This window comes from Streptomyces fagopyri, assembly GCF_009498275.1.
GTDB classification, from domain to species: domain Bacteria; phylum Actinomycetota; class Actinomycetes; order Streptomycetales; family Streptomycetaceae; genus Streptomyces; species Streptomyces fagopyri.
In genome coordinates this window covers 859917-917587 of sequence record NZ_CP045643.1, presented here as the reverse complement: position 1 = coordinate 917587, position 57671 = coordinate 859917, and the positions used below count along the sequence as shown (strand labels likewise).

The following is a 57671-nucleotide window of genomic DNA, read 5'->3' as shown; positions in this document are numbered from 1 at the left end:
GCGACCGCCGTCTCCGCGTCGCCCTGGGCGGCCAGCGCCGACGCCAGCAGGTCGAGGCCGAGCGCGAGACCGAAGCTGTCACCGATGTGCCGTTTCCCGTCCAGCATCGACAGGGCGTGGGCGGTGGCGTCCCCCGGGCGGTCCTCGAACAGGGAGATCAGCGCCAGCTGGTAGTCCGTGTACGAACGGGTCCACCACTCGCCGCGCTCGACACAGTCACCGCGCAGGTTCTCGGCCTCCGCGCGCGCCTGCTCCAGCAACCCTTCCGCGGTCAGGGCGAACACGCGCACCAGCCGGCACAGCACCCGGCCCGCGGAGGAGAACGCCGTCCCGCCCACGGCCGCCAGAGCCCGGTCCACCTCGCTCCGGGCCGTCATCGGGAGGCCCTGGAGCAGCTGGGTGAGCCCCAGCAGATACGCCGCCAGCAGCATCCCCTCGTCGTCGTCCTGGGCCCGCGCGCGACGGTGACAGGAACCCGCGAGTGTCCGGGAGGGGTCACGCTCGCCGCGCAGGACGCGGGTGACGCCCAGCGCCCACAGCGCCTTGGTCCTGACCGGCCCGGACTCGTCGGACATCGCCAGCGCGTCCTCCAAGTACGAGGCGGCCTCCCGCAGATGCCCGCAACAGCTCCAGAAGAAGCCGACGAGACCCGCCAGTTCGAGGGCCGCGCGCGGCCGGACGGAGAGCAGATGGTCGAGTGCCGCGCACAGATCGGCGTTCGCCCTGTCGATCCGTCCGTACCAGCGGGCCTGTTGCGGACCTGGCCAGCCCGCCTCCGCGTCGCGGGCCAGCTCCAGGAAGTGCTGGGCGTGCCGGTCCGACAGCTCGGCGGTCCGGCCGAGTTCGTCGAGCCACATGCGCCCGTACTCCCGGACGGTGTCGAGCATCCGGTGGTGGGCGCCGTTGCGCGACAGGACCGACTTCCGCACCAGACCGGCCAGCGCCCGGTCCACGTCGGACGCGAGGAGCGGTCCCCCGGCGCACACGGCGCGTACCGTGTCCGCGTCCACGACGTCGCGGAACACGGACAGACACGCCCACATCAATCGCTCCTGGGGCGTGCACAGTTCGTGACTCCAGCCGAGCGAGGTCCGTACCGCCCGGTGCCGCGCGGGACCGGCGAGCAGCGCGTTCCCGCCGTCCGCCGCGATGTCCAGCCGGGACCCGAGCTCCCGCTCGACCTCCGTGAGCGTACGGTGCGACAGCTGCCCCGCGATCAACTCCAGGGCGAGCGGCATCCCTTCGAGCCGCCGGCACAGCCGGGCGACGGCCACCAGGTCCGAGGGGGCCGACACCACCGTGCCCGCGGCGGAGGCCAGGCGGCAGAAGAGGTCCACGGCGTCGGTGGCCGGTGGCAACGGCCCCACGGGGACGACGTGTTCGCCCGGCAGACCGAGCGGCTCCCGGCTGGTCGCGAGCACACTCAGCGCGGGGCAGGCCGCGAGCAGGCCGGCGATCACCGGCCGGCAGGCCGCGAGCAGGTGTTCACAGGAGTCCAGCACCAGCAGGACGTCCTTGTCCGCGAGCCAGGTGCCCAGCGCGTCCAGCGGCATCGTCGTCGTGTGATCGGAGAAGTCCAGCGCGTCGGCCACGGTCGCGACGAGCAGCCGGTCGTCCTGCAGCGTCCAGAGGTCGGCCCAGGCCACCCCGCGGGTGCCGGTGCTCAGGACGCGTTCCGCCGCGTGCAGCGCCAGCCGGCTTTTGCCCACACCGCCGATCCCGGTCAGGGTGACCACCCGGTGCCCGCGCAGGGCCTCGGCGAGGTGGGTGAGTTCGTCGCGGCGTCCGACGAAACCGGGCGGAGCCTCGGGCAGGTTTCTCAACACGGGCGACAGTCTGACGTCCTCCGTGCCCCCGCGCAGTGGGGTTGGCCCGCCTCGTACCCGGACTTGAGGACTCCGCTCCCGTCGACACCGGGTCGCGCGCCGCCCGGGGCCGTCGGCGGTCGGTCACCCGGCGGGTGAGGGCAGCCGTCCGCGGGCCGGGGCCATCGCCCACCGCACCACCGAGGTCACGGCACCGCCGAGGGGGCGTACGAACAGCCCGTCGACCAACGGCAGCCGGGGCATCCCCAGCTCCGCTGCGGCCCAGGAGGGCAGCAGGGACACGGCGTTGGCGGCGAGGACCCCGTACGGCACGCGGGCGACGAGCGGCACGGGCGGTTCGAACAGCAGGAAGCGCGCGGTGGCCCGGGCCTCGGGGGTGGCCCGCAACTCGCCCCGGTACGCGGTCAGCCGGGCGGCCAGCTCGGCGCGGTCCGTCGGCGGGTCGGGGACACCGAGCGCGACGGCGACCCGGGCGGTGTCGGCGACGTACGCGTCACAGTCGCCGTCGGACAGGGGGCGGACGCCGTAACGCTGGTGCGCCCGCAGGAAGCTGTCCGTCTCCGCGAGGTGGACCCAGCCGAGCAGCCGCGGGTCCGAGGCGTGGTACGGCGTCCCCCCGCCGGTGACTCCGCGCACCCGCTCGTGGATCGTTCGAACCCGGTCGCAGGCCTCCTGGGCGCTGTCGGCGGTGCCGTACGTCGTCACCGCGAGGAACGTGCTCGTGCGCTGCAGCCTGCCCCAGGGGTCGCCCCGGAAGCCGGAGTGGGCGAGAACGGCGGCCATCGCGAGCGGGTGGAGCGACTGCAGCAGCAGGGCCGACAGCCCGCCGATGAACATCGACGCGTCCCCGTGCACCCTGCGGATGGGGCGGTCGGGCCCGAACCACCGGGGTCCGGGCGTGCCGTGGATCCGGGCGCGGTTCTCGGGGCCCTCGGGTCCCGCGACACGGGTGAAGAGGCTGTCTCCCAGCCGTTCGCGCAGGCGGGGGCCGTGCGATCCGGTCGGTCTCGTCATGATGGCCTTCCGTCGGGCGGTGTTCCCGGTGGTCCCGCTGCGGGCCTTCCGCCGTCGGCGGCGGAAGGCCCGGGGACCACGGTCCATTGTCCCGTCGTACGGGGACACGGCACCGTCCCGTCCTGGATTCCGCAGCCCGTACGCCTTCGGATGCGGTCCGGGACCGGTCCGCGCCAACGACCGCTCCGAAAAACTGTCTTCGCCCTCAGCCCTTCGCCCCTCGCCCTTCGCCCTTCGCCCCTCGCCCTTCGTTCCGAGTCCATCGGTCGGGTCCTCGTGCTCCGGGCTCGTGTGTGGGGGGGGGGGAGAGAGAGAGGCCGAGGCAGTCGATGCAGAGTCGATGCAAGTTGCCGCGTCGCATCGAACCTCCGCATGGTGGCGGGGACGGAACGGCCCCGAACGGCTGGGGCACCCGACACCTCCGGGACGGCACGCCCTGACGGCGGGGTGGACCGTCCCGGAGTGGGGGCGGATTCCGCCCGGCACGAGGAGCAGTCACCATGACCGCACAGCAGAGCACCGAGCGGACTCTCGACGCCGCCGTGCCGACGGCCGCCGTGCCGAGGCCCACGGCTCCGTGGCCCACGGCTCCCGGGGCCACGGCGCAGGAGTCGCTCACCGACGAGGAACTCGCCACCGGATTCGCCGACGGCGACGAGGAGTGCCTCGCCGCCGCCTACCACCGCTGGGGCCGGCTCGTGTACACCCTGGCCCGGCGCTCCCTCGGCGACGCGGCCGAGGCGGAGGACGTCACCCAGCTCGTCTTCCTCGCCGCGTGGCGGGGGCGCGCGGGGTTCTCGCCCGAGCGCGGCGCCCTCGCCGCCTGGCTCGTCGGAATCACCCGCCGCAAGATCGCCGACGCGCTGACGGCCCGCACCCGGCGCGCCGACCTCGTCGCCGCGGCCGGCGCGGTGATGTCCCTGAACGCTCACGACTCCGCGTCCCCGGCCGACACGGTGCTCGACCGGGTTCTCGTCCGGCACGAACTGGCCCGTCTGCCCGCACCGCAGCGCCGGGCCCTCAGCCTGGCCTTCTACGACGACCTCACGCACACCCAGATCGCGCAGCTCACCGGATGGCCCCTGGGAACGGTCAAGAGTCATGCCCGGCGAGGGCTGCACCGACTCGGCCGCAGGCTCCGGGAGGAAGCGGGCACCGGCGGCCGTCACGGCTGAGGCGTACGCGCCCGCCGGCGCACGGGTGACGGCCGCCTCCTGAACGCACGGTGTGCGCCGCGCCCCCCGCCGCCGCGCTACACCGCGGGACCTCGGGAGGACGCGGTCCGCCGGGACGACGCGGCCCCCGGGGACGACACGCCGTCGCCGGTCGAGACGGGGACGCCGAGCGGGCGGGCCAGGCCGACCACGCCCTCGTCCAGCCGCTGCAGATGCCGCAGGACACGCGTGGTGACGCGGTCGTGCCGCGGACCGTCCGGTCCCTCAGGCTCCAGCAGGGCGGCGAGACTGGCGCCGGTCTCGGCCACGCCCTCGGTGTCGTCGTCCTCGACGCGCGCGACGAGGACCTCGATGTTGTGCGCGATGCGCCGGCCGGCCCTCCTCAGACGCGGATCGGCCGCGACGGTCTTGCTCTGGGGAAGGAGTTCCGCCGTCGCCGCCAGCGAACGCGCGTGATACGCGCAGGTCTCCAGGAGCGCCACCAGATAGCGCGCCGTCTGGCGACGGGAGCGCAGCGGGGTGATCGGATGGGTCAGGGGCTGGACGGACGACCGCAGATCGTCCAGCGCCTTGTCGAGGTCCCGTGCCTTGTCCAGCAGGTCGAGCGCGGGGCCGCCACTGAGCTGGTCCACCGCCGCGCCCGTGACGTCTCCGAGCCGGCGCAACACCGTCGCCAGCAGTTCGTCGGTCCGGCGGTCGGTGTGCACCGGCAGGACCAGGGCGGCCGCGATGACCCCGCAGACGGCACCGAGCGCGGTCTCCTCGATGCGCAGGACCAGTACCGCGGTGCTGTAGGTGTTGAGCAGTGTGTACAGCAGGCCCAGCATCGCCGTGACGAAGAACGACATCAGGGCGTAGGACAGCGGCGCGGTGAAGAACATGGCGAAGATGAACAGCAGGACGAGCCCGAACGCGGTCCACGTGTGGGTACCGACCAGTCCCGCCAGGAGGGCACCGGCGACGACACCGAGGACGGTGCCGATCAGCCGGCGATACCCCTTGACGAGGATCTCCCCGGTGGACGCCGTGTTCAGGAACACGACCCAGCAGGTGAGCACCGCCCAGTACCAGCGCTGGCTGGACAGGAACTCGCCGCCGACGATGGCCAGCGCCGAGCCGACCGACACCTGGACCGCGGTCCGCGTCGTCGGACGCTCCCAGCCCCTGGGGGCGCTGTCCTCCCGCTCGGCCTCCTCGGATCCGGCGATGGCGACGTCCTCGGCGTCCAGTTCCTCGCGGGAACGGGTCGTCGACGGGGTGTCGTCGGACTCGTCCTGCGGGCCGTCGAGGGCCAGTCGCAGTCCGAGCACGGAGCGCGCCGTCTCACCGATGCCGCGGAAGACGTCCTGCACGGCCGTCGAGGCCCGCGGCAGGTTCTCCTCCTCGCGGTAGCCGAGGAGCCGGTTGCGCAGGTGGGCCAGCGCGGTGCCGCGGTCGTCGGTGATGGGGCGCAGGACCAGCAGGCGCAGCGTGTCGAGATCACGGCGCAGGGTGGCGGTGATGTCGTCCTGGGCCCGGAGACGGTCTCCGGGCGCGGGCACGGGTGCGTGCGGCAGATGCAGGGTGAGCGTGTCGGCCCGTTCCTTGCTGCGGGCGGTGAGCAGGAGCACGCCGAGCCGCTCGGCGGCGATCTCGGCGTCGGCGACACGGCGCTGCACGAGCGAGGCGGTGGCGCTGTCGCTGGTCCCCTCCGCCAGCTGCCCCTGGATCATCATCGCGCTCTCGTGGAGCCTGGCCGTGTACCGCCGCAGGTCCTCCAGTGCCTTCTCGGCACGGTCGGGTCCGGCGTCCAGCAGCTCGATCTGGGCGGACACGAGCTGGGCGAGGCGAGCGCGGAAGGCCTTCCGCAGCCTCAGCAGAACGCGTTCGGGCGTCTCGGGCACGACGACGAACCGCACCAGCGCGCTGCACACGAACGCGATGGCGAGCGTGGCGCACAGGCCGGGGAGCGCGGAGAAGGTGGCCCTGACGAAGAGCGAGACGAAGTAGATCTGGAACCCGATGAGCCCGAGGGCGGTCCCGCGGTCGCCGAACCGACGGCTGTACACGGCGGCGAAGATCAGCGCGATGAAGAAGAGGTCGCCCACGACGACGGTCTTGTTGAGCAGAGCCCCCAGCGACATCGCGGCGAGGGCCACCGGCAGGCCGAGCAGGAGCGTCAGTGCCTGTGCGCGGCGCTGCTTGTCCTTGATGGCGAAAGTGCCGACCATGGCCGCCATGGCTCCGGCCACCATGTGGGTCACATCCACACTCATGAGAGCCAGGACGGCGAGCGTGAGCGCGATGGCGCCCACGGTCCGCAGCCCGGCCATGAGCCGCAGCAGCCCGGGATCCGACGCCGCGAATCGGTCCCAGATCCTCGTTCGGCCCGGCCGTGTCGCTGTCCTCACGCTGCCCTTCGTCCCCGCTCTCCGCCATGATCAGCGTTTCCCAGCATGGCACGAGTCGGTGTTCGTGCCGCCGAGCGGGGGTTCGGGCGGCCGGCTCGTGGCGGTGGGCCCGGGGCGAACGTCGCCCGGTACGACATCAGCGGTCTCAGCCGGAGCGGCGGCGCCGGTGCCCATCGAGGAAGACCTCGTCGCTGTAGCACCACGCCCAGGTCTCGCCCACCTCGGCCGACCGGGCGATCGGATGCCCGGTCCGTTCGTAGTGCGCCGTGGCGTGCCCGCCGCGCGAACTGTCGCAGCACCCGATGTGACCACACGTGAGGCACTGCCGGAGGTGCACCCAGTCCTGCCCCCGGGCGGTGCACTCCGCGCAGCCGGCCGGGGCGTCGGGCCTTCCGCCGGTCGTGGGGGAGGACCCGATGTCAGGAACCACCTGACCCAGGTGCGAGCAGCTCCTGCCTCCGGGCCGTCCTCCGTCGGCGGCGACCGTCCATGTCTCCATCGCTCCTCCGTGAGTTGTCGGGTGGCCCGGGAGGGCCGGGTCTGGCTTGTCGGTTCCAGCCTTCAGCGGCTTCCAGGGAGTGGCCGCCCAGTCTTCCTGGGCATCCTGGCCGCTGATGGAGATGTGCGCGCCTTGTGCGGTCGGTGATTACGGGGATGACAGCGGGGTGTTCCTCGGGCCGACGGCCCTGAGCTGGTGATTCGTTGATCGGATCAGCTGGTGACATGCCCGGAGAACGGGTGGGTGCGAGGGAAGGAAACGTCCTCCGGGCGGCGGGCCCGGATCGACGGGACCCGTGCCACACCCCGAGCTCTGCTTCTCGCGCATGGACGGCAGCCCCGCTCCGCGTGATTCGGCGCGCCACACGCCGGTCGGCTCCTCGTACCCGATGTACCTGACGTGGCCCGACGTGGAAGAGCGCCCCGACATGGAAGAGCGCTCCGACATGGGAGTGCCGGGGCGTGGCGGTCTCGTCCGGGACGGTCTCGCGGGGCCGCTCGTCCGGTCCGGAGCGGCGGACCGTTCCGACATGTCCGAGCTGCCCCTGTCAGACCTCTGTTCCAGCGACCTACCGGCCGGTATACAAGCGATGTTGAATCTGCAAGGGCAGCGCTCTCCTGACCGTGGTGGCGCTCGGCGTGGCCGGAGCGCCGGCGACGGCTGTGATGGGGCTTGCTGTGTCAGCGACGACGGAGGAGAGTTGATGAACCATCACATGGTCCCGAGCGGCACGGCCCCACGACGGCGACACGCACCCGCGCTGGGAGCGGCCCTCGGCTGCGGTGTCCTTGTCCTCGGCGCCGTCGCGGCGTCCCCCGCCGCTGCCGACGGAGGTCACGCGCACCGGGGCGAGAAGTACGTGGCGCTCGGCGACTCGTACACCTCGGGTCCCCTGATTCCCCGTCAGGTCGACGTGAACTGCGCCCGGTCCGACCAGAACTACCCCTCGCTGGTCTCGGCCGCGCGGAAGACCGCTTCCTTCACGGACGTCAGCTGCAGCGGAGCGACGACCGAGAACATGTGGAAGGCCCAGGGGACCAACGGCCCCCAGCTGAACGCCCTGGGGCGCTCCACGGATCTGGTGACGGTGCAGATCGGCGGCAACGACGTCGGCTTCAGCTCCATCATCGGCACCTGCGTCGCGCTGAGTTCGAAGGACCTGGCGGGCGCACCCTGCCGGCAGTACTACAACGCTTCGGGTGTCGACCAGCTCACCATGAGCATCCTGCAGACGGCTCCCAAGCTGGCGCGCGTACTGCGCGCGGTCCACGACCGGGCCCCGCACGCCCGCGTACTCGTGGTCGGCTACCCCGACCTGCTGCCCGACGACGGCAGCGGCTGCTATCCGTCCGTCCCGTTCGCCGCGGGGGACTTCCCCTACCTGCGCGACGTGAGCAAGCGCCTCAACCTGGTGATGCGCGCGGTGGCGCTGTTCAACCGCGCCGACTACGTCGACACCTACAAGCCCACGATCGGGCACGACATGTGCAAGGCGCCCGCCGACCGCTGGATCGAACCGCTGAGGCCCGCCGCCCCCGCAGGCCCCGCGCACCCCAACGCCAAGGGAGAGGCGGCGATGGCCCGGACGGTCCTCGCACAGCTGTCCAGGGGTGACGGGCACCGTCACTGAACCGGGCGCCGGGACATCACCGGCCCCGGCGGAACGCCCCCCGCACCGCATCCGGTGTGGGGGGCGTCGCCGTGTCGTCCCCCTGCCGAGGGGCCCCGGCAAGGTCGGGACGCTAGAGTCCCGAGTGCTGGAGGCCACTTCGGCCGGACCCGACGACCGTCGGCCCGGCGGTCCGTTCCGTGCTCACGGAGGCCGCCGACGACGACGTCGGACCGAGCCGCGCGGCCGTACACCGGATGCCCGTCCGTTGTCCGCGCAGTACTCAGGACACCTGCTCAGCGACCTGTCGCCGGCGATGACTCTGTGGGAGATCCCTTCATGACCACGGCCAAGGACCTCTTGATCATCGCCATCGGAGTGGACCACGGCGGGCCCGTGGGACAGGGCGATCTGTCCCTGGCGCTCGCCGGCGCGGAGCTGATCGACCTCCTCGGCACGCGGGCCGTCACCCTGGCGGGCGAACGCGTCGTACCGGACGGGCACGACGCGCCGGAGGACCGCCTCCTGGCCGAGGCCGGGGCGTCGCTCGTACGACAGGTGCCGTACGAGTCGGTCGACGACTGGCTGTGGCGCAGGGGCCGCGACCTCTTCTCGGCCTACACGGCCGTCCTGGAGGAGGAAGGGCAGCTGACGCGGGAACGGCGTCGCCGGATGTCCTTCGCGGCCGCCCGGATGACGGTGCCCGATTCGGCCGCCCGCCGACGTGCCCTGCACCGCTGGGCGGCGGACGAGCCCGTGGTCCTCGCCCTCGCGGCGGCCGTCGGGATCGAGGGGGACCAGAGCGCTGACGAGCCGGTCGTCACCGACGACGCGGTGACGGCCGTACTGGCCGCCGTCCACGACGCGGTCATGGAGCTGGAGGCCGTCCGCCAGCGCCGGTCCTTCGAGAACGCGGCGTTCGCCAACGTATGGCGAGGAGCGTGAGACCCAGGGGCGTCCCGAACCGAGGAGGCCCCCACGGCCGTGCGCTCACTCGGACGTGCCGGGCTCGTCCCCGGACGCGCCCGGGCTCCTGCCGGGGACGTCGTCGCGTGCCGTACGGCGTGGGCGGATGGCCCCGGCGACCCGCTGGAACGTCCGGGTCAGCTGCTGCGGCAGCCCCCGCCCGTCCGCGCCGTCGAACGACTCGTGGGCGCGGGACGCCGCCCCGCGGAACTCCTTGATCTCGGCCAGCGCCGTATGCGCGAGCTCGGTCGCCTCGCGGTACTGGTCACGCGACTTCGTCATCGCTTCGAGGGCTTCGGCGTAGGCGGCCACCAGCCCGCGGGCGCGGTCCAGCTCCTCCTCCATCGTCAGCAGCCGCCACTGCTCCCGGAGCGCGGTCACGGCCTCCTCCGCCTCCTCGCCCAGTGGCCGGGGCAGGGCGGCGTACCGTACGACCTTCTCCAGGAGCTCGGTCGGCTCCGACCCGTCGAGGAACACGCTGCGCACGGTGAAGTCCTGCTCCGTGAACCCGGTCCGGGCCGGTGAGCCGGGCAGGATCACCGCGCCTCCGCGCGGCACCCGTACTCCCAGGTCGTAGAGGGCCCAGTTGACGGCCTGGAACTGGTCCGGCGCGGCGCGGTGCTCCACGACGCGATGGCGCAGAGCGGGCGGCAGCAGACTCACCAGGGGGACACGGCCGCGGTGGTCGGTCGACATCGCCTCGTGGACGACGACGTTGATGCTCCAGCTGTGCTGCGCCGACTCCCGGAGCATCCGGCGCAGCGCCTTGTCCTCCTGCGGCAGCGGGTTGATGTCCTGGAGAGCCAGATCGCCGACCGCGTCGCGGTCCCAGCGGATCTCGCCGCCGCTCGCGGGCCAGAACATCGTCGCGGGAGAGGGCCAGGACAGGTCCCAGGGCCGGTCCGCCTCGGCGGCCAGCGTCCAGCGCCGCTGCTCGTCCACGTGCGCGCGACCGTCGGTGGTGAGGCGCGCCCGGACGGTGACGGTGTCGTCGACGACCCAGCGCGCCTCGAAGACGTGCGCGTCGGGTTCCGCGGAGTTCCCGGTCTCCAGGAAGTCCCGGATCGTCTCGTCGGCCTTCAGCCTCTGCAGGTTCTCCCGGAGGGTCTCCTGCGGCGCGGGGCCGGCCTGGCGTCCCCTGGCCAGCCAGACGGTGTCCGGAGCGGTGGGGCGGGCGGTGGTGGACTTGGGCATGAGTCACTTCGCGGGTGGGAGGCGGCGTGCGCTCCCAGTATGGTCGCTGCGGGTCGCGGGCGGCGATTCGAGGGCCGTGTGGATCACCGACCTCCGCTCCCGTCCCCGTACGGCAGGCTTGTTCGCTTGCGTCGCCCATGGGTGTTTTGGGGTGATGTCAACGCTTTTCCTCCGTGAGGCCCGCGTTCACGGGCGCGGGGTTCGAGGTCGTGAGACATCGCCCGTACGTGTTTCGCCGCGCGGACCCGTGCGTGCGGTCGTCGTCCGCCGGTGGGGCGACGATCCCGTCGGGGCGGACCGCACGGCGGGTTCGACCGGAGGTGGGCGGCACGGCGGGTTCGACCGGAGGCGGCCCGCACGGCGGGTTCGACCGGAGGTGGGCGGCACGGCTCAGGAGGTTCGGCTCGCGCTGCCCTGGGTCAGCGCCGGCCGGACGTCCGCCTGGCGGAGCTCGGCCAGCAACTCGCTCTGGCCGACGAGAAGTTCGGTCAGGATACGGCGGGCGGCCCGCAGGAGTTCGGCGACGTCGCCGCCGGCGAGCGCGTAACTGACGGTGGAACCCTCCCGGATGGACACCACGATCCCGGAGCGGCGCAGCACGGCCAGTTGCTGGGAGAGGCTGGAGGGTTCGATCTCGATCTCGTCGAGCAGGTCGCGCACGGGGACGGGGCCGTTCTGCAGCAGTTCCAGAACGCGGATGCGCACGGGGTGCCCGAGCATGCGGAAGAACTCGGCCTTGGCCTGGTAGAGGGGGACCTGCATGGTGAATCGTTCGCTCCCTACCGCGGTTGAGGGACGGTGCTCCGGGCCGGCGCGGCGGCCGTGTACGGGCCGCCGCGGGGGCGGGCTTCGCGGACCGATGACCGATCCTCGCGTCTCCCGCCCCGCACACCCATCGGATTGGCCTGATCTGGATGTGCCCAGATGAAGAACTCTGCAACTCGTGGGCGTGCGGAAGCGCGGAGGAGGCGGCCGGCTACACCTCCAGTTCGGCCTCGATGCGCTTGAGTTGGTGACGGGCCATGGCCAGGTTGGACTTCCCCTTGTCGAGCACGAGGTAGAGGAACAGGCCGTTCCCGTCCCGGCCCTTCAACGGCCGGATGAGGTGGTACTGATGCGAGAGCGTGATCAGCATGTCCTCGATGTCGCTCTTGATGCCGAGGTGTTCCATGGTGCGGGTCTTGGCGCGGATGACGTCGGTGTTGCCCGCGGCGGCGACCGCCAGGTCCAGGTCCTTGCCTCCTCCTAAGGTCCCCAGCGCCATGCCGCTGGTGTAGTCGACGAGAGCGGCTCCCAGAGCGCCCTCGATCGACGTCATGATCTCCTTCAAAGAGATGTCCACACTTGCCATGACGGTGTCCCCTCGTTGTGTGCGGCCCGCGATACCCGGGCGGCTCCGTGAGCCGGACCCTACGTACCGTGCGCGGCGGGCAACCGAGTTGTTCCGGGACTGACAGAAGGTGCGCCAAAGCAGTGAACGGCTCGATCTCTTCTGACTGTTGATGTGCGACGGCTGACCGTCGACGCCACCCTTGCCGCGCGTGTCGGTTCCGGCCCGGCGATCCCCTCGCCCGTGCCGCAGGTGTCAGTTACGGCTCAGCAGTCTGCTCGCCCCCGCCACCACCGAGGTCGCGAGCAGCCAGCCCGCGAGGATCAGCAGGACGGCCACCGCCTTGTCCACTCCGGTCGGATCCCAGGCGGTCCGCTGACCGAGGCCGGCGACGGGGACGATCAGGTCGAGGGTGTACAGCACGGGGTCCCAGTCCCGCCGCGTCCCGCCCGTGACCGGTGACGGCCGGTGCGTGGCGAACCACGCGGAGCCCGCGCCCACCAGCACGACCAGCCAGACCAGGGCGCGTCCCGGTGCGTACCCGTAGCCGAACAGCGTGTCCTGGACGGCGCCCCAGGCGCGGGCCGGCAGCCGTTCCGACCGGTGGGTCCGGCGTTCGCGGGCGCGCCGGACGACCCGCGCGGACCGTTCGTCGCCGGCGCGCTGATAGGACAGCGCGAGCTGTTCGAAGGAACCCGCGGTGGCCTCACCGTCCCTGGCCAGCCAGGCCAGCCGTTCCTTCACGCCGACGGGGTCGACCGAGCCGAGCCGGTCGTAGGTGAGCCCCTCCACGTCGAGCGCGCCCGCGGCCGGCCAGCTGTCCGGCGCGTCCACGTACGAACCGATCCGCGCGTCGCGCAGCACGACCGCGCCCGCCGGGCTCGTACGGAAATCCACCCGCAGGCGGGCCGTGCGCAGCCGGGTGAGGATCGCGGCACCCGCCGGGGCGCCGAGCACGGCGTCGTGGAAGGTGACGATGCCGGCGACCTCGGCGCTGCGCAGACGGACGGGGCCGGAGCAGGTGAAGCCCCAGTCGGCGTAGAAACCGCCGTCGCAGCGCAGGCCCGTGGCGTCGATCGCGGTCGCCGACGCACCCTCGAAGAGCAGTGAGTGGCCGACCTGTCCGTCCCTGAGGTAGAGGCCACCCGACGACTCCAGGCCACTCGCGCGCAGGGAGTCCCCGACCGTGACGCGTGGGGCGAACAGCGCCCACGGGCCGGGGCCGCCCAGCACCGCCCGTTCGAGGACGAGCGCGCCGTCCACGTGCGCGGCCACCAGACGCAACGGTGCGGTGGTCAGTTCCTCGGACACCCGGCGAGCGGCCGGAACCCGGTCGCCGTCGGTGCGGAAGTCGGCGAACGGAGCCGTGCCGGTGGCGGCGCCGATCCGCGCCTCGCGCAGCACCAGGTCCCCCCGTACCCGCAGCCCGTCGGCGAGGAGTGCCGTCATCCGACTGCCGCTGAGGTCAAGGGAGTTGACGACGGCTCCGGACAGCTGGATCTCTCCGTCGAAGACGCAGTCCACGAACTCCAGACGGGCATCGAGGACCGCCAGCCGCAGATCCACGGTGCCCGTGCACCGTGCCCCGGTGACGACCACGCGCTGTGTCCGCCCGGCGGCGCGCAGCACGTACGCGGCGAGGCGGGCACCGTCGATCTCCCGTCCCCGCTCCAGGTCCCTCCGCAGACCGCGCGACCCACCGCGACCGGATGCCATCCGCCCTCAATGTCACTCGTCCGTAGGAAAGTTGACGTTCCTCGTCGATGATGACAGTTCGGCGCCCGAGGTGGAAGAAGGGTGATATTTCCCTCGGCCGCGTGGGCAGAACCTGTCTCAGGAACCGCAGTGGTGAACGGAAGACGGAGGGCGCCGGACCATGGCAGGACTTCACTTCGCCCCCAGACTCACTCCCAGCGGCTGGGAGAAGGTGATGCAGCCCCGGCGCGCACCGTTCGCGGCGGACGGACGGTGGACGCACCGGATTCTGGAACAGGGGCTCCATCTGAACTTCGCCCGGGTCGAGTTCGCCGACATGGCGGCGCTGGCGCGAGCCCTGCTGCTGATCGACGCGGCGGTGCGCGACAGCGTGCCGGTCCGGGTCACGCTGCCGACCGCGGACCTGCCAGGGCCGGGTGGCGGCGACCCGCTGGACACCGGCGGCACGGAGGGTGAGGCGGGTGAGGAACGGGACCGGGCGGCGGCGCAGCGGCTGCTGACCCGGCAGGCCCGGGCGCGCGGCGACGCGCGGGCCTTCATGGGCCAGGTCGGGTTCCTGGACGCCCTGCGGCCGGGACGCTGGCCGGAGGGAGCCGTCGAGGTGGACGACGCGGCGGCGGTGGACCACCTTCCGCCCGCCGACGACGCGACACCGGGCGGCGGCAAGTCCACGGCCCGCGACGAGTCCCCGTACGTGCGGCGGCGCATCCTGCCGTTCCAGTGGCTGTCACCGCTGGACGGCGACGAACTGCGCGTGTCACAGGACTTCCTGGGGATCGTGGCCCGGCTCCGTGACCTCGGGCTGTCGGAGCCGGACGCCGACGCGCTGAGCCAGACGGTGCTTCTGGAGCTGCTGGAGAACGTGGCGGAGCACGGTGCGGCCGGCGTCGTCGGCGAACCGCCCCGCTGCCTCGTGGGCGCCGTCCTGCTCGACTCCATGACGTACGGCCGGCGCCACGCCGACATGCCGCCCGCCTCCGCCGAACTGGCCGAGCTGGCCACCACGACGCGCAGTCAGGTGCTGCGTCTGCTGGTGGGTGACTCGGGCGGTGGGCTGGTGACCCGGCTGGATCCGGTGCAGGCGTGGCACGCCGTCGCGTCCGGGGCACGGCCGGGATCGGGGCACCGGCCGACCGAGGCGGAGGACACGGTCTTCTCCGCCTTCGGGCACCACACCCCCGTACCGGACGGCACGCGCGCCGACGCGAACGCGCCGAGGCCGGGCCAGAGCGGACTGTGGCGGGTGGCGCACCTGGTCAGGAGTTACGGCGGCAGCATCGTCGTCCGGACCGCGGACACGATGACCGGCTGGGTGTACACGGAGTCCGGCGGGCAGACGGTCATGGCCGAGGACTCACTCGGTCACGCACCGGGCACGCTGCACGAGGTGCAGGTCCTCACCGATCCGAGGACGCACCGCACCCCGGTGTCCTGGATCGACCGTTCGCAGGCGGCGATCGGCCATCAACTGCGCTGGATACGCTGCGAGTTCGACCCGGCGAACGGCCTCGACGAGGCCGGCCGTGCCGCACTCGTGGACGCGGCCAGAGAAACCGCGCGGGATCCGGCGCTGGGCGGAGTGGTGGTGTCGGTGCCGTTACGGGACACCGGCTACCTCAGTCCCTCCGGCCTGCAGGACGCGCTGAGCGCCGCGCTCGGCGTGGCCGACGGACTGGCCGACCTCACGGCTGTCGCGGTCCTCTTCCCCGACGCCGACCCGCGGATCGTGGACCTGAGTGTGAGCGGGCTGCACGCCGAGCGGCATCCCGGCGCGAGCGCGCCACCGAGCCCGACGCTGGTCCACGGCTGTTACGGACCGCCCATCTGGTACGGCGGCTCGACGGCCGTCCGCGCCGTCCTGACCGAACTGAGCAGGGTCGGCGGCGTGGTCTCGGCGGAGACCGCGATGCGGTGCTGGAGACAGGCCGGAGGGGAACCGGGTGACGGCCTGTGGCGTGCGCTGGATGAGTACCCAAGGCTCTTCGAGGTCTCCGGCGGCCGGGTCTCCCTCGCGCTGACCCCCCTGGGCGTGCTGCGCACCCTGGAACGGGAGGCGCACCGCGAGCTGGCCGAGGTCGTCGAGCACCGGGGAGAGGCCGCGGGCGTGGCGAACGGCCTGTTCCGGACTCCCGGGCTGCGGATCACCCGGCGCTGGGTCGACTCCGCGCTGCTGCTGGACGCGACGGTCGGAACGGCGACGGCGGCGTACGTCCTGGCCCGCAAGGTGGAGGCCGTGCTGAACGAACGCGGGCACGGCGAGGTTCCCACGATGGTCGCGCATGTGTCGGCGGCGCCCAGACCGCTGGCCGCGCGGCTGAGCGAGTGCCTGGCACTGGGCGGGAGGCACCACGCCATGCCGGGTGAACTCGACCTGGAGGGGCTGCATCCGAGCGAACCGGTGCAGGCGGGCGAGCGGGTGGTGCTCATCACCGACCTTCTGTCGACGGAGAACACCACACGGCGGGCGGCGGCCGCCATCGTGGGCGCGGGCGCCGAACCCGCGCTGATCGCCTGTGTCGTGGACGCGCGACCGGAGCGACGCGACATCCAGCTGCTCAACCGGAGCATCCCCGTGGTCTCGCTCACCGACGTCGCCATCGACATCTACGCGGCGGACGGTCGCACTCCGCCGACCGGTGACGCGGTCGGCGTGGACGTCGTGGACATCGATCCGATCCTGCGTCATCCGGTCGTGCCGTCGCCCCCGGAGCCGCCCCGTATCTCGGAGCTCGACTTCCTGCGGTTGTGCACGGGGGCGCCCGACACACTCTCCCTCGGACATCTGGCCGGCCCGCGGTCGCACTCCAGCGCCATGCTGCACCTCGACCGCGCGCTTCGGCACCCGGAGACGGGCGCCCGGATCACGGAGGCCGTCCTCGACGTGCTGAGCGAATCGCTCGCCTCCGCTGCGGAGCCGACGGGACCGGGAGCACCGGCACCGGACGGCGCACGGACGCTGCAACTCTGGTACGCGGGCACCCCGGACGCCGTCTACGACAGCAGGCTCCCGGAAGCACTGCACGCCCGGCTGGGCGAACTCGGCCACGCAGTAGGCCCGTTGGTGCCCGTGCCACGCGGGGTGGCCCGGAACCAGTGGATCTTCCCGACGGCCGTACGGTACGACGCGCGCGGCCAGACAGTGGTGGTGCTGGACGGTCGCGCGACGACCGGCACGACACTGCAGCAGATGATCCGGCTCGCGGTGGCCAGCGGCGCGGTGTCGGTCGTCGCGGTGGTGCTGCTCGACCGGCTCGACCATCAGGAGGCGGCGGCGCTGCGCATGCTGCGGGCCGTGGCCCCGCCGGGCGGCGGCGCACCCGTGCCGGCGGTGGTGCGGTTCGTGAGCGCGAGCAGCATTCCCGGCGAGTCGCCGCACGACTGCGCGATCTGTACCACCCGGCTGCGCGTCCAGGACGACTCGGCCGCACCGAACCGGCTCCGGCGGCACGCGGACCAACTGCGCGAACTGTTGCGCCCCCAGCGCCGCGAGGAGGTGTTCAGCAGCGCGGCGGCGGACCTGTTCGCGGTCCCGATCCGTTCCGACGACGTGATCGACTACATCCGCTGGCGCGCGCTGCTCCGGGAGTCCCTGCGCGACACGGGCTCGCGACAGCGAGTGGTGGACGCGCTGCGCGCGCTCCTCGACGGCCCGCCGCACGCCGAGTTCACACGGTCCAACCTCATCCGGCTCCTCGCCGCGGAGCAGCAGTGGCTGAAGCTGCCGCCGCTCCGGTTCACCGTGGCCCGGGACCTGCTGGCGGAGATCTGCGTGGCCGGCGTCGGCAAGTCCCCCAACGCCTCGCCGTGGCTTCGCGTGCAGGCGTTGATGGTGCTGGCGGCGACCACACCGCAGCAGCTGACCGAGATGCTGCCCCGGCTGCTCACCCTGGTGCTGGACGAACCGGTCCTGGTCGACCAGATGCTCCTGGAGTGCCACCAGCTCCTGCGTCGTCCACCGTACGACTCGCCCATCGACGTGGTGCGGCTGCGCAAGAGCCTGCTGCGCTGCCGCAAGAGCCTCGAGGAGCGGCGCGAGGCACGCGTACCCGGTCTCGCGGACGAATATCTGCACGTGGTGCAGCAGTTGATCACCGTCGCGGATCACAAGGTGGGACCCAAACCGGACGATCCGCAGAAGGCGTGGGAGCAGCTCCGCGAGGACCTGGGGCACGCGGTGATGCGGCACCGGCTGGACTCCGGGCTGTTGCGCGTACGGGACTACGTGGAGGACCTGGAGGACGCGGCACCCTCGCAGGGCGCGGCGCTCGACGCCCGCTCCGACTGGGAGACGTGCAAACGGCACCTCGCCGAGCGCGCGCTGGTCTGTCTTCCCGCGCTACGGCACATCCTCGCCGGCGAGTACGTGGACGACCGGCTCGGGCGACGCGACCACGAACGGCTGATGCGGCTGGTGCCCAACGGGATCACGGCGCTGAGCGAGGTGACGGAGCGGCTCGACCGGCTGCTGCGCGCACCGCGTCAAGTGGATGACCCCGACTGGCAGACGCTACGGTACGAACTCCTCGACCGCCTCGACTGGTGGTACCGGATGTTCCTCGCGACGCATCTGCCGGAGACGGGCAAGCGCGCCCATCTCGTGGACCTGGTGTCGTCGGCGCCGGCCAGGCTCGGGCCCCGGCTGGAGGCACTCCTCGCCGCCCAGGACACCGTGGTGGAGGTGGTGGCGGGCGCGGCCGCGGGGGAGGCCGAGGTGTTCTGTCCCGCACCCCTGCTGACCGAGGCGGTGGAACACGTTCTCGACAACACGCGGCGCCATCGCGTCCCGGACGCCGAGTGCCGTATCCACGTCGCGTACGCGACCTCCGGACCTGGCACCGTACAGGTCTCCTTCCGCAATACCGGCACCCGGCCGCGGCGCGCGGCCGGCCAGGGGCTACGGGCACTGGACGCGAAACTCCGGCCTTTCGGCGCGTCGTTGACGGGGCATGCCCTCGACGAGGAGGACGGCGAGAAGGGCTGGACGTTCGAGACGCTCCTGGCGCTGCCCCTGTGGGAGGGAGCCTGATCATGCAGGAGATCAAAGGGCTGATCATCGACGACGAGGAGCGCAACCAGCGGCGCTCCAAGGCCCGGCTGGAGGCGCACTTCGCGAAGATCGGCTGGGACGTCCAGTGGGACTCGACCACCGAACCGGACCGCGGCCAGGAACTGATCCGCGACGCGGACCGGCCCTACGACGTGGTCCTGGTCGACCTGCTGTTCGCGCGTGAGGACCTGCCGGACCTGCCGGAGCCGCGGGGCCTCGAGCTGATCGCCGAGGCGAAGGAGCGATCGCCGCGGACGTACATCATCGCCGTCAGCTCCGGTGACGACACGAGGCCCGACCTGTTCGACCAGGCGCGCCGCTCCGGGGCACATCACGTCTTCCGGCGGTACGAGTTCACCCAGGGGTCGCTCGACAACAGTCCGGCAGCCGTCGTCCGGGCGGTCCGCGAGCATCTCCTCAACAACGGGACGGTGCGCCCGATCCAGGTGGAGGCGGACGCCGACGATCCGGCGGTTCAGTCCATCGTCGACGAGGTCGGGGCACCGACGTTGTCCCAGCTCTACAGCCGTGTCCTGGAGGCCGAGGGCGCGGAGACGGCGACGATGCGGGTGGCCCATCTCGCGCCCGGTGCCTCGGGAGCGGTGGTGTGTTCGGTGGCGGCGGTCTCACCGGGCAGTCCGGTCCTGCGGCACGTCCTGAAGGCCTCCCGTGATGAGCGGGCGCTGGCGCACGAGGCGGAGCAGAACGGCCGTGCGGCGAAGGTGTTCCCCGCGCTGCTGCTGATCCGGCAGCGGCCCGAGCGGCCGGTGGGCCCGGTCAACGGCTGGTACGCGCTCGGCGCTCCACTGCCGGAGAACGCGAGGACACTGCGGGCCTGGCTCGCGGCGGAGCCGCCGGCGCCGGACGTGGAGGACGTGATGTTCAAACTGTTCTGGGAGGGGCTGCGTACACCGCACACCGAGAACAGGGAGCGAACCGTCCCGCTGGTGGAGTTGCTGCGGTTTCCGTCCCTGCGGCGCCGGTTGGTGCTCCAGGCGCTGGCGGAGTTCTCGCCCGCGCTGAGGCGACCGGACGGGGGCGGGCTGTCCGACGTGAGGGAACTGACCAGGGAGCTGCGGTCGTTCCTGGAGGAGGGCAGGCCACTGGGCGTCCCGCTGAGCGAACTGACCCGGCCCACCGTGACGACGTACGCCCATGGCGATCTGCACGGGGGCAACGTACTGATCTGTCTGGGCAGGCACCCGACGCCGGTGCTCATCGACACCAGCGCGTTCGGCCGGCTCAACTGGGCGGCGGACGCGGCCCGGTTCGGCGTGGACCTGCTGATGCGGTCGATCGACGCGGGTGTGGAATCGATGTTCTTCACCCGGTTCGCCGCGTGGCGCGCACTGGCCTCGCAGCTGGGGCGCCGCACTCCGCTCGCCGGACCGGACACCCCGGATGTCACGGCGGCGCTGACGGCCTTGTCCTGGCTGGTCAGGCATCTGCACACGTGGTGCCCGGACGCCGCCGAGCCCGAGCGGGCCTGGGAGTGGCACGTGGTGCTCGCCGAGTACCTGCTGCGCGCGGCCTGCCACACCGACGTACCAGCGCCGAAGCGGGCTCTGGCGCTGGTGGCGGCCCACGACCAACTGAAGGAGGCCACCGCCATGTTGATGTCCTGAGTCGGGCCGTCGCGACCGCCGTGGTCTCTCCGCGGACCGTTGCTTCCGCGCGGGCGGCGGGCGGCGAACCGCGGTGGCGGAGACCTCCGGCGGTCGTCCGGCGCGCGACCGAACGCGGCCGTGCGGGAATTCGGCCGTGCGCCGGTGGAGGTAGGTGCCGGCGTCCACACCTGGGCGTGCGGCGCACGGCCGGGCTCGCGCACGAACCGGGCCCGACACGAACCGGGCCCGACACGAACCGGGCCCGGGAATGGCTCTGTGGAGGCGGTCCGGCTGTCGTCAGGACGCCGTGGGGTCGGCGGCGACGGACACCGAGTCGTCCTCGCCCTCCTCCAGCAGGTTGGCCGCCGCGCCCACGATGCTCGGGTCGGGGCTGCCGACGACGTCCTCGTCCTTGTCGGTGTAGGCGAAGCGGGCCAGCACGCTGCGCATGGCCTCGACGCGGGCCCGCTTCTTGTCGTTGCTCTTCACCACGGTCCAGGGCGCCTGTTCGGTGTCCGTCTCGCGGAACATGGCGACCTTCGCCGCCGTGTAGTCGTCCCAGAGGTCCAGCGAGGCCAGGTCCATGGGGCTCAGTTTCCACTGCCGCACCGGATCGACCTGGCGGATCGTGAACCGGGTGCGCTGCTCACTCTGGGAGACCGAAAACCAGAACTTGACCAGGTCCACGCCGTCGTCGACGAGCATCCGCTCGAAGGCGGGCGCCTGCCGGGTGAAGCGCCGGTACTCGTCGTCGGTGCAGAAACCCATCACGCGCTCCACACCGGCCCTGTTGTACCAGGACCGGTCGAAGAGCACGATCTCGCCCGCGGTCGGCAGGTGCTCCACATACCGCTGGAAATACCACTGTCCGCGTTCCCGCTCCGTCGGCTTCTCCAGCGCCACCACCCGAGCGCCGCGCGGGTTCAGATGCTCGGTGAAGCGTTTGATCGTGCCGCCCTTGCCCGCCGCGTCGCGTCCCTCGAAGACGACGACGAGCCGTCGGCCGGTTTCCTTGATCCAGCTCTGCAGCTTCAGCAGCTCGATCTGCTGGAGCCGCTTGTGCCAGTCGTACTCCTTGCGCTCCATGCGCTGTTCGTACGGGTAGTTCTCCCGCCACGTGTCCACCGGGCTGCCGTCCGGCCGGATGAGTACGGGGTCGTCGTGGTCGGAGTAGTCGACCCGCATGCCAGTCAGCAGTTCCGTCATCCGGTGCTCCCTTTTCCGTGCTCCGCGTTTCCCGCCACCGAGGTTCTTCCCGCCGTGTCAGTGGAACTGCGGCACGATCAGATATATGCCGTACGCCACCACGGCCGCGCAGGCCAGGAAGCAGAGGCCGGCCTGGGCGAACCCCAGGACGTCGCCGCCGTCGTCGTCGCGCGCGCCCTCCGCCCGGGCGACGCCCAGCACGCCGAGGGCGAAGACGACGACCACGGCGACGGTGACTCCCGTGCTCACCGCGGCGACTTCACCGAGTGCGGTCCAGTCGAGATGCATGTCCGGAACTCTCCTAGGCTCAGGCGGACGTACCGACGCCGGCCGGCGTCGCGGTACGGACGGAGACCTCGTGGTGGTCGTTGACGTTCGAGGCGTGCACCGGGTTGCGGCGCGCGGCGGTGACGATGAACGCGGCGACGGCCACCGCGACGAGCGCGATCACCACCGTGCCGAAGGTCCCGCCGTGCTTCACGACGCTCGCCGACACCCCGCCGACCAGCGCGGCCGCCGGCAGCGTCACCAGCCAGGCGAGCGCCATCCTGCCCGCGGTGCCCCAGCGCACCTCGGCCAGCCGCCTGCCCACCCCTGCTCCGAGGATGCCGCCGGAGCAGACCTGTGTGGTGGAGAGCGCGAAGCCCAGATGGGCGGAGGTGAGGATCACCGTCGTGGAGGCCGCCTCGGCGGCGAAGCCCTGTGGGGACTGGATGTCGGTGAGCCCCTTGCCCATGGTCCGGATGATGCGCCAGCCGCCCAGATAGGTGCCGAGCCCGATGGCCAGGCCCGCGGACGCGATGACCCACACCGGGGGACCCGCGTCGTGGCCCAGCGCGCCCGCCGAGATCAGCGTCAGCGTGATGACTCCCATCGTCTTCTGCGCGTCGTTCGTGCCGTGCGCCAGCGACACCAGCGAGGCCGAGGCGATCTGCCCGAGCCGGAAGCCCTTCGTCACCGACTTCTCGCGTGCCCTGGCGGTGATCCGGTACGCGAGGTACGTGGCCAGCAGGGCGGCGACACCCGCCACGACCGGCGACGCCACGGCCGGGATCAGAATCTTTTCGAACACCTTGTCGAAGTGCACGCCGTGCTCACCCGCGCCGACCCACACCGCGCCGATGAGTCCGCCGAAGAGGGCGTGTGAGGAACTGGAGGGAAGCCCGAGCAGCCAGGTGAGCAGGTTCCACAGAATCGCCCCGACCAGGCCCGCGAAGATCATGCCCGGAGTGACCAGCGTGTCGTCGACGATTCCGCCGGAGATCGTCTTGGCGACCTCGGTGGACAGGAACGCTCCGCCCACGTTCAGGACGCCGCTGATGAGGACCGCCGTTTTCGGCTTGAGCGCGCCGGTCGCGATGGACGTGGCCATCGCGTTCGCCGTGTCGTGGAATCCGTTGGTGAAATCGAAGGCCAGAGCCGTGACGATGACGACTGCCACGAGGAACGTGATGTGGTCCATCCTCCGATGGAAGCAATCGGAGGCGTACGGGGGGAGAACCGGAGGCAAAGCCCACGCATGGGCGAGTGGAGGTGAGCGTGTGTTTGCGGGCGTATCGGGCGGCGTTCACGCGCTCCGGCACCTGACGACCGCCCCGAACCACCCGTTCGCGCCGATGGCCGGCCGCGGTCCTGCCGCCGGCCGTAAGACGGATGTGGCTCCCGCGAGCGGGCGTTCGGACGGAGTGTGATCGGAGGGGCCGGTCACTGCCAGCCGGTCTGCGCCGGGCCCAGGCTCGGGCCGGTGGCCCGCGGCCAGTCGTCCTGGACGTCCCGGTTCCTGGTGCCGATGGAGAGAAGGACGGATCCGGAGAGGACGTGCGGCGGGTGGGGTGGCCGGCGGCCGGTCTCGGCGAGCCTGGGACGACCGCTGGGCAAGTCCGGGGCGGCCACGGCGCATCGCCCGCCGCGACTCGATGTCATGATTGAGACACGCGTTTGAATTGATGCAGGGGGATGAGCCGTGTCCTACGAACTTGCGAACCGCCTGGTCATCGGCATCGCCTCCAGCGCGCTGTTCGACCTGGCGGAGGCGGACGCCGTCTTCCGTGAGCAGGGCGAGGAGTCCTACCGCGCCTACCAGGAGGAGCACCTTCACGACACTCTGGGCAAGGGGGTCGCCTTCTCCTTCATCCGCAGACTGCTGTCGCTGAATGACCTGAGTTCACCCGACGATCCCCTGGTGGAGGTCATCGTCCTGTCCCGCAACGATCCCGACACCGGGTTGCGGGTCATGCGGTCCATCCAGTCCCACGGTCTGCCGATCAGCCGGGCCATCTTCATGCAGGGACGCTCGCCCTACCACTTCATGCCCGCCCTGAACATGTCGCTGTTCCTGTCCGCGAACGAGACCGATGTCCGCGAGGCCGTGGCCCTCGGCCTGCCCGCCGGCCGGGTTCTCGGTCCCGCGACGACCGACGAGGCCGACGACCAGGACCTGCGGATCGCCTTCGACTTCGACGGGGTGCTCGCCGACGACGCCTCGGAGCGGGTCTACCAGGCGGACGGCATCGAGGTTTTCCGCTCCCACGAGACGATGAACGCCGCCACCCCGCACGACCCGGGCCCCCTGCGGGACTTCCTCGCCAGTCTCAACCGGCTCCAGCAGCGCGAAGAGGTAGAGCGGGCCGGAGATCCGGACTACAAGATCCGTGTCCACGTCTCCCTCGTCACCGCCCGCAACGCACCCGCTCACGAACGCGCGGTGCGCAGCCTGAAGGGGTGGGGTGTGACCGTCAACGACGCGTTCTTCCTCGGCGGCATCGACAAGAGCACGATCATGGGGGTTCTCAAGCCCCACATCTTCTTCGACGACCAGGTCGGCCACCTGGCCGGCACCTCCCTCAACACACCCAGCGTGCACGTGCCCTTCGGGAAGATGAACGAACCGGACCGCGTGGAGTCCGCCGAAGCTCGGCGGTGAACCGACCGCGAGCGTCAGCGGGTGACGACGGGCACGCCGTCCCGGCGGCCTGCCGGCAGAGCCGCGATGTGGTCCGCGCACCGGATCGCCGCCGTGGCCATGGCGCCCCTGGTCATCCCGGCCACATGCGGGGTCAGCAGCGCGTTCGGCAGGCCGAGGAGCGGTGAGGCGAAGGCGGCGTGCTCGTGCTCGAACGTGTCGACGGCCGCCGCGGCGAGCGGGTGCGTCGGGTCGGCCAGCGCGTCGGCCAGCGCCTGTTCGTCGACGATCCCGCCCCGGGCGGTGTTCAGCAGGATCGACTCCGGCCGCATCGCCGCCAGTTCCGCCCGGCCGATCATCCCCCGGGTCCACGGGGTGAGGGGAAGGTGCAGGGAGACCACGTCGCTGGTCGCGAGCAGAGCGGTCAGGGACTCCGCCCGGGGCACCGACGACTCGGTCGGGCGCCGTGAGATGCCCTGAACCGCCATCCCGAGAGCGCTCGCCCGCTCGGCCAGTCTCAGGCCGATGCGGCCTAACCCGACGATGCCCAAGGATAGTTCGGACAACTCGGCCATGGGGGCGGCCGGTGCGGTCCAGCGGCCCCGGTGCGCGGCCTCGTTGTGCACCGGGAGACTCCGGACCAGGGCGAACAGCTGAGCCAGGGCGAACTCCGCGACAGCGTCGGCGTTGGAGCCCGGGGTGTGGGTGACATCGACGCCGTGGCGAGCGGCGGCGGCCGACTCGACATGGTCGGTGCCCGCCCCGGCCCTGCCGATCACCCGGAGCCGGTTGGCTAGTTCCGGGTCGGTCGCCGCCGTGAGGAACGCGGCGCGCAGGGGGACACCCGCGCGGGACTTGACCGCGTGGTAGCCGATCCCGTCCCGGACGGTCTCGGCGATCAGCGCAGGCTCGTCGAAGGCGTCGAAATCGGTGAAGTCCACCCGGCCGGCCCAAGTGGCCCGTGCCAAGGCCCTGTCGGCCACCCGCCGGAGGTTGAGTGTGACGGCCGGTCCGTGGCCGAGCAGACGTTCCAGTTCCCGGTCGAGCAGCTCGCCCGGAGCCGCGTCCAGCAACAGGACTCGTGGACGGTCCATGGGGTTCCCTTCGCCGGGTCGGGCCTTACGGCGGTGCCGCCGGTCATCGATGTCGGCCCCGGGTGCGCCCGGGTGATCAGCCGTGGGGCGGCTCGGTCACACGCCGGTGGTGCCGTCGATGCGTTCGCGGATGAGATCGGCGTGTCCGTTGTGGCGTGCGTATTCGGCGATCATGTGCAGGTAGATCCACCGCAAGGTGACGTCGCCACCCATGAACGGGCTGGTCCGGTCCAGTTCACGAGCCACGCAGTTGGACCGGGCGTGGGCGATCTCGGCCTCCCAGGTCGCGCGGGCTGTCGCGAAGGAGACGTTCTCGGTGAGATCGAACCCGCCGTCGGAGGCGTCGGGATCGGCGCGCGGGTCGTAGATCGGCGCGACCTCCTCACCGGTCAGGACACGGCGGAACCAGTTCCTCTCGACCTCGGCCATGTGCTGGACGAGGCCGAGCAGGGTCAGCGGTGAAGGAGCCACGGAAGTGCGGCGCACCTGCTCGTCGCTCAGTCCTTCGCACTTCATGACCAGTGTGGTGCGGTAGAAGTCCAGCCAGCTCTCCAGCGCGGTGCGCTCGTCGGCGTCGAGAGGCGGCATGGGGCGCTCGGTCGTCGTCATGGCGGAGATCATGTCATCGGGGTCCGACACAAGTCCGTGAGCGACTCCGGCCGTTGCGGGGGCGCGAGCGCGGCGGCCGGGAAAACCGCTGTCCGGTCGTCGGGGGCGCGGTGGTGAACAGCCCGCCGTGGCGGAGACCCTGGAGTTCCCCGACCCCTCGGAGAGCGCCCCGGCCGCGCCCATGGAGCGCGACGCGCTGCCGGCCCGGTCGGCCGAGCCGACGGAGCAACTACTGGACGCACTGCGGGAGTCCGGCCCGGATCACGGCTGCCGGACATGGTGGGGCGGGTCACAGTCGTCGCGGACCTGCGGTGCCGTCGCCCGGCACCAGCTCCAGGAGTCATGGTGCACACCCACGACGCCCGGCTCGCCCTGGGTGCCGCGCGGCCGCCGCCGGACGAGGGGGCACTCGACGGTGTCGACGAGTTCCCATCCACCTGCTGCTCCGGGACGGCCGCCCGGCCGTACGAGCCCGCCGCCGTCGACCACCATGCCACCGAGGGCAGTTCCTGGCGTCCCTCGCTCTCCTCCGACGGCACATGGACCACTCGTCCTGCCCACGCCGCCCGCCACCACGGCAGACGCCTCCCTCCGGGGCACGGCCGCCGAGCTGGTCCGGCCCTGCACGGCCGTATCCCGGTGGACTCCCTGAAGGGCGACGGCGACGGACATCTCTTCGACCTGTTCCTGGCCCGGGACCCGTACGGGTAGTACATGACGACCCGCCGCCCCATGACCCCGGTCGGCGACCTGGCCGGGCCCGCCGGGGCGCAGGCCGATCCGTCGCCGTCGGCCCGGCCGCACGCGCTCGGGAATCGTGTGCCACCGGCCACCGGCCACCGGCCACCGGCCACCGGCCACGCGCCGACCGCGACCGGCGGTGCGGTGCGCGGGCGGGGCAGCCGGAGTGCCGGGCCCACCGGAATGTGAATCGGGATCGCCTACAACGTCGTTGGTGTCACGCGGTGGCGGCGGCGAACTGGTCCCCGGCACCGGTCGTCAGGTCCACGTACGGATCTTGCCGTGGCCTGACAACTTCCTGATATACGCCCGGCATGTTGGCGTCGTGTCCCGGTCGCGTACGGCGTCGGTATCGGGCGGGTGGCTTCCGTGCCCGGCGGTGACGGCGGGTCGAGGAGTCGCGCACCGGCCGCGTGCGAGTCCCTCGTCCACGGCCGCGCCTCACCGCGCCGGCGCCGTGCCGTTCGCGCCGGGGCCGGCATCCCCGGACCCGGTGGGACACACCACCCGACGCGAAAGACGGAGCTTCCATGCACCACACCCGCCCGGCCGCGGCCCTCGCCGTCCTGTCGATCTCGGCCTGCCTGCTGTCCGGTTGCAGTACCACCGGACCCGTAGGCGCCGACGACCGCGCACAGGCGTCCCCCGTCGCGGCCGGAGCCTCGGACACCCCGCGCATACGGCTGAACGCCGCCGACGGCCAGAAGCATGTCTCCGTCAGGCAGGGCGGCCGTGTCACGGTCGCGGCCGGGAAGATCACCAAGGTGACCCTGGCCACCGCGAACGGCCACGTCGTCCGCGGTGCCGCCTCCTCGAGTGGCAGAGCCTGGGCGCCCGTTGGCGTCCTCGACCACGGCACCGCCTACCGGTTGACGGTGGTGGCCGCGGGCGCCGGGGGCCGCAAGGCGACGAGGGAGATCGCGTTCACCACGGTCGCCACGTCCGACCGCTTCACCGGCACGGTCACCCCGGGCGACGGAGCCACGGTGGGTGTGGGGATGCCCGTCTCGTTCACCTTCGACAAGGCGATCGGCGACAGGAAGGCCGTGGAGTCGGCCATCGAGGTCAGCTCCAGCAGCGGACAGCCCGTCGTCGGTCACTGGTTCGGCACACGGCGCCTCGACTTCCGTCCGCGGCAGTACTGGAAGGCCCACTCCGTCATCACCGTCGCGATCCGCCTCGACGGAGTCAAGGGCGCCGAGGGCGCGTACGGGGAACAGGACAGGACGGTCCGCTTCAGCGTGGGCCGCAGGCAGGTCTCCACCGCGGACGCCTCCACGCACCGGATGACGGTCGTCAGGGACGGCAAGACCCTGAGGACGCTGCCCATCACGGCGGGTGCCCCCGGCTCGACCACGTGGAACGGCCAGATGGTGATATCGGAGAAGCTGACCAGCACCCGGATGAACGGAGCGACGGTCGGGTTCGCCGGCGAGTACGACATCCCCGACGTCCCGCACGCCATGCGCCTGTCCACCTCGGGCACGTTCGTCCACGGCAACTACTGGGGCGCCGACTCGGTGTTCGGACACTCCAACATCAGCCACGGCTGTGTGGGCCTCAACGACGTCAAGGGCGGAGGCGACTCCCACCAGGACGGCGCCTGGTTCTTCGACAACTCCCTCATCGGTGACGTGGTCGTGGTGCGCGACTCCGACGACCGGACCATCGCCCCCGACAACGGCCTCAACGGCTGGAACATGTCCTGGGACCGGTGGCAGGCCGGCTCCGCACGCTGACGCGGAGGCCGTACGCGCAGCCCCCGGCGCGCGGGCCGGGCCGGGCCGACGGCGGGACCGGAGTCCGCGACCCGGGGGCGGGCGCGCCCCACTCGGGAGCGGCGTTCCGCGTCCTGACCGCCGCGCCGGGGGACGGACGCCCCCGCGTGCCGTCCGGCCGAAGGAGACGGGCAGCACGGCGCCGGACGCGTCGAACGGTGACCGGGGGTGTGAAGATCGCCCGAAAAGGCCCGGAACCGCTGTTCCGGCGGCGTTCACCGCGATGCCACGCCCGTGTCCCCGCGGCCTGAATGAGTGGTTCCGCTCAGTGAGTCACTCGGAGGCACCGGAGGGCTGCCCCATGACCGGGAACGAACCCGCGTCCACCATCAACCGCCGTCGTCTTCTGCTCGCCTCGGGCGCCGTCGTGGCGGCCGGAGCGACCGGATCCGCCGGGGCGATCCTGCCCCGGCAACGCCGTCCCCGGGCGGCGGAGCCGGCCGCACGCGTCACCGCTCGACGGACCGCGCCGCACGCCACGACCACCCTGGAGACGACGGCCCGCCTCGGCGGAGCCCCGCACACCGGCACCTACCGGCGGCTGGACTCGGGTCCCGGCTGGCCCATGGTCGTACGGGAGGACATCGCGCCGCCGCGCGCCGGGCGCGCGGACCGGCGTACCCCGCTCGCGTGCTTCGTGCAGTTCACCGATCTGCACATCGCCGATGTCCAGAACCCGCTGCGCACGGAGTTCCTGCGCTCCCGCACGCCCACCGCGTGGCGTGCCCAGGAGGCGCTGACCGTCGCGGGCGCCGTCGCGCTCGTGGAGAAGGTCAACACGCTCGGCGACGGCCCGCACTCGGGACTGCCACCGGCGTTCGTGATGACCACGGGCGACAACATCGACAACAACTCCGCCGTCGAGCTGGAGTGGTTCCTCACGCTGATGAACGGCGGCCGGATCACTCCCGACACCGGGGACCCGAAGACGTACGAAGGCGTCCAGAACTCCGGGCTTCCGCTGTACTGGCATCCGGGCGACCCGGCGCTGCGCGACTTCGACAAGCGGCGCGGACTGCCGCTGATCCCCGGTTTCCTCGACGCGGTGACCCGCCCCCTGACCAGTCCGGGCCTGCGGATCCCCTGGTACTCCACGGTCGGCAACCACGACGACCTGCCCGGCGGCTGTCTGTCACCCGCGCTCGACGACTTCGCCGTGGGTTCCCGCAAACTGCTGTCGGTCCCCGACGCGGACGCGGCCGCCTACGCCAAGGCGCTGGGTTCGGGCGACGACCCCAAGAGCGAGGTGCTCAAGGCGATCCTGAACAGGCACGCCGCCTCCGCGCGGACCGTGACGGCCGACGAGCGGCGCCGCCTGCTCACGCCGCACGACTATCTGGCCGCGCATCTCGACCCCGCCCGCGCCGGTGCCGGGCCGGTGGGCCACGGCTACACGCCGGACCACCTCGACGGCGACCGCATGTACTACACGTTCCGGATCGCGGAGAACGTCATCGGGATCAGCATCGACACGACGTACCGCAGCGGCCACTACGAGGGGTCCCTGGGCGGCGACCAGCTGCGCTGGCTGGAACGGACGCTGGCCGCGCACAGCTCCCGGTCCTACGACGTGGACGGCCGTCTCGTCCGCGGTCCCGGAGCCGACGACGCCCACATCCTGGTCTTCAGCCACCACCACAGTCCGAGCATGACCCGTCGCCCTGACGCCGCCCGCACCGACGAACCCCGCCACGACGGCGCCGAGGTCATCGCCCTGCTCAGCCGCTATCCGAACGTGGTCGCCTGGATCAACGGACACAGCCACGTCAACCGGATCACCCCGCACCCGCACGCGACGGCCGCCCGTTCCTTCTGGGAGGTCAACACCGCCTCCCACGTCGACTATCCGCACCACGCCCGGCTGTTCGAACTGGTCGACAACAAGGACGGGACGGTGTCCCTGTTCACCACGCTCGTCGAGTCGTCCGCACCGCACCGCACGGCACCGGACTTCGACGATCTCTCGGCGGTGGGCCTCGCGTCGCTGTACCGGGAGCTCGCCTACAACGCCCCGGGCCTCGCCGACAGCATGCGATCAGGCGTTCAGGAGGGGTGGGCCGGCGGCGCGGGCGACCGCAACACCGAACTGCTGAAGATCGTCCCTTGACATCCGTCCGGGAGGACTCGCCCGCCCCCGCCGTCCCGCGCGGTCATGGACGGACGCCGTGGCCTGTCTGAGGAATCGTTCGATTGGCGCACAGATTTCTCAAGATTGTTTGTTCGGTCACCGATGCATTCGCCGGAAGGACTTACCGACGAAGGGTTGATTGCCATGACATCAGCATCGGTGCGACAGCCGCTGGACCTGCTCGCGGTCGCCGTCGACGATCTCAGAGCCGGACGGCCGGTCATCGTGGTCGACGACGCGGACCGGGAGAACGAAGGCGACCTGGTCATGGCGGCCGAGTTCGCCACCCCCGAGACCATGGGCTTCTTCGTCCGCTGGACCAGCGGGCTCATCTGCGCGCCGATGGCCCCCGAGGTCGCCGACCGGCTCGAACTGCCCCTGATGGTCCCGCCCGCCCCCGGCGCCGCCCCGGCAACCGGGACGGCGACCGACTTGCCGGTCGACACGACCGCCTACACCGTCTCCGTGGACGCGGTCGGAGTCGGCTCGGGGATCTCCGCCGCCGACCGGGCACTGACCGCGCGGACGCTGGCCGACCCCGCCGCCCGGCCCGACCGGTTGATCCGTCCCGGGCACGTGTTCCCGCTGCGGGCCCGTCCAGGAGGGATCGCCGAGCGACGCGGACACACCGAGGCCGGCGTCGATCTGCTGCGCCTGGCCGGGTTGTCGCCGGTCGCGGTGATCAGCGAGGTCTGCGAGGACGACGGCTCGGTCGCCGGCGCCGACCGGTTGCGCGCCTTCGCCGACGAGCACGGTCTCACGCTGGTCTCGATCGAGCAGTTGTCGCACCGGCTGCGGCTCTCCGGTACGGCGACGTCGTGACCGGGGTGCTCCGAGCGACGATCTTCGACCTGGACGACACGCTGATCGACACCGCGGACGCCTGGGCACGGGTGTGCGCGGACTTCGCCGCCGGTCACGGTCACCACTGGCGCGCCGAGGACACCGCCGCGCTGCACGGCAACGGCGGCTGGGCGTCGTACGTCGCGGGCCTGTGCGGTGGTGCGGCGGGCGCCGCGGAGGTGGTCGAAGCCTGTGCGGCCGCGATGGTCGGCGAATGCGCCGCGGGACGGGTGCGGGCGCTGCCAGGCGCGGTGGAACTGGTCCTCGAAGCCGGACGGCACGGGCCGGTCGGCGTGGCCACGGCCAGCCCCCGCCGCTTCGTCCTGGCGGCCCTCGAAGGGCTGGGCCTGTCGGCGGGACTTCGCTCCGTCGTGTGCGGCGAGGACGTGGTCCGGGTCAAACCCGCGCCGGACCCCTACCTGCGCGCGGCCGCCGAGGTCGGCGTCCCGCCGTCCGGTTGTCTGGCGGTCGAGGACTCGCCGAACGGCATCCGGTCGGCGGCGGCCGCCGGAATGTACGTCCTGGCCGTCCCGCGCGCGGACACCGCACTGCCGGACGAGGTCGCCCGCCTGGCATCGGCGCGGGCACACAGCGCGGCGGACGCGCTGCCCCTGCTGACCCGGCTGCTCGATCCCCAGTCCGACCTCTTGATCCACGAAGGCGTCCGATAGAGGCGCGCCATGACGCGTCGGCCGGCCGAGGGGCGGGTCCGTCCGTCGCGGCCTCGCGCGGCTCCGGTCAGGACCTCCGGGCCGCGGGCTGACCCGCCCACGCCTGCTCCAGCGCCCGGGTGAACGTCTCGGGCGACTGGACACCGCTGACGCCGTAGCGCCGGTCCAGCACGAAGAAGGGCACTCCGCCCGCGCCCAGCTCGGCGGCCTGGCGTTCGTCGGCGCGTACCTCCGCGGCGTACGCGTCCGGGTCGCCGAGCACCTCCCGCGCTTCCGTGCCGCTCAGCCCGACCGTGACGGCCAGGTCGACCAGGGTCTCGGTGTCGTAGACCGAACGCTCCTCCGCGAAGTTCACCTGGAAGGCGAGGTCCGTCAACTCGTCCTGAAGACCGCGGCTCTTGGCGAAGTGGAGGAGCCGGTGCACGTCGAAGGTGTTCCCGAAGACCCGTCCTCCGACGCGGAAGTCCAGTCCCACGGATCGCGCCATGTCCGCCGCCTGCTCCTCCCGGGCGATCTGCTGCTCGCGGGTGCGCCCGTACTGGGCCGCGACCGCTTCGATGATCGGCACGGTGCCGTTCTCGGCCTGCGGATTGAGCTCGTACGACCGGTGTACCACTTCGACCCGGTCACGGTGTGTGAAGGCGGCGAGCCCCTGGCCGAAACGGGCTCGGCCGACGTAGCACCAGGGGCAGGCGATGTCGGTCCAGATCTCGACACGCATGGGTGGGATCTCCTGTCTGTACGGGCCGCGCGTACGCGGAATCGGCCGTCCGGGGCGCGCGGCCCCGCCTGATCCGGACGTTCACGCCCGGACGGCGACGGCTCGACGGAATGGTCGAACAGACAGTAGACGACCGATCGTCTACTGGCAAGCAAAGGGGGAATCGGCGGAGGGACCGCGGAGGGCACGAGCACGGTCGACGGCTCCGGACGCTCACGCGGAGGCGCCCGGCCGGACGGCTCTCGTCCGGCCGGGCGCCCCGGCGTCCCGCGGGGAGCGGGTGCCCCGACCGCGGCTCAGCCCAGTGCGAACTTCTGGGCGGCGGATCCGTTGCAGTCCCAGATGCGCAGGCGGGTGCCGTTGGCGGTGGCGCCGTCGGGGGAGTCCAGGCAGCGGCCCGACTGCGGGTTGAGGAGTGAGCCGTCGGCCTGCTGCTGCCAGATCTGGCCACCGGCCGTGTTGCAGTCCCAGAGCTCGACCTGGGTGCCGCCCGCGGTGCCGTTGCCGATGATGTCGAGGCAGCGGCCCAAGGTGTGCAGCCGGCCGTCCGAACCGTGGAACCAGTGCTGGTCGACCGCGTACGACTGGCAGCCCCAGAGCTGTACGGCGGTGGCGTTGGACCCGTTGTCGTCCCCGGCCACGTCGGCGCAGGTGCCGCCCGGTCCCGCCACGGGGGCACCGCCGTTGACGGCGAACTTCTGGGCGGCGGATCCGTTGCAGTCCCAGATGCGCAGGCGGGTGCCGTTGGCGGTGGCGCCGTCGGGGGAGTCCAGGCAGCGGCCCGACTGCGGGTTGAAGAGTGAGCCGTCCGCGCGCTGCACCCACTTCTGGCCACCGACCCCGTTGCAGTCCCACAGCTCGACCTGGGTGCCGCCCGCGGTGCCGTTGCCGATGATGTCGAGGCAGCGGCCGATCGTACCGAGGGACCCGTTGGCGTTGTGGGTCCAGTGCTGGTCCTCGGCGTAGGACTGGCAGTTCCACAGGCCGACCGCGGCACCGTTCACGCCGGTGTCGTCCGCGGTGACGTCGACGCACTGGTTGCCCGGACCGGTGATGGTGCCCTGCGGGCCGTTCGGGACGTTGGTCTGGCCCGAGTAGCCGGCCGAGACGATGTTCGCCTGCACGGCGTTCTCGGCGGCGTCGGTGGGATAGCCGGCGACCATGACGCCCTCGAAGAAGGTCCCCATGTTCCAGTTGCTGTTGTCGCCGCCCGTGCCCAGGATGATGCCGCCCTCCTGCTGCATCGGCCGGTATCCGCCCCGCGAGGGCAGGGCGCCGTCCCACCACGTCGTGAGCCCGCCCGCCTGGGAGTTTCCCCCCTTCAGCGCGTAGGTGGTCTGGCCGTTGTTCTTGAGGACCGCCGTCACGTACGTGCTGTTGTTGCCCTTGTTCGCGGTGTTGGAGCCGTTGTCGCCCTGGAACATCCCGTTCTCCAGGTCGGCTTCGATCCACGGTCCGGAGCCGCTGCAGGGCGCGAAGTAGCAGGTGGTGGCGATGGACACGGCGTCCATGTGGCCGTTGCCGGTGTCGGCGGGCGTGGACTCCGCGTTGCCGTAGTCGAAGCAGCAGGCCGAACCGACGTGGGTGCCGCTCGCGACCATGTAGGCGCCCTCCGGCTGCCCGTTGACGGCCACACCCGACGCGGCACCGTGCGAGCGGTAGCCGACGCCGGGCGAGATCCAGATCCCGTACACCTTGTGGCCGCCCGCCGTCACCGACAGCTCACTCGCGTCCGCGCCCCGGTCGGCGCCCATTCCGGCCGTGCCGGCGGGCCCGGGGAAGAGGTCGTTGTGGCGGGAGGTCTGGTCGTACACCTTCGAGATGCTGCAGGTGGTGTTCGCGCAGAAGGTGTCCTGCCGGCCCGCGTCGGCGTACCCGCCGGCCGACAGTGGGCCGATGTCGGCGCTCGCGCCGTCCGAGGCGCGGGTGACCTGGTAGAGCGGTCCGCCGTACGCCGAGAACAGCGCGCGGGTGGTGCTGTGGGCGGCGACGCAGGGGGTCCCGGCGCCTCCGTAGATGTCGCAGGGCTGTGATCCCGCGGCCTGGGCGACGCCGGGGAGGCCGACCAGGGCGGCCACCAGCAGGCCGACGGCGGCGGCGACGGACATCAGGGTCTGCGCCAGTCGGCGGGCCGGACCGGCAGCGTGCGGTGAGTGGAGACGCGAGGAGGCAGATCTTCTTCTGCGCATATGTGCTCCCAGTGGGGTGATGGAGCTACAACTCGCCCTTCGGACAGCCGAGTTCGCGCGCTGCCTGGCGACTGAGTCGGAAGCTACGCGCGCTGGTCGATTGCGTCAATAATTGTCGCTTTTCTTTTTTTCCTAGCTCCCCACCGTGTCCGAACGTGTTGCTTTTCGGCGATCATCGCGAGGGGGATCTGTCGTTCCCGAGGGACGCCGTCGGGAAGCGCGACGCAGGTGCCCTCGCGGCCCGCACGCGCGAGGGGGCGAGACCGCACGATGCGGTCTCGCCCCCCGTCACGCGGGAGGCCGGTCGCGTGACGGGGCGCATGGCGATCGCATCCCCGCGCGATGCCGGCGAGGCCGCTCACGTGCCCTCAGAAGGACGCCAACCGGCGTGTTCCGACCCGTCCTTCGGGTGAGGATCCGGCGCGTCCGGTGTGCGAGGCTCCCGACCGTCCGGTGTGCGCGGCGCAGACGGGCGGACGGGACGTCATCGGGTGGGGCCGTTCACGCGGATCAGCGTCTGCTGACCGTTGGCGACCAGCTTGCGGTGGTCCCCCTGGACGCCGAACACCTCCAACTGGCAGACGGTCAGGGTGCGTCCGGACCTGAGGACCGTTCCCACGGCCTCGATGTGGTCGCCGACGGCGGGAGCGAGCAGGTTGATCTTGTATTCGACGGTGAGCACGTCGGTGTTCTCGGGGAACAGGGTGAACGCGGCGTATCCGCCCGCGCTGTCCGCGATCGCGCTGGTGGCGCCCGCGTGGAAGTAGCCGTGCTGCTGGGTGACTTCGGGTCGGCTCGGGAGCACGATGTGCACGCGACCGGGTTCGATCCGCGCCATCCGCGCGCCGAGGTGGGCCATCAGTCCCTGGCGGTCGAAGCTGCCCAGGACGCGCGCCCGCACCTCGGGGCTCGCCGGACGATCCTGCTGACTCTGGTCTTCCACGTGCTCTCCTTCGGCGGATTCCGTGGACGTCATGGTGCCGGAACGGTGGGGGAGGCGGGACGGTCCGGGTACCTGGACGGACATCGGAGGACCGGACGTCACCAGCAGCAGGAGTCCGCCGACGGCGATCACCATGGCACCGGAGTCGGGCAGGACGGCGCGGGCCGCCGAGCGGCTGACCGGCTCCCAGACGGCCCCGTCGCAGGCATCATCGTCGGCCGCAGGGGTACCTGCGTCCCAAGCCACCCCCGTGTGCCCCCGTGCCAGGAAGCGAGAACGCCATGAGCGAAGGTCGCGCGAAAGCCCCTGGGAGCAGCGGGGGACCGACGCCGAAGCCGATACCCAGGGATCTGCCCGACCAGCAGGTCACCGCCGGCGAGGACCCCTGGGACATCACCGGCGTCCCGACGCGGACGCCCGGCCGACAGCCCGATACGGAGATTGCCGATACGGAGATCGCCGATCCGGGGATTCCTGATACGGGGATTCCCGATACGGACGAGGCCGGCACCGGCCGGAGGGGCGCGCCGCACTCCGGCAGCCGGCGCCCGGCGCATCCCGTGCCCGACGAACCGCCGGCCTGACAGCCGCGCGTGCCACGGGAGTTCAGGCGGATACGACCGCCACGGGGCCTTCCCGGCGGCCGGTGCCTCCGTCGAGGAACCGGAGCGCGCCGTCGTACCCCAGCCGAAAGGAGCGTGACCCCGATGGTCACCGTGTCCCTCACCGGAGCGTCCAGGGAAGACGCGGCCACTGTCTTCGACGTCCTGAGGACGGCGTTCCCCGTCGACCGGCCACCGGACGCGGTGTCCCGGGAACAGCCGGGGGACCATCCTGCCGTGTGGAGCGCGGAGTTCGTGCCGACGCAGGAGCGCATCCCCACCGGGCCGACCCCGCTGGAGGGCTCGCTCACCGCCACGCTTCAGGGCGGCCACGTCGCCGTGGACCAGCTCTGTGAGGCGCTGAGGGCCGCGTTCGCCGTGGACGAGGAGGGTACGGCGTCGGGAGACCAGGAGAAAGAGGTCGACCTGTGTCTCGGGACGAAGCGGCCGTGACACCCGGGCCGCGTGCCGCGACTTCCGCCCGGGCGGCGCCCACCGCCCACGCCGCCGGTGGCGCCTACGCCTCCTGGACGGTGGTCAGATCGGCGAGTCCGGAGAACCTCAGCACGGGAGTGAGCAGCGGAGCGGTGATGAGTTCGATGCGGTCCGCGTGGGCGAACAGGACGCTCAGCCCGGCGCTGTCGAGATAGTCGATCCCGGTGAGGTCGACGACGACACGCCCCGGCATGTTCTCCAGCGCGGCGGCGAGCGCGTCGGTGTTGCTCATGTCGATCTCACCGGTCGCCTTGAGGAACGCGGTTCCGTCCGGCCGGTGTCCTGGGGTGAGGGTGAGGGGTGTGGTCATCAGGAGATCCTCGTGTGCATGTCGACGGTGGTGCCCACCGGGCCGGGGGTGATCGTGACCTGTTGCATCATCGCTCGCATCAGCGCCACCCCACGGCCGCGGTGCGCGTTGACCTCGGGCTGCGGGGTCTTCCAACGCCCGGTGTCGGCGACGGTCAGCCGCAGATCTCCCACCAGGGCTTCGGCGCGCAACCGCACGGTCTGGCCCGGGGCATGACGGTGACCGTGCTCGACGGCGTTGGCACAGGCCTCCCCCGCGGCGACCAGCACCTGTTGCGCCGTGCGGGGCGGGAGGTCGCACTTGGCCAACCAGGTGCGCAAAGCCTTGCGCACCGGGGCGAGTTGCTCCGACTCGGCCGGGAACGTCAGGTCCAGCGGGGCGGGGTGACGATAGATCAGGAGGGCCACGTCGTCGTCGTAGCCGTTCGCCGGGGCGAGGCGTGACATGACCTGGGTGGCCAGCTCGTCGACCGCGGTCTCCCGGCCGTCCTGGACGGCTTCTCCCGCCTGGTCGATGCCGGTGGTCAGCGGGCGCCGACGGCGTTCGACGAGGCCGTCGGTGTACAGCAGCAGGGTGGCACGGGCCGGCACCGTGCATTCGGCCTGCGGCCGCTGGGCGCCGGGGCGTACGGCGAGCGGCGCGTACCGGCCGCCGTCGAGGAGCTGGGTGGTGCCGTCGGGGTGGGCCAGGATGCCGGGCGGGTGTCCGGCGCTGGAGTAGGTGAGGTGACCGGTCTCCGGGTCCAGCACTCCGCAGAAGACGGTGGTGCACAGGGCACCCCGCACGCCGGCGGCGAAGTGGTCGAGCGCCATCAGTGTCCGGCCGGGATCCGAGTCCTGGAGCAGCAGGGCCCGGCAGGCGCTGCGCAGTTGGCCCATCACGGTGGCGGCTTCCAGGCCACGGCCCACACAGTCGCCGACCACGATCCCGATCCGGCCGTCGGGCAGGGGGATGGTGTCGTACCAGTCGCCTCCGACCTCCAGGGGGCGGGCGGCGGGCTCGTAGCGTACGGCGAAGCCCTCGGGCAGCTTGGACGGGCCGAGGATGGCCCGTTGCAGGGCCAGAGCGGTCTCCCGCTGCTGATCGATCTGGTGGGCCCGGGCGAGGCTCTGGGAGAGGTGCCCGCCGAGCAGTGACAGCAGCAGTTGGTCCTGGTCCGTGAACGGCCGGTGCTGAGGCAGGTCGAGCCAGATGACCAGGGGACCTTCGGGGTGCTCCAGGGTGATGCCGGCACCGGTGGCGTCGGCGAGCGGGGTCAGCGTCGGGCCGTCGCGCAGCGCGGTCAGCGCCGCACGCCGGTGCTCGTCAAGAGAGGCCCAGGTCAAGAGCGTGTCCGAGCCCGTCAGCCGGGGTCCCTGGTCCGCGGAGAACACGACGGCGACGACTCGCCGGGCGCGCCACAGGGTCTCGAACTCCTCAAGGGCTCCCGCGAGTGCCTGAGGCAGGCTGGTGGCCTGGGAGAGGCGCATGCCGAGCGCGGCCAGCGCGGTCTCCCGCCGGATGGCGTAGTGCTCGGCGGTGACGTCCCGGAAGGTCCCCACGGTGACGGTGCGTCCGGTGTCGGGGTCCTGTGCCTGGTTGAAGGAGGCGCTCGCCCACAGCCGGTGTCCGTCGCGGTGGGTGACGGGGACGGTGCAGCTGCCCCGGTTCTTGGCCGGCAGACCGGAGAACGCCTCGGCGATCTGCCGGTGGGCGTCGGCATCCGCCTCGGCGTCCGGCCACCAGGGGTGGACGGGTGCGTAGGGCAGACCCTCGGGTCCGTACCCGAGGATGTCGCTGAACGCGGTGTTGATCTCGATGACCGCGCCTTGCTCGTCGCAGACGAAGAACGCCTCCTGCAAGGAGTCGACGAGCGCCGTGCGCCAGCGGGCGTGGTGGTTGCGCAGCCGCGAGAGGTCCAGGTTGCCGCGCACCCGGGCGAGCAGTTCGGCCGCGGCGAAGGGCTTGACGAGATAGTCGTCGGCCCCTGCCTGGAGTCCGTCGATGGACGCTTCCTCGCCCGCGCGGGCGGACAGCAGCAGTACGGGGACGGCCGCGGTACGCGCTTCGGCGCGCAGTGCCGTGACCAGGGCGAGTCCGTCCATGCGGGGCATCATCACGTCGCTCACGACGAGATCCGGTGGCTGCGCGCGTACGGCCTCCAGAGCCGCCAAGCCGTCGGTGACCGTGGCCACTTCGTATCCCGCTCCGGTCAGCAGCCTGGTGAGGTACTCACGCATGTCGGCGTTGTCGTCGGCGACCAGAACCCTGGCGGCCGCCGTGACCGGACCGGCGGAGGACGCGTCGACGGACGGGTCCTTGACGTCCCGCGGGACCGTGTCCGTCCGTTCCCCGGGCAGCCAGCGCAGGGCTTCTTCCACGAAGGGCGCGGCCGTGGCGGGTATCGCGTCCCGACGAGTGCCGGAGACCAGGCTGTCGGGCGGCAGGTGCGCGGTGCCGAACGGCAGCCGAAGGGTGAAGCGCGTGCCCTCGTCCTCGGTGCTGGACGCGGTGATCGTGCCTCCGTGGAGGGTGACGAGTTCCTTCACGAGGGCGAGACCGATGCCGCTGCCCTCGTCGGAGCGGGAGCGGGCGTTCTCGATGCGGTGGAACCGTTCGAACAGGCGCGGCATCTCGGCGGCGGGTACGCCGATACCGGTGTCCGTGACGGTCACGACCGCCGCACCGCCGTCGTCTCGCAGTGACACCCCGATGGCACCGCTGAAGGTGAACTTGAGGGCATTGCTCAGGAGGTTGAGGATCACCTTCTCCCACAGCCCGCGGTCGACGTGCACCGGGCCGTCCAGCGTCGGACAGTCGACGGTGAAGGTCAGCCCGGCCCTCTCGACGGCCGAGCGGAAGACGCTGGAGAGTTCGGTCGTGAGCGCGGCCAGATCGACCGGCTCGTACCGGGCCTGCATCCGGCCGGCCTCGATGCGCGAGAAGTCCAGCAGGCTGTTGACCAGCTTGCCGAGCCGCAGCCCGTTGCGGTGGATGACCTCCAGTTCCTCCCGCACCTGTGGGTCCGACCGGGCCAGCCGGCCCCGCAGTTCCTCCACCGGGCCCATGATCAGGGTGAGGGGGGTGCGGAACTCGTGGCTGATGTTGGAGAAGAACGTGGTCTTGGCCCGGTCCAGTTCCGCGAGCGCCTCCGCGCGCCGTTGCTGGGCCTGATAGCTGCGCGCGCCGCCGATACCCGCCGCGATGTGCCCCGCGGCCAGCTCGACGAAGCCCCGGTAACCGTCGTCCAGCGGCCGGTAGCGGTTCAGGGCCGAGACGAGGAACCCGTACGGGGCGCTGCCCGGCTGCACCAGCGGTACCAACAGGGCCTGCGTCGGGGGGTCCTGCCAGTTTCCGGCCGGCAGCACGGTGGACGAGACGCCGTCGAGATCCATCAGTACCGCTTCGCCCCGGAGCAGGTCGGCGACGGGCCATACCGCCCGGGGATCGTCGGCGGACAGCGTCGGCGGGGCCACGGGATCCCCCGCGGCCACTCCGGTCGAGGCCGCCAGCCGTGCGGAGCCGTCGTCCCGGAAGAGGTACGTCAGCGTGAAGGGGAGATCCTGCGGATTGTGCTCCAGCTGCCGTGCGGCGAAGGCCAGCATCTCTTGTTCGCTACGCACCGCACTGGGCTCTGATCCGAGGTCGCGCAGTGTGCCCATGCGGCGCTCGCCGATGACCCGCTCCGTGTCCTCGCTGACCACGCACAGCATGCCGACCACGCGGCCGTCGTCATGGTGCAGCGGGCTGTAGGAGAAGGTGTGGTAGGACTCTTCCGGGAAGCCCGAGCGCTCCACGAACAGCAGGAGCGCCTCGTCCCAGGTCGCCCGGCTCGTGGTCATCACCGTGTCGATCCGCGGTCCGATGTCCGGCCAGATCTCCGCCCACACCTCGCTCGCCGACCGCCCCAGGGCCCAGGGGTACTTCCCGCCCAGCGTGTCGCTCCGGTAGGCGGCGTTGCAGAAGAACGTCAGCTCCGGGCCCCACGCCATCCACATGGGGAAGCGTGAGGACAGGAGAATGCTCACCGCGGTCTGCAGGCTCTGCGGCCAGCCGGACGGTGCTCCGAGCGACGTCGCCTCCCAGTCCACCGAGGCGAGATCGCGACCGACCTCGCTGTCGGCGGCGAAGACATCGGTCCCCGTCGTCGGTCGTGCCCCGCGGTCGGGCTTCTCGGTGCCCACTCGACATCTCCTCGATCCCTGTCCGCCGACACCGTCAAGCGCGGTACACGTCCGGAGAATCCCCACGACCACGCTGTCCTCGGCCCGCCCGGCCGCTCGGCGTCCCCCGGAAGCCGACGCCACGGCCGTGGCGCGGTGGCGCAATCCGTAGGATAGGACAGCCACTCTCACCATGGGCGTGGGGCGACGAACAGGAGCCGGCGGTGGCTGTGCGGGACGACGCCCGTTCGCATGGAGCGATGACCTCGCCGAGGGACGGAGCCCGTTGCCCGGACCTCGCCCCACCGGCCGGCGGTGGAGGCCGGCCCGGCGGCCTGCCTCCCGACCCGCGGTTCGTGACGGCCACCCCGCGACCCGCCCCCGTCGAGACGCCGCCGCTGTCCACGGACGGTCCGACCGCGGCACGCACCGGGACGAGGGCCGTGCGTGTCGGAGCGGGACCGATCGCGCGTCGCCCGGCGAGCCGTGCCCGGGGCTCCGGTGCGCCGCTGAGCGTCGTCGACGAGCTGTCCGGGGGCCTCGGCGCGGGTGTCACCGACGGCACCGCACTCTCGGCACTCTCCGCCCCGTCTCCCCGCAACGAACCGACCGCCCCAGGAGCTCCAGTGACCCAGCGCACCCTTGTCGCCGCCTCGAAGGCTCATTCCTCCGGTGTCACGGTGGTCACGGCGACCGGTGAACTCGATTACCACACCGCGCCGGAGCTGCGCGCGGCGGTGGACGAGGCCGCCTTCACGGCCGACGGCACGGTGATAGACCTGAGCGGGCTCACCTACTGCGACTCGACGGGCCTCACCGTCCTGGTCACCGCCTACCAGCGGGCCCAGGCCGCCGGATCACCCCTTGCCCTGGCCGGACTCAGCGCGGACCTCACCCACGTGTTCGAGATCGTCGGGCTCGACCAGCTCTTCACGCTCTCCCCGACGATCGAGGAAGCCATCAGGTCGTTGCGCCGCTGACGCCGCCTCACGGCGCCCCGACTCCGCTTCCGGGCCGGGGGGACTGTGGCGGAACGTCGCCGGGACGACGCGCGGAATCCGGCTGCCGGCTCGTGAGGAGGGTGAACGGTCAGCTGCCCAGGGCCTGTTCGACGGGAGGGTGAACGGTCAGCTGCCCAGGGCCTGTTCGACGGTGGGATGGCAGGCGATGACGGCGTCGAGCCCGACGAGCCGGATGACGCGCAGGACGGGCCCCTGGGCGCCGGCGACGCGCAGCCAGCCGCCCGCGTCGTCGGCGGCCTGGTGGGCGGAGACGAGGACGTTGATCCCGCTGGAGTCCATGAAGGTCACGGCGCTGAGGTCCACCGCGGTGCGGGGCCGGTCCTGGCCGGCGGCCGGCAGCACGGCGTCGCGGAGGGCGTCCGTGACGTCGTGGTCTATCTCACCGCACAGCGTCACGACACGGATTCCGTTCGCCGTGTGTTCTTTGACGGACAGCCGGTCCGGCCTGCCCGTTCCCTGGGTGCTGGTCACTGTCTCCTCGTTCGCGCTCAAGGCCTGCCCGGTCCGCCGCGTGGAGATTGTGCCCCAACGCCCGGCGCGGATGCAGCTGAACGGCTGTGCCGAAGAGCACGTTGTGATTACGTGATTGAGTGACGGGTACACGAGGGCTGTAACAGACGGGGAACGAGGGAGTCGGGATGGGAGCCCAGACCGGCGACGAGCACGGTGTGGGTCATGGCACCCCGATACAGGCGAGTTACGCCCTGGGTGACGACGACGGCAGTATCGCCGACGCCCGCCATCTCGCCGCGGCCTTCCTGGAGCGGGCGCGTACCGCGCACGGTCTCGCCGTTTCCGCCCGTGTCATGGATCTGGCGCAGCTGGTGGTGAGCGAACTGGTCACCAACGCCCGCAAGTACGCCCCCGGCCCGACGCTGATGCACCTCCGGATCGCCGACGGCATCGTTGACGTCTCCGTCTGGGACAGCGATCCCACCGTCCCCACCGCCCGGAGCGCCGACCCCGGCCGGATCGGCCAGCACGGGCTGGAGATCGTCAAGGCCGTCGCCTCGCATCTCGACGTCGAACGGGAAGCGGTCGGCAAGCGCATCACCGCCCGGCTGCCCCTGGCCGACACCCCCCGGCGCGGGGTCACCGCGCTCCAGTCGCCGTGACGGAACGTCAAACGTCCTTCTGACGGTCCAGCCCCGCCCGCCCGGCGCTCGCCGCGGCATCGGGAGCGCACACAGGGCCCCGACCGGTCCACGTCGAGCCCCTGGCCGCGGACGGTGTGCCCGGCGGGGACCGCGTGGCCCGTCGGACGGGACGACGACCGGCCCCGAGGCCCGGACGGCCGCCGACCGCGGCGAGGCCCGCGGTCGTGCAACGTTCATCTAATTCTCGCGGTAACACCTTGTCGCACTCGTCGGTGATCGCATATATCTGATCGTCCGTATGGCGAAGAACACGGATGGTTCTGGAGAGATGCATATATGAACGGCACCGTCGACGGCTTCAGCTACGGGGTCGTCACCCCCGTGGCCGCCTATGTCATGGCCTGCCTGGGAGCTGCGCTGGGGCTGCGTTGTGTGGCCCGGACCATCCATTACGACGAGGGGCGCAAGGCCCCCTGGCTGGCGTTGGGTGCCGCGTGTCTGGGCTGCGGCATCTGGACCATGCACTTCATCGGGATGATCGGCTTCCAGGTGGAGCAGACGGCCATCACCTACAACGTGCCCCTGACGGTGCTGAGCCTGGTGGTCGCGATCGTCGTGGTCAGCGTCGGAGTGTTCATCGTCGGCTACCGGGGCGCCGCCCCCGTACCGCTGGCCGCCGCCGGTGTGGTGACAGGCCTGGGCGTCGCGGCCATGCACTACCTGGGCATGGCCGCCATGCATCTCGACGGCGAACTGCACTACAGCGCGCCCGTCGTCGCACTGTCCGTCCTGATCGCCGTCGGAGCCGCGACCGCCGCACTGTGGGCCGCCGTCACGATCCGCGGCTTCCTGCCCTCCCTCGGCGCCAGTCTGGTGATGGGCGTCGCCGTCTCCGGCATGCACTACACCGGCATGGCGGCTGTGAGCGTCCACGTCCACACCGGTGTTGGACACACGGCGGACGGACGCACCCCCACCTCGCTGCTGTTGCCGATGCTCATCGGCCCCGTCGTCTTTCTCCTCGTGGCGGCGGTCATCGTCATGTTCGACCCGGTCCTCATGCTCGGCGACGGCGACTGGGGCCGCGGCGACCGCGCGGGCGGGCGCGGCCCGTCCGCCCCGGTGGAGCCGAGCGCGTTCGAGCCGCGTTCCGGCGATCCGTCCCGTCCGCGGGCGCACCGGCGTTGACGGACGCACGCGCGGCCCGGTAGGTCCGGCAGCCGGACTCCCGGGACGGACGACGCCGGCGCGTACGTACCGTCACAGAAGCCGCGGGTGGCCGTGGGGGGCGCGCCGTCAGGGCGGTCGTGCCCCCGGAGTGCCTCCAGGTCATCGATCCGGTGGCGGTCGCGGTGGCGGTCGCGGTGGCCAGTGCGGTGGCGAGTGCGGTGGCGAGTGCGCGGACGTCTGCCGGGGGTGTCCGGCGGAGCGGCGTCGGCCGGCGAAGTGCCCTCCGGGCGCGCGGAGATGGAGGTTAACGGGAGCCGACCTGATCCGGAGTGAAACGTTCCTGATGGTCATCTGCTTCATCCGGCGGGGAAACCTGCGATCCGCCGAGACGGTGTGCGGTGGCTGTGCGCGTCGGTGTCCACCGGTACGCACGTTCGTAAGGAATCACTCAATGACACTTCGCGCAAAGAGACCCGCGGGGGCCGGCATACGCCGTACCGCGGTCGCCACCGCGGTGGCGCTGGCCTTCGCAGGCGCCGCGAGCGGTGTGGGAACCGCCTTCGGTTCCACCGACGACGTGGCCTCGCACGGCCACGCGGTGGACCGGAACTGGCTCCCGGACACGCCCGAGAACTGGCCGCTGGTGGTGGACTACACCCGTACACCGGCCGAGACCGTCACCCGCGGCCTGCGGCATTACGGCGAGACCTACGACACCGTCGGCGGCCGCCAGCACATCCAGGTGCTCCAGGCCGATCTCGCCGACCCGAACCTCCGGGTCGGCGTGGTGGAGGCCGGCGACACCCTCACCGACCCGGATGACGAGACCCCGTCGTCGATGGCGCACCGCACCCACGCGGTGGCCGGCGTCAACGGCGACTACTTCGAGATCTACGCCAGTGGACGCCCGCTCGGCGGCGTCGTCTCGGGCGGCCACATGCTCAAGAGCCCCAAGCCGGGATTCGCCTCCCAGTTGGGCGTCAAGCCCGACGGAACCATGGTGATGGGCCCGGAAACCTTCTCCGGGACGATCACCGCGGGCGCCGCCAACCGCCCGCTCACGTCGGTGAACACCGTGAACGACGCGACGTCCGGCGGCGTCACCGAAGTCACCCCCGACCTCGGCGAGACCCCGGCCCTGCCCCAGCCCTCCACGCTCGTCCTCGGTCACACCGCCGACGGCGGGTTCGTCGTCGACAGCATCCGGACCGGTGTCACCACCGTGCCCCGGCTGACCTCCGATCAGCTCGGTCTGCTCGGCGCCGGGAACGGCGGACAGTGGCTGGGCGACAATCTGCACCCCGGAGACGCGGTGGGCATCACTGCCCGGTTGTCCCCCGATAACGATGTCACCCAGCTTGTCAGCGGCGTCGACACGCTGGTGAAGGACGGCCAGGTCTACAAGGACCCGACCGGCACCCCGCCCAGCGGCGCCAACCCGGAGACCGCGGTCGGCATCACCAAGGACGGCAAGCACGCCATCGTCGTCGCCATCGACGGCCACGGCGGCGCCGAAAATGCGTTCGGCGTGACGCCCGAGCAGGCCGCGGGCTACATGGTCGCCCACGGCGCCTGGACCGCCATGCTCTTCGACGGCGGCGGCTCCACCGGCATGGTCAGCCGCGCCCCCGGCGCTGATCGCGCCGAGGTCGTCAACACCCCCTCCGACCAGCCCGGCAACACCGAACGCCCGGTCGCGAACGGCATCTTCTTCTACACCACCGCCAAGGAAGCGGGAGACGCCGTCAAGGTCGTGGTGAACGGCGGCGAGACGGTCACCACCGTCGCCGGCGGCGCCGTCCCGGTCCCGGTGCACGCGCTGGACCGGTTCTCCAACCCCGCGGCCGGCCAGGTCAAGGTGCGGATCGAGCCCTCGTCGCTCGCCACGTACGAGGACGGCGAGCTGACCCCGCGCCGCACCGGCACGGGCCGGATCGTCGCCTCCGACGGCCGGGTCACGACCTCCGAGAAGCTCGACGTCGTCAGCAAGCTGCAGTCCCTGACGGTCTCTCCCGACAAGGCCGACCTCGACAACGGCGCCACCCAGCAGCTCTCCCTGGCCGGCACCGTCAAGGGCGGGGGCCCGGCGCGGATCCCCGCCGAGGCCGCGACCTGGAAGGTCACCCCGGACAACCTGGGAACCGTGGACGCGCACGGCCTGTTCACCTCGGACACCGAGCACGGCGGCCTCGCCGAGGTCAGCGCCACGGTGGCCGGAACCACCGCGACCACGTCGATCGCGGTCGGTCGGGTCGCCGAGGTCGTCGACCCGATGACCGGCACGGACGTCTGGAAGCTCAGCAACAACACCACCGGCAAGCCGGCCACGCTGAGCGCGGACCCGGGTGTCGTCCCGCCGGAGTCAACCGAGTCCGGCTCGCTGCGCCTCGACTACACGATGCCCGCCGGCGCCGGCGTCAAGCAGCTCGTGCTGGCGCCGAAGGTCACGCTGAAGACCGACACCCACGACGGTCAGGTCCCCACGGGCATCGGCGTATGGATCAAGGGCGGGGGCCCCGACGGCATCCAGCTCGCCGAGAAGTACATCAACGTCGACGGCACCGCCAACACCCCCCTCTACCTGACCGGTGTCACCTCCGACGGCTGGCGACTGGCGGTCGCCCAGCTGCCCGCCGGCATGAAGTTCCCGCTGACCGTCAGCTACCTCGACTTCCTGGCCATCAGCCCCAGCACCACGTACACCGGTTCGCTGAACGTCGCCGGGCTGCAGGCGCTGTACTCGCCGCGGCCGGCCGTCGAGCCCGAGTACGAGGCGATCCCGGACAACCCGTCGTGGCTGGGTTTCGAAGAGGACTCCGCACGGTTCGCCAAGCGCGGCGCGACCCTGCTCGCCGGTGACGACGCGCACCTGCTCGCGAGCGACCCCGGATCCGTGAGCAGCAACGTGATGGACTCCATCGCCAAGAGGCTGCCCACCCTCACCCCGCAGGCCCGGCCGGACGCCGCGCAGTTCCTCGGGGACATGTCGGACGACGGCAAGCCGGCGGACCTTCAGTTCGCCAAGTCCAAGATGGACGCCCTCGGTGTCCCCGAGCGCGACATCGTCGGCAACCACGAGATCACCCAGGGCGCCGACGCCGAGAACGGCAACTACAGCGACACCTTCGGCGACACCCACTACGGGTACTCGCAGGGTGCGGCGCGGATGATCGTCACCGACAACTCGCACGGCAGCCTGCAGTCCTCGGACCCGTTCCAGGACCCGGCGGGCGAGCAGTACCCGTGGCTGGTACAGGAGTTGACGGACGCCACCGCCAAGGACATACTGGTCATCACGCACATGCCGGCGTACGACCCGCACCCCGCCGCGAACAGCCAGTTCACGGACCGGTGGGAGGCGCGGATGTACCTGCGGCTGGTCCAGCGCTACCAGGAGACGCACCCGAAGCAGCACGTGATCATGATGTACGGTCACGCCCGCGGCTTCTCCGAGCAGATCCTCGACCCCGAGGGGCGGAGCGTGACGACCGCCGAGGGAGGCATTCCGCAGTTCGCCTTCGCGGACCTCGGCATGCCCGCCTACGCCCCGGCCGACCGGGGTGGCATCTACCACTTCGGCCTGATCCGGATCGGTGACGACGGAGACCTGCAGTACACGGTCGAGCCCGCTCTCGCGTCGATCACCGTCAAGGGCCCGAAGGACCCCGTCGCCGAGGGCGACCACGTCGCCCTGACCGCGACCGGGGACCAGATCGCCGGTGACAACATCGCACCGCTCACCGTCCCGGTCGCGGACCCGGCATCCCACCTCTGGAGCTCCAGCAACCCGAAGGTGGCGTCGGTGGATCCCTCCACCGGGGCTCTGACCGCCCACCGCCACGGCACCGTCACCGTCTCGGTGACCTCCGGCGGCGTCACGGGCAGCGCCCAGGTCGTCGTCGGGTGACCTGATCCGTCACGGGGCGCCGGGCATCGCCCGCGCGGCCCGCGGACACGAGTGCGGGGAAGGAGCCGGCTCCTTCCCCGCACAGGTTTCTCAACACGGTTGCCACGGAGCGGTGTTCGCCGCCGGCCAGTGCCGAGCGGTCCCCGGAGCGCCACGGGCCCGGTGGAGCGCGGTCCGTCCGAACCGGCGGCACCAAGGGACGTGGGCTCGCCTCACCCGGATCCGACGACTCTCGCGGACGGGTACAACCATCCGAACGCGTGGCGGGTCACACCAGACAGGAGCAACCGACTCCAACAGCAACAAGGGGGAAATATGCGATTCAACCGATCTGTGCTGACTGCTGCCGCGTTGGCGGCGCTGTCGGTCGGAGCCGCGACCGCGATGGCGGCGCCCGCCTCCGCCGCGGCCAACACCACCCCGCAGAAGGTCTGTGGAAGCAGCTACCGGACCGTGAACTCGGCGCCCATCGGGTCGCAGGGCACGGTCTACCTGACGTACAACGCCTCGAACGGCAGGAACTGCGTCGCGACCATCCGCAGCACCCCGGGTGCCCTCAAGGACATGTCGGCCTGGATCTACGTGGGCGCCACCGACGAGGGAGCCCAGGACTACGGCCGGTACACGTCGTACGCCGGGCCGGCCTCCGTCTACGGCAAGGCCTACTGCGTCGACTGGGGCGGCAACATCGGCAACGTGTACGTGCAGGTCACCGGATCCAACTGCAGCGCCCTCAAGGAGCACCGGGTCACCACGACCCGCTGACCCGCCCTTCCCCGCCGCCACGCTCGGCACCCCACCGTCGCTCCCGGCCCGGCCGTCGGGATGAACCGGCTGACGGCCGCCCGGTGACGGTGTGCTGGCGGTGACGGTGTGCTCGCGGCGGGCCGCACGGGAACCCGCGGTGTCCCACTCGCCCTGACGGACCCTGCTCGAATCCGTCAGGGCGAGCTCCGCGCCGTGGTCGGCAACGCCCCGATGGCGCCCGCGGCCGGGGGCTCCGGTGCCGCTCAGTCGGTCGTCGCGGCGAACGGTGCGCCCGGAGCGAAGGCCAGTTCGGCGAAGCGCTCGCCGATGCGGCGGTGGGTCGCGGCGTCGGGGTGCAGGTCGTCGGGGAGCGGCAGTTCGGCGGCGTCCGCCTCGCCGTAGAGCTCACGGCCGTCGAGGCGGTGCAGGTTCGGGTCCTCGGCCGCTCTTCGCTCGACGACGCGGTCGAGTTCGGCCCTGATGACGCGCAGGGTGAGCTTCCCGGCGGCGGTCTCCGCCGGGTCGCCGGCGGCGCGGAACCGCAGTCGGCCGGCGCTCAGTGCGTTGAGGTCCGGCGCGCTGGGGCCCGGCGTGTCCTCGTGGATGGGGCACAGGATGGGTGACACGACCAGCAACGGCGTGGTCGGGTGACCTTCGCGGATGGTGTCGAGGAAGCCGTGGACGGCCGGGGTGAACGCCCGCAGCCGCATCAGGTCCGTGTTGACCAGGTTGATGCCGATCTTGACGCTGATCAGGTCCGCGGGGGTGTCCCGCAGCACGCGCGCGGTGAACGGGTCGAGCAGGGCGCCGCCGCTCAGCCCGAGGTTGATCAGCTCCACGCCGCCGAGAGCCGCGGCCAGCGCCGGCCAAGTGGTGGTGGGGCTCGCCGCGTCGGAGCCGTGGCTGATCGAACTGCCGTGGTGCAGCCACACCGCACGGCCCCGGTCCGGCACCGGTTCGACGGGGGCGTCGGAGCGCAGGGCGACCAGTTCGGTGGTCTCGTTGTGCGGCAGCCAGATCTCGACGTCCTTCGCACCCGCGGGCAGATCGTCGAAGCGGAGGGTGCCGACCGGGCCCGAGGTGGTCCTCGTGGACCCGGTGGCCATGTCGATGGTGAGGACGTTGCCGCCGGCCACGCTCGCGCGGCCTGCCGGACGGCCGTCGACGAGCAGGTCGTAGACGCCGTCCGGACGCGGCGGGGCACCCACGTAGGCGCGCTTGGTGGGCAGGGTGTCCAGCTCGACGACGGTGGCCCGGGTGCGCAGGGCGAGCCGTACGCCGGAGGGCTGGGACTCCGCCATGGCCAGCTGGCCGTCGGCGCACTGGGCGCGTGCGCGCGCGGGCAGCCGGTGCGGCAGCACACCGTGCCCGGTCTGCTCCAGTTCGAGGGCGCCACGCAGGAGATCCGCGGTGAGGGGCGTGGTGATCAGGGTGCTGTCGTAGCTCATGGTCCGGTGCCTGTGCCTGTGCCTGTGCCTGTTCGAGTCGGTGCGTCTGGTGCGTCTGGTGCGTACGGCGCGTCTGTCTGGTGCGTACGGCACTTCGGGAGTTCTGGGTGCTTTTCGCGCGTCCCGTGTGTCCGGCGCGTCGCGAAAGGTGCTGTCGCGTCGCGAAAGGTGCCGTGCCGCCCCGGGGCGGCGGCCGGTGAGCCCCTGCCGCGGTGGTGTCAGACCGGCGGGCGCGAGGAACTCTGCGCGGGCGCGGACCAGTTGCGCAGCAGGGTGTCGAGGGCGTCCACGACCCACGACCAGGATTCCTGGGAGTCGGGGGCGCTGTGACTGAAGCCTCCGCTCATCTCCAGGGTGACGTAGCCGTGGAAGGTGCTGCCCAGCAACCGGACCGCATGGGTCTGGTCGGGTTCCGTCAGGTCGTAACCGCGCAGGATCGCCCGGGTCATCCGTGCGTGCCTGACCCCGGCGCTGGCGGCCGCCGTCTCGGGGTCGAGCCTCAGCTGCGCCGCGGCGTAGCGGCCGGGGTGCTCTCGCGCGTAGTCCCGGTAGGCGTTCGCGAAGGCCGCGAGGGCGTCCTTGCCCGCCCTGCCCGCGAGTGCGGCGGCGACCCGGTCGGCCAGCTCCCCCAGAGCCAGCAGGGCGATCCTGACCTTCAGGTCGTGCGAGTTCCTCAGGTGCGAATAGAGGCTCGCGTCCTTGACGCCGAAGTGCCGGGCGAGCGCCGCGACGGTCACCTTGTCGAAGCCGACCTCGTCGGCCAGCTCCGCACCCGCCAGCGTCAGCCGTTCCGCAGTCAGCCCGGCTCTTGCCATGGTCACTCACCCACCAGTACGAGTCACTTAATGATTTGCCTAGGTCTCCTAGGCAATTTACCTTACTCCCATGGAACCGCTGACTGAGCAAGAGATCCGTGCCGCCTTCGTGAACTGCACCAAGGGCGAGGCCAAGCGGCTGTCCGTCCCGCGTGACCTGGCCGACCGGCCCTGGGACGACCTGGACTACCTGGGCTGGCGGGACCCCCAGGCCCCCGACCGTGCCTACCTCGTCAGCCGCCTCGACGGCGGTCTCAGGGCCCTCGCTCTGCGCTGTCCCGGCCCCGGTGCCCAGCAGATGCGCCGCAGCATGTGTTCGATGTGCCTGACCACGCACACCGGAGGTGTGTCCCTGATGGTCGCGCCGAAGGCCGGCAAGGCCGGACAGCAGGGCAACTCGGTGGGCGCCTACATGTGCAGCGACCTCGCCTGCTCGCTGTACATGCGTGGCAAGAAGGACGCGGGTGTCGGCGGCCGCCTCCACGAATCGCTCACCCTGGAGGAGAAGGTCCAGCGGACCGTGTCGAACATCGCCGCGTTCATCGCCAAGGTGTCAGCGTGAACACGGCGGAGGGCACGCGTCGAAGGGGAACCGGACCGAGGCCCTGACGGGCGCGGGGGAGCCCGGCTGTTCATGTTCCGTTACGGAATCCCTCACCCCGAAGCCGCTTTTCTTTTCCCCTTTATTTCCCGTCGCCCGGATCACGGCGGAATTCATTCCGTGCGAAAAGGAAGGCAACCAATTACGTGCGCCGAGGGTCAAAGGTGTGTTGTCAAGAAACCGCAACCGCCTTTTGGAGGCCGTGCGATGTCCTCTTACCCCATAGGCCGTCGGGCTTTACGCGTCTCGGCGCTGACGCTGGTCGTCGGCGCGGGACTGGCCGGTCCGGTCGTCCTGGCCGGCACGGCCGGAGCGGCGGTGACCTCGGCCACCGCCGCTGTCAACGACTACGACTGGCAGCTCACCTACACGGCCGCGCCCGGCCAGACCAACAAGGTGACCATCGCCGAGTCGTACGCCGGCGGACACCAGGCCATCACCTATGTGATCGACGACGTCGTCCCGATCCGCGCGGGCCACCACTGCTCCCACCCGGTCGCCGCGGACCGCACCAGGGTCTCCTGCACGGTCGCCACGCTGGAGAGCCAGGACCCTTACGCGGCAATGGAGATGAGCCTCGGTGACGGCAACGACACCGTCACCTCCCACAACGGCACAGGTCAGGTCTACTACCTCAACAGGATCGACCTCGGCTCCGGCAACGACCGGCTGACCGACAACACCGGGCTCGACGGCAACGAGGTCGTCGGAGGGACCGGCAACGACATCATCACGGTCGGCAGGCTGGCGACCGTCGCCGCCGGTGACGGCAACGACACGGTCGAGGCCGGCGGCGGATACAACATCGTGAGCGGCGGCAAGGGCAACGACGTGCTCCGGGGCGGCGCCGCCGGCCAGATCCTCCACGGCGACGACGGCAACGACGCGATCCACGGCGGGGCCGGCGACGACTCGCTGTACGGCGGAAAGGGTGACGACGTCCTGTACGGAAACAGCGGTGCCGACAAGATGTACGGGAACAGCGGCGCCGACAGACTGTACGGCGGCCCCGGCAGGGACACGCTTTCCGGCGGCCCGGGCAGGGATATCGTTCATCAGGACTGACGGATTCCGTCGTCCGGGGAATTGTGCGGCGATCCGCGCGGTTCCCCGGACGCGAACCACGCGTTCGCGGTTGCTTTTCACCCAGGACCTTCCGCTGATTCGTGCCGGCCGCCCGAGGGCCGCACGGCGACGGCGCCGCCCTGGGTCGCCGCTCGGGATATCGGGCGACGCCGAGGGCCTGGTTCCGTGGTGGCCGGCGGCTGTCGTACGCGCCGGGCGAGGGGCGCGGTCAGTCGGACACCGACTCCGACACCTCACGCCACTTCTCGTCGGACTCGGTGATCGCCCGGGAGGCGGCCTGGGCGATCCCGTAGGCCTGGGCACCGAGCACGATCCGGACGGGGGCGTCCTGCCGTCCGGCGAGGTCGCGCACCACCTGGGCGACCTTGACGGGGTCGGACTCCGCCGAGCCGGACGCCGAGCTGCTCCTGATCATGTCGGCGAAGGCGGCCACCGTCCGGCGGTAGGGCTCGCTGACCGGCGGGATGGTCATCGACGATCCGGCCCAGTCGGTGCGCATGCCGCCCGGCTCCAGGACGGTGACCCTGATGCCGAGCGGGGCCACTTCCTGGGCGAGGACCGTGGAGAAGCCGCCGACCGCCCACTTCGCGCTCTGGTAGGCACTCAGTCCCGGCGAGCCGACCCGGCCGCCGACGGAGGAGACCTGGAAGATGTGTCCGGATCCCTGCTCGCGAAGGATGGGCAGCACGGCCTTGGTGACCTGTACGACACCGTAGAAGTTGGTGTCGATCTGGGCGCGGAAGGCGTCCGGGGCGACGTCCTCGACGGAGGCGATGTCGCCGTAGCCGGCGTTGTTGACCACGACGTCGTAGCGGCCGAAGGCGTCGAGGCCCTCCCGGACCACCCGCTGGATGTCGTCGTCGCTGGTGACGTCGAGGGCCAGGGGGAGGACCCGGTCGCCGTGGCGGGCCACGAGGTCGTCGAGCTGCGCGGGCTTGCGTGCGGTGGCCACCACCCGGTCGCCGGCTTCCAGCGCCGCCTCGACGATGGCGCGGCCCAGACCGCGGGAGCTTCCGGTGACGAACCAGACCTTGGACATGGACGTTCTCTTTTCTTCCTGGACGAGGAGCGCGGGCGATGTCCCGCCGTGACCGGCCCGGATGCTGTCGGGTCCGCGGGGTCCGTGAGGTCCGCGGGGTCCGCGGGGTCGATTTCAGACCGCCGGTCTCTTCTGTTCACCACCATAAGGAACCGCTGGTCTGATGTCAAAAGACCGACAGTCTGTAACATGGCGGCATGACGACTTTCCAGCGTGCGCGCAGCGAGGAGCAGCGCGAGATCCGCCGACAGGCGATCCTCGACACCGCGGCCACGATGCTCGACGAGATGCCGGTGGGCGAGGTCAGCCTCAATGAGCTGAGCCGACGCGTCGGACTGGCCAAGTCGAACGTGCTGCGGTACTTCGAGTCCCGCGAGGCGATCCTGCTGGAACTGCTGGACAGCGCGTGGAAGCGGCTGATGGACGAACTGCCCGGCCTGCTCGCCGCCGGCATCGGTCCGGAGCGAGCGGTACGGCAGCGGAGTGACGAGTTCGCGGCCGTGTTCACCCGCGCCCTCGCGGAGCGCCGGGTCCTGTGCGATCTGCTCAGCGCGCAGGCCGGTGTCCTGGAACACAACGTGTCCGCGGCGGTCGCCGCCCGGTACAAGAGGGCGGCCATCGGCAACGTCGACGCGCTGGCCGGTCTCGCACGTCAGTACCTGCCCGAACTGGGCGAGGGAGCAAGGCTGTTCAGCGCGCAGGCCTTCATGATGGCCGGCGCCGTGTGGACCCACGCCCGGCCCTCCCCGGGCATGCTCGCCGCCTACGACGCGGACCCGTCGCTCGCGGCGCTGCGCATGGACTTCGCCGCCACCCTCCAGGAGATGGTGGCGACCCTCATCGCCGGCATCCTCACCCGTACGGCGTCCTGACCGCCGTCTCACCCCACCCCGGGAGCAATCATGCGCGTGGCCCTTTTCGGAGCGTCCGGAATGGTCGGGCAGGGCGTGCTGCGCGCCTGCCTCCAGGACGGGGAGGTCGAGGAGGTGGTGCTCGTCGCGCGTACGCCGCTGAAGGCGCGGCATCCGAAGATACGGGAGGTCCTGCACACGGACTTCACCGACTTCGGCGCGATCCAGGGGGAGTTGGAGGGACTGGACGCCTGCTTCTTCTGCCTGGGCGTCTCCTCGGCCGGCCGGGACGAGGAGGAGTACACCCGGATCACGTACGACTTCACGCTGGCCGCCGCTCGTGCGGTGAGCGTGAACAACCCGGCGTTGACCTTCGCTTACGTGTCGGGGGAGGGGACCGACAGTACGGAGTCGGGTCGTTCGATGTGGGCGCGGGTCAAGGGCCGTACGGAGAACGCACTGTTGGCGATGCCGTTCCACGCCTACCTGTTCCGCCCCGGCTACATCCAGCCGCGCCACGGAGCCGTCTCGAAGACGTCCGCCTATCGTCTGATGTACCGGCTCACGTCGTGGCTCTACCCGGTCGTCCGCAGGCTGGCCCCCCGGCACGTGACCACGACCGAGCACCTGGGCCGCGCGATGATCGCCGTCGTCGCGCTCCAGGGAAGCGGCCCGTCCGTGCTGCACAGTCCGGAGATCAACCGGCTCGGCGCCGTGTGACGTAACCTCGTGGGGACTTGTCGCGACCGCGGGAGGCTCGGTGATCGAATGTGTCCGGGCGGTACTGGTGACGCCCGCCGGGCGGCTCCTGCTCATCAGGCGCACCTGGCCGGGCGCGGCGCCCTACTGGGTCTTTCCCGGCGGTCACGTCGAGTCGGACGACCCGGGCCTGCGGGCGGCCCTGACGCGTGAGATACGCGAGGAGACCGGTGGGGAGCCTCGGATCACGGGACTGCTGCACGTACTGGCGGACGAGCACCAGCGGCAGTACTTCTATCTGGCCCGCGCCCTGACGTGGTCGGAGGCGGACCGCACCGGTCCGGAGTTCGACGACCCGGACCGAGGTGAATACCGGCTCGAGGAAGTCCCGTTGACCGTCGAGGCGCTCGACGCCATCAGCCTTGCCCCCCAGGAGATCGCGACCCTGGTGCGAGACGCGGTGGACACCGGCACCGACCTGGCCGCGCTGGCGGATCCGACACGGTGAGAGCGGCGAGGGCCGTCGCCCCGGTCCCCATGGACGGACGACCCCGCGCCGCCCGCTCCCTGGACGGCGGTCACGCCGGGCACGCCCGCGGAGCCGAGCCGGGATTCCATCAGGATCGAAGTGATCGACCCCCGGCGCCGGTGCTCGCCATAGTGGTCGCACGCGCCGTCCATCGGCGCACGTGACCGTTCACCGCTGGGTGGACGACAACTCCGGGGGAACATATGCGTGTTCACAAGAAACTCGGTGCGGCGCTGGCGACCGCGGCGCTGGCCGTCGGATTCGGCGCGGTGGCGGCCCCGTCCGCCCACGCCGCGGCGGGCTGCTGGACCAATGACGGCGGCATCAGGTGGTACTGCAACAACGTCTCGGGCGCGCCCGTCTACGGGATCATCGGCAACAACCACTCCTACCCGGACCCCGACAGGATCGTCGGCCACATGTACTCCAACCCGAGCTGGTTCTACTGCAAGGAGGACGGTCAGGGATGGGTCGGCGGGCCGCACCCGACCCGCTGGTTGATGACCGTCGCCGACAACGGACAGCTGGGGTTCATGAAGGACACCGCGATCTACAGCGAGACGGACCCGGTGCACGACTGCTACCCGAGCCTCCGGGCGGCACCCGCGTACTGACGGGATCCCTTCCCGCGAACGGACGCGCGCCGGAGACCTCGTTCGATCACCTCGGCGACGCGGCCCGCGCCCGCTTCCCGGCGCCCGGCCGGGCGGCGCATCGCTCACGCACACCGTGAGGCGTCTCCCGGCCGGGCTCCTTCCTGACCGGTACGGCTCGGGGCATGATCGTGGCGACAGATGATGAAGGTTCTCATCGCTCGGTGAACTCCCTCGAAGGAGGCTCTCGTGACGACGTCATCACAGCCACGGGTATCGGGTCTGGAAATCCGCTCCATCGACTACGTCCCGCTGGACGA

At 71.5% G+C, this 57671-nt stretch carries 48 protein-coding genes and 1 pseudogene (2 of these 49 cut by a window edge); 26 read left to right on the top strand and 23 right to left on the bottom strand.

Features of this window, described 5'->3' with window-relative positions:
• A protein-coding gene (locus GFH48_RS03880; RefSeq protein WP_153286896.1) for an ATP-binding protein crosses the window boundary here: on the bottom strand, positions 1–1826 show its 5' portion. The gene continues 208 nt to the left of window position 1, outside the view; the window shows 1826 of its 2034 coding nt (coding positions 1–1826); its start codon is at positions 1824–1826; its stop codon lies beyond the left edge, outside the window.
• 123 nt (positions 1827–1949) lie between these two features.
• Positions 1950–2840 (bottom strand): oxygenase MpaB family protein, encoded by an 891-nt coding sequence (locus GFH48_RS03875; protein WP_153286895.1) that lies wholly within the window; start codon positions 2838–2840, stop codon positions 1950–1952.
• A gap of 500 nt (positions 2841–3340) precedes the next feature.
• Here GFH48_RS03875 and GFH48_RS03870 point away from each other — a divergent pair, with 500 nt between their 5' ends.
• The gene (locus GFH48_RS03870) at positions 3341–4015 is read left to right on the top strand and encodes an RNA polymerase sigma factor (protein WP_153286894.1); all 675 of its coding nucleotides are present in this window, start codon (positions 3341–3343) and stop codon (positions 4013–4015) included.
• Between the two features lie 77 nt (positions 4016–4092).
• Here the strand turns inward: GFH48_RS03870 and GFH48_RS03865 are convergent, their stop codons facing one another.
• Positions 4093–6405: an FUSC family protein gene (locus tag GFH48_RS03865; protein ID WP_407698608.1), complete on the bottom strand. Its 2313-nt coding sequence runs from the start codon at positions 6403–6405 to the stop codon at positions 4093–4095.
• Positions 6406–6550: 145 nt separating this feature from the next.
• The gene (locus GFH48_RS03860; RefSeq protein ID WP_153286893.1) at positions 6551–6904 is read right to left on the bottom strand and encodes a UBP-type zinc finger domain-containing protein; all 354 of its coding nucleotides are present in this window, start codon (positions 6902–6904) and stop codon (positions 6551–6553) included.
• 703 nt (positions 6905–7607) lie between these two features.
• Between GFH48_RS03860 and GFH48_RS03855 the strand changes: the two genes are divergently transcribed.
• Positions 7608–8534: an SGNH/GDSL hydrolase family protein gene (locus tag GFH48_RS03855; RefSeq protein ID WP_153286892.1), complete on the top strand. Its 927-nt coding sequence runs from the start codon at positions 7608–7610 to the stop codon at positions 8532–8534.
• Positions 8535–8852: 318 nt separating this feature from the next.
• Positions 8853–9458, top strand: coding sequence for a GOLPH3/VPS74 family protein (locus GFH48_RS03850; protein WP_153286891.1), 606 nt, complete (start codon positions 8853–8855; stop codon positions 9456–9458).
• 45 nt (positions 9459–9503) lie between these two features.
• Here the strand turns inward: GFH48_RS03850 and GFH48_RS03845 are convergent, their stop codons facing one another.
• The 4 genes from GFH48_RS03845 to GFH48_RS03830 all read right to left on the bottom strand — a co-directional run bounded on the left by GFH48_RS03845 (position 9504) and on the right by GFH48_RS03830 (position 13719).
• A complete protein-coding gene (locus GFH48_RS03845) occupies positions 9504–10673 on the bottom strand; it encodes a hypothetical protein (protein ID WP_153286890.1) in 1170 nt (389 codons plus the stop codon).
• 390 nt (positions 10674–11063) lie between these two features.
• A complete protein-coding gene (locus GFH48_RS03840; RefSeq protein WP_153286889.1) occupies positions 11064–11435 on the bottom strand; it encodes an ArsR/SmtB family transcription factor in 372 nt (123 codons plus the stop codon).
• Between the two features lie 214 nt (positions 11436–11649).
• Positions 11650–12024, bottom strand: a complete 375-nt coding sequence (locus GFH48_RS03835) for a roadblock/LC7 domain-containing protein (RefSeq protein ID WP_153286888.1) — start codon at positions 12022–12024, stop codon at positions 11650–11652.
• A gap of 234 nt (positions 12025–12258) precedes the next feature.
• Complete coding sequence (locus GFH48_RS03830) at positions 12259–13719, bottom strand: hypothetical protein (protein WP_153286887.1); 1461 nt, start codon at positions 13717–13719, stop codon at positions 12259–12261.
• Between the two features lie 160 nt (positions 13720–13879).
• Here GFH48_RS03830 and GFH48_RS03825 point away from each other — a divergent pair, with 160 nt between their 5' ends.
• A complete protein-coding gene (locus GFH48_RS03825; protein ID WP_153286886.1) occupies positions 13880–18745 on the top strand; it encodes a hypothetical protein in 4866 nt (1621 codons plus the stop codon).
• Positions 18746–18747: 2 nt separating this feature from the next.
• Positions 18748–20391, top strand: a complete 1644-nt coding sequence (locus tag GFH48_RS03820) for a response regulator (protein ID WP_153286885.1) — start codon at positions 18748–18750, stop codon at positions 20389–20391.
• A 279-nt stretch (positions 20392–20670) separates the two neighbouring features.
• Here the strand turns inward: GFH48_RS03820 and ppk2 are convergent, their stop codons facing one another.
• The 4 genes from ppk2 to GFH48_RS03800 all read right to left on the bottom strand — a co-directional run bounded on the left by ppk2 (position 20671) and on the right by GFH48_RS03800 (position 23472).
• A complete protein-coding gene (ppk2, locus tag GFH48_RS03815; RefSeq protein ID WP_153286884.1) occupies positions 20671–21579 on the bottom strand; it encodes a polyphosphate kinase 2 in 909 nt (302 codons plus the stop codon).
• Between the two features lie 57 nt (positions 21580–21636).
• Positions 21637–21867, bottom strand: a complete 231-nt coding sequence (locus GFH48_RS03810) for a hypothetical protein (RefSeq protein WP_153286883.1) — start codon at positions 21865–21867, stop codon at positions 21637–21639.
• A gap of 19 nt (positions 21868–21886) precedes the next feature.
• Complete coding sequence (locus GFH48_RS03805) at positions 21887–23041, bottom strand: inorganic phosphate transporter (protein WP_153286882.1); 1155 nt, start codon at positions 23039–23041, stop codon at positions 21887–21889.
• Positions 23042–23283: 242 nt separating this feature from the next.
• Entirely contained in the window at positions 23284–23472 is a 189-nt protein-coding gene (locus tag GFH48_RS03800; RefSeq protein ID WP_153286881.1) for a hypothetical protein, read from the bottom strand.
• A 70-nt stretch (positions 23473–23542) separates the two neighbouring features.
• On the opposite strand from GFH48_RS03800, the gene GFH48_RS03795 reads away from it, so the two are divergent.
• The gene (locus GFH48_RS03795) at positions 23543–24502 is read left to right on the top strand and encodes a 5'-nucleotidase (RefSeq protein WP_153286880.1); all 960 of its coding nucleotides are present in this window, start codon (positions 23543–23545) and stop codon (positions 24500–24502) included.
• A gap of 14 nt (positions 24503–24516) precedes the next feature.
• Here the strand turns inward: GFH48_RS03795 and GFH48_RS03790 are convergent, their stop codons facing one another.
• Together GFH48_RS03790 and GFH48_RS03785 are read right to left on the bottom strand one after the other, a co-directional pair.
• Complete coding sequence (locus GFH48_RS03790; RefSeq protein WP_153286879.1) at positions 24517–25575, bottom strand: NAD(P)-dependent oxidoreductase; 1059 nt, start codon at positions 25573–25575, stop codon at positions 24517–24519.
• Between the two features lie 96 nt (positions 25576–25671).
• Entirely contained in the window at positions 25672–26184 is a 513-nt protein-coding gene (locus tag GFH48_RS03785) for a DinB family protein (protein WP_153286878.1), read from the bottom strand.
• Positions 26185–26365: 181 nt separating this feature from the next.
• On the opposite strand from GFH48_RS03785, the pseudogene GFH48_RS39865 reads away from it, so the two are divergent.
• The 6 genes and pseudogenes from GFH48_RS39865 to GFH48_RS03760 form a co-directional block, all read left to right on the top strand.
• Positions 26366–26470: pseudogene (locus GFH48_RS39865) on the top strand (hypothetical protein); the annotation flags it as partial.
• A gap of 56 nt (positions 26471–26526) precedes the next feature.
• The gene (locus tag GFH48_RS03780; RefSeq protein WP_153286877.1) at positions 26527–26895 is read left to right on the top strand and encodes a hypothetical protein; all 369 of its coding nucleotides are present in this window, start codon (positions 26527–26529) and stop codon (positions 26893–26895) included.
• 560 nt (positions 26896–27455) lie between these two features.
• Entirely contained in the window at positions 27456–28664 is a 1209-nt protein-coding gene (locus GFH48_RS03775) for a L,D-transpeptidase (RefSeq protein WP_153286876.1), read from the top strand.
• Positions 28665–29004: 340 nt separating this feature from the next.
• The gene (locus GFH48_RS03770) at positions 29005–30810 is read left to right on the top strand and encodes a TIGR03767 family metallophosphoesterase (protein ID WP_153286875.1); all 1806 of its coding nucleotides are present in this window, start codon (positions 29005–29007) and stop codon (positions 30808–30810) included.
• Between the two features lie 165 nt (positions 30811–30975).
• The gene (ribB, locus tag GFH48_RS03765; RefSeq protein ID WP_153286874.1) at positions 30976–31653 is read left to right on the top strand and encodes a 3,4-dihydroxy-2-butanone-4-phosphate synthase; all 678 of its coding nucleotides are present in this window, start codon (positions 30976–30978) and stop codon (positions 31651–31653) included.
• A complete protein-coding gene (locus GFH48_RS03760; RefSeq protein WP_194280487.1) occupies positions 31650–32345 on the top strand; it encodes an HAD family hydrolase in 696 nt (231 codons plus the stop codon). Before ribB ends, GFH48_RS03760 begins: the two co-directional genes overlap by 4 nt.
• A gap of 67 nt (positions 32346–32412) precedes the next feature.
• On the opposite strand, the gene GFH48_RS03755 is transcribed toward GFH48_RS03760, so the two are convergent.
• From GFH48_RS03755 to GFH48_RS03745, 3 genes are all read right to left on the bottom strand, one after another.
• A complete protein-coding gene (locus tag GFH48_RS03755) occupies positions 32413–33066 on the bottom strand; it encodes a DsbA family oxidoreductase (protein ID WP_153286873.1) in 654 nt (217 codons plus the stop codon).
• A 296-nt stretch (positions 33067–33362) separates the two neighbouring features.
• A complete protein-coding gene (locus GFH48_RS03750) occupies positions 33363–35255 on the bottom strand; it encodes an arabinofuranosidase catalytic domain-containing protein (protein WP_153286872.1) in 1893 nt (630 codons plus the stop codon).
• Positions 35256–35739: 484 nt separating this feature from the next.
• The gene (locus GFH48_RS03745; protein WP_153292705.1) at positions 35740–36198 is read right to left on the bottom strand and encodes a PaaI family thioesterase; all 459 of its coding nucleotides are present in this window, start codon (positions 36196–36198) and stop codon (positions 35740–35742) included.
• 281 nt (positions 36199–36479) lie between these two features.
• Here GFH48_RS03745 and GFH48_RS03740 point away from each other — a divergent pair, with 281 nt between their 5' ends.
• Together GFH48_RS03740 and GFH48_RS03735 are read left to right on the top strand one after the other, a co-directional pair.
• Complete coding sequence (locus tag GFH48_RS03740) at positions 36480–36782, top strand: hypothetical protein (protein ID WP_153286871.1); 303 nt, start codon at positions 36480–36482, stop codon at positions 36780–36782.
• 123 nt (positions 36783–36905) lie between these two features.
• Positions 36906–37253 (top strand): hypothetical protein, encoded by a 348-nt coding sequence (locus GFH48_RS03735; RefSeq protein ID WP_153286870.1) that lies wholly within the window; start codon positions 36906–36908, stop codon positions 37251–37253.
• Positions 37254–37317: 64 nt separating this feature from the next.
• Here GFH48_RS03735 and GFH48_RS03730 read toward each other — a convergent pair whose 3' ends face one another.
• Entirely contained in the window at positions 37318–37605 is a 288-nt protein-coding gene (locus tag GFH48_RS03730; RefSeq protein ID WP_153286869.1) for an STAS domain-containing protein, read from the bottom strand.
• A complete protein-coding gene (locus tag GFH48_RS03725; RefSeq protein ID WP_407698607.1) occupies positions 37605–41768 on the bottom strand; it encodes a SpoIIE family protein phosphatase in 4164 nt (1387 codons plus the stop codon). The genes GFH48_RS03730 and GFH48_RS03725 overlap by 1 nt, the downstream gene beginning before the upstream one ends.
• Before the next feature lie 605 nt (positions 41769–42373).
• Here GFH48_RS03725 and GFH48_RS38970 point away from each other — a divergent pair.
• Positions 42374–42727: an STAS domain-containing protein gene (locus tag GFH48_RS38970; protein WP_153286867.1), complete on the top strand. Its 354-nt coding sequence runs from the start codon at positions 42374–42376 to the stop codon at positions 42725–42727.
• Positions 42728–42874: 147 nt separating this feature from the next.
• Here the strand turns inward: GFH48_RS38970 and GFH48_RS03715 are convergent, their stop codons facing one another.
• Positions 42875–43240 (bottom strand): STAS domain-containing protein, encoded by a 366-nt coding sequence (locus GFH48_RS03715; protein WP_153286866.1) that lies wholly within the window; start codon positions 43238–43240, stop codon positions 42875–42877.
• Between the two features lie 167 nt (positions 43241–43407).
• On the opposite strand from GFH48_RS03715, the gene GFH48_RS03710 reads away from it, so the two are divergent.
• From GFH48_RS03710 to GFH48_RS03695, 4 genes are all read left to right on the top strand, one after another.
• The gene (locus tag GFH48_RS03710; protein WP_153286865.1) at positions 43408–43884 is read left to right on the top strand and encodes an ATP-binding protein; all 477 of its coding nucleotides are present in this window, start codon (positions 43408–43410) and stop codon (positions 43882–43884) included.
• Positions 43885–44202: 318 nt separating this feature from the next.
• The gene (locus GFH48_RS03705) at positions 44203–45054 is read left to right on the top strand and encodes an MHYT domain-containing protein (RefSeq protein WP_153286864.1); all 852 of its coding nucleotides are present in this window, start codon (positions 44203–44205) and stop codon (positions 45052–45054) included.
• A 433-nt stretch (positions 45055–45487) separates the two neighbouring features.
• The gene (locus tag GFH48_RS03700; RefSeq protein ID WP_194280485.1) at positions 45488–48943 is read left to right on the top strand and encodes a phosphodiester glycosidase family protein; all 3456 of its coding nucleotides are present in this window, start codon (positions 45488–45490) and stop codon (positions 48941–48943) included.
• A 315-nt stretch (positions 48944–49258) separates the two neighbouring features.
• Positions 49259–49708 (top strand): spore-associated protein, encoded by a 450-nt coding sequence (locus GFH48_RS03695; protein WP_153286862.1) that lies wholly within the window; start codon positions 49259–49261, stop codon positions 49706–49708.
• Positions 49709–49953: 245 nt separating this feature from the next.
• On the opposite strand, the gene GFH48_RS03690 is transcribed toward GFH48_RS03695, so the two are convergent.
• Both GFH48_RS03690 and GFH48_RS03685 read right to left on the bottom strand, forming a co-directional pair.
• Positions 49954–51138 carry a GDSL-type esterase/lipase family protein gene (locus GFH48_RS03690; RefSeq protein WP_153286861.1) on the bottom strand — a complete coding sequence of 395 codons (1185 nt, stop codon included), beginning with the start codon at positions 51136–51138 and terminating at the stop codon, positions 49954–49956.
• Positions 51139–51356: 218 nt separating this feature from the next.
• Positions 51357–51953 (bottom strand): TetR/AcrR family transcriptional regulator, encoded by a 597-nt coding sequence (locus GFH48_RS03685; RefSeq protein ID WP_153292704.1) that lies wholly within the window; start codon positions 51951–51953, stop codon positions 51357–51359.
• 70 nt (positions 51954–52023) lie between these two features.
• Here GFH48_RS03685 and GFH48_RS03680 point away from each other — a divergent pair, with 70 nt between their 5' ends.
• Positions 52024–52515 (top strand): FBP domain-containing protein, encoded by a 492-nt coding sequence (locus GFH48_RS03680; protein WP_153286860.1) that lies wholly within the window; start codon positions 52024–52026, stop codon positions 52513–52515.
• Positions 52516–52761: 246 nt separating this feature from the next.
• Positions 52762–53619, top strand: a complete 858-nt coding sequence (locus tag GFH48_RS03675; RefSeq protein WP_153286859.1) for a calcium-binding protein — start codon at positions 52762–52764, stop codon at positions 53617–53619.
• Positions 53620–53848: 229 nt separating this feature from the next.
• Here GFH48_RS03675 and GFH48_RS03670 read toward each other — a convergent pair whose 3' ends face one another.
• The gene (locus GFH48_RS03670) at positions 53849–54679 is read right to left on the bottom strand and encodes an SDR family NAD(P)-dependent oxidoreductase (RefSeq protein WP_153286858.1); all 831 of its coding nucleotides are present in this window, start codon (positions 54677–54679) and stop codon (positions 53849–53851) included.
• 197 nt (positions 54680–54876) lie between these two features.
• Here GFH48_RS03670 and GFH48_RS03665 point away from each other — a divergent pair, with 197 nt between their 5' ends.
• The 5 genes from GFH48_RS03665 to GFH48_RS03645 form a co-directional block, all read left to right on the top strand.
• Positions 54877–55551, top strand: coding sequence for a TetR/AcrR family transcriptional regulator (locus GFH48_RS03665; RefSeq protein WP_153286857.1), 675 nt, complete (start codon positions 54877–54879; stop codon positions 55549–55551).
• 30 nt (positions 55552–55581) lie between these two features.
• On the top strand, positions 55582–56250 hold the full coding sequence (locus GFH48_RS03660) for an NAD(P)H-binding protein (RefSeq protein ID WP_153286856.1): 669 nt from the start codon (positions 55582–55584) through the stop codon (positions 56248–56250).
• 40 nt (positions 56251–56290) lie between these two features.
• The gene (locus tag GFH48_RS03655) at positions 56291–56737 is read left to right on the top strand and encodes an NUDIX domain-containing protein (protein ID WP_153286855.1); all 447 of its coding nucleotides are present in this window, start codon (positions 56291–56293) and stop codon (positions 56735–56737) included.
• A 224-nt stretch (positions 56738–56961) separates the two neighbouring features.
• Positions 56962–57372, top strand: coding sequence for a hypothetical protein (locus tag GFH48_RS03650; RefSeq protein WP_153286854.1), 411 nt, complete (start codon positions 56962–56964; stop codon positions 57370–57372).
• 228 nt (positions 57373–57600) lie between these two features.
• Positions 57601–57671: the beginning of a purine-cytosine permease family protein gene (locus GFH48_RS03645; RefSeq protein ID WP_153286853.1), read on the top strand. The gene runs 1381 nt beyond the window's last position; 71 of the gene's 1452 nt are visible here — the first part of the coding sequence; it begins with the start codon at positions 57601–57603; its stop codon lies beyond the right edge, outside the window.

Bases quoted from the DNA above. Each gene is read 5' to 3' on its own strand.
- GFH48_RS03810 (WP_153286883.1), bottom strand. From the start codon at position 21,867: ATGCATCTCGACTGGACCGCACTCGGTGAAGTCGCCGCGGTGAGCACG.
- GFH48_RS03685 (WP_153292704.1), bottom strand. From the start codon at position 51,953: ATGGCAAGAGCCGGGCTGACTGCGGAACGGCTGACGCTGGCGGGTGCG.
- GFH48_RS03675 (WP_153286859.1), top strand. From the start codon at position 52,762: ATGTCCTCTTACCCCATAGGCCGTCGGGCTTTACGCGTCTCGGCGCTG.
- GFH48_RS03825 (WP_153286886.1), top strand. From the start codon at position 13,880: ATGGCAGGACTTCACTTCGCCCCCAGACTCACTCCCAGCGGCTGGGAG.
- GFH48_RS03705 (WP_153286864.1), top strand. From the start codon at position 44,203: ATGAACGGCACCGTCGACGGCTTCAGCTACGGGGTCGTCACCCCCGTG.
- GFH48_RS03790 (WP_153286879.1), bottom strand. From the start codon at position 25,575: ATGGACCGTCCACGAGTCCTGTTGCTGGACGCGGCTCCGGGCGAGCTG.
- GFH48_RS03710 (WP_153286865.1), top strand. From the start codon at position 43,408: ATGGGAGCCCAGACCGGCGACGAGCACGGTGTGGGTCATGGCACCCCG.
- GFH48_RS03845 (WP_153286890.1), bottom strand. From the start codon at position 10,673: ATGCCCAAGTCCACCACCGCCCGCCCCACCGCTCCGGACACCGTCTGG.
- GFH48_RS03840 (WP_153286889.1), bottom strand. From the start codon at position 11,435: ATGCAGGTCCCCCTCTACCAGGCCAAGGCCGAGTTCTTCCGCATGCTC.
- GFH48_RS03805 (WP_153286882.1), bottom strand. From the start codon at position 23,041: ATGGACCACATCACGTTCCTCGTGGCAGTCGTCATCGTCACGGCTCTG.
- GFH48_RS03700 (WP_194280485.1), top strand. From the start codon at position 45,488: ATGACACTTCGCGCAAAGAGACCCGCGGGGGCCGGCATACGCCGTACC.
- GFH48_RS03750 (WP_153286872.1), bottom strand. From the start codon at position 35,255: ATGCGCAGAAGAAGATCTGCCTCCTCGCGTCTCCACTCACCGCACGCT.
- GFH48_RS03735 (WP_153286870.1), top strand. From the start codon at position 36,906: ATGGTCACCGTGTCCCTCACCGGAGCGTCCAGGGAAGACGCGGCCACT.
- GFH48_RS03660 (WP_153286856.1), top strand. From the start codon at position 55,582: ATGCGCGTGGCCCTTTTCGGAGCGTCCGGAATGGTCGGGCAGGGCGTG.
- GFH48_RS03860 (WP_153286893.1), bottom strand. From the start codon at position 6,904: ATGGAGACATGGACGGTCGCCGCCGACGGAGGACGGCCCGGAGGCAGG.
- GFH48_RS03680 (WP_153286860.1), top strand. From the start codon at position 52,024: ATGGAACCGCTGACTGAGCAAGAGATCCGTGCCGCCTTCGTGAACTGC.
- GFH48_RS03755 (WP_153286873.1), bottom strand. From the start codon at position 33,066: ATGCGTGTCGAGATCTGGACCGACATCGCCTGCCCCTGGTGCTACGTC.
- ribB (WP_153286874.1), top strand. From the start codon at position 30,976: ATGACATCAGCATCGGTGCGACAGCCGCTGGACCTGCTCGCGGTCGCC.
- GFH48_RS03785 (WP_153286878.1), bottom strand. From the start codon at position 26,184: ATGACGACGACCGAGCGCCCCATGCCGCCTCTCGACGCCGACGAGCGC.
- GFH48_RS03670 (WP_153286858.1), bottom strand. From the start codon at position 54,679: ATGTCCAAGGTCTGGTTCGTCACCGGAAGCTCCCGCGGTCTGGGCCGC.
- GFH48_RS03820 (WP_153286885.1), top strand. From the start codon at position 18,748: ATGCAGGAGATCAAAGGGCTGATCATCGACGACGAGGAGCGCAACCAG.
- GFH48_RS03730 (WP_153286869.1), bottom strand. From the start codon at position 37,605: ATGACCACACCCCTCACCCTCACCCCAGGACACCGGCCGGACGGAACC.
- GFH48_RS03665 (WP_153286857.1), top strand. From the start codon at position 54,877: ATGACGACTTTCCAGCGTGCGCGCAGCGAGGAGCAGCGCGAGATCCGC.
- GFH48_RS03770 (WP_153286875.1), top strand. From the start codon at position 29,005: ATGACCGGGAACGAACCCGCGTCCACCATCAACCGCCGTCGTCTTCTG.
- GFH48_RS03850 (WP_153286891.1), top strand. From the start codon at position 8,853: ATGACCACGGCCAAGGACCTCTTGATCATCGCCATCGGAGTGGACCAC.
- GFH48_RS03775 (WP_153286876.1), top strand. From the start codon at position 27,456: ATGCACCACACCCGCCCGGCCGCGGCCCTCGCCGTCCTGTCGATCTCG.
- GFH48_RS03695 (WP_153286862.1), top strand. From the start codon at position 49,259: ATGCGATTCAACCGATCTGTGCTGACTGCTGCCGCGTTGGCGGCGCTG.
- GFH48_RS03875 (WP_153286895.1), bottom strand. From the start codon at position 2,840: ATGACGAGACCGACCGGATCGCACGGCCCCCGCCTGCGCGAACGGCTG.
- GFH48_RS03780 (WP_153286877.1), top strand. From the start codon at position 26,527: ATGGTGCACACCCACGACGCCCGGCTCGCCCTGGGTGCCGCGCGGCCG.
- GFH48_RS03830 (WP_153286887.1), bottom strand. From the start codon at position 13,719: ATGGCATCCGGTCGCGGTGGGTCGCGCGGTCTGCGGAGGGACCTGGAG.
- GFH48_RS03690 (WP_153286861.1), bottom strand. From the start codon at position 51,138: ATGAGCTACGACAGCACCCTGATCACCACGCCCCTCACCGCGGATCTC.
- GFH48_RS03835 (WP_153286888.1), bottom strand. From the start codon at position 12,024: ATGGCAAGTGTGGACATCTCTTTGAAGGAGATCATGACGTCGATCGAG.
- GFH48_RS03650 (WP_153286854.1), top strand. From the start codon at position 56,962: ATGCGTGTTCACAAGAAACTCGGTGCGGCGCTGGCGACCGCGGCGCTG.
- GFH48_RS03740 (WP_153286871.1), top strand. From the start codon at position 36,480: ATGAGCGAAGGTCGCGCGAAAGCCCCTGGGAGCAGCGGGGGACCGACG.
- ppk2 (WP_153286884.1), bottom strand. From the start codon at position 21,579: ATGACGGAACTGCTGACTGGCATGCGGGTCGACTACTCCGACCACGAC.
- GFH48_RS03855 (WP_153286892.1), top strand. From the start codon at position 7,608: ATGAACCATCACATGGTCCCGAGCGGCACGGCCCCACGACGGCGACAC.
- GFH48_RS03870 (WP_153286894.1), top strand. From the start codon at position 3,341: ATGACCGCACAGCAGAGCACCGAGCGGACTCTCGACGCCGCCGTGCCG.